The sequence below is a fragment of the Thalassobacillus devorans genome (genome assembly GCF_011761345.1).
GTDB lineage: Bacteria > Bacillota > Bacilli > Bacillales > Halobacillaceae > Thalassobacillus > Thalassobacillus devorans.
In genome coordinates, this window is the sequence record NZ_JAASRY010000001.1 from 1,205,106 (window position 1) to 1,262,776 (window position 57,671).

Below are 57,671 nucleotides of genomic sequence, written 5' to 3' on the forward strand. Positions count from 1 at the left end.
CATTACTTTCTGCCGCTTCTAACAGTGCAGTCTTCCAATCATTTTCCTGTTCATTGAAATCTTCTGTTAACCGGACAGACATAGACACATAGCCACGCTGGTTATGGGCGCTGTATTCACTGATCTCTTTAGAACATGGACACAGGGTTGTAATAGCAGCAGTCAATCCCACTTCAATATCATACCCTGTTTGTTTGTGGTATTTAACCTTCATTTCCGCGTCAGCATGGTTCATTCCAGCGAAGTCGGAAGCCGGTCCCTTCCGTTCAAAGAACCAAGGGAAGGAGACTTCTACTTCAGCATCTTCTTGCTTCAACCTGTCCGCCAGTTCTTTCGTGAATTTTTTCAGGGTGGTTAGATCGATGGCAAAACCGTCCTGATGGTATTCGTCCAGTTGCTGGGTAAAGCGGCTCATGTTTGTTCCTTTGCTGTCCTGGGTAATGGATGAGCCGAATGTAAACGTGCCAATGGTCGTCTGTATTTCCGGTGTCAATTTACTCGGGATGCGAATTGGATGCTTAACATTGGAAATTCCAACGGTATCGATTTTGAACAGGAAGTCCTGTTTTGAATTTTGTAAGTCTACCATTTGTTCTTTTTCTACCGGCTTTGTTCTTGGCCCCGGCTCACTTGAACCGAATAATTTATGTCGTTCCTTTTTTGAAGGTAATTGTTTTTTATTCTTGATTTCTGTTTGAGACATAACTTTGACTCCTTTCAAGCCATAGCAGTGTTTCTATAGTTCAAAGTATACATGAACTGAAAAATTTTATACAATTACATGCTTATTATGAGCTATGGTGAGAAACTGCATGTTCGCTTAAAGATTTTATCTTATTCCTTTTCAATAATATCATATTTTGCGCTGCTAAAATATGTTTCCTGACTTTTCAGCTTTGCAATAGGGGATTTAAATTTGTATTTTATGTGAAATTATTCACATATTTATATTTTTTCTAAACCGTTAATATTATAATAGAGACAAACAATAAGGGAGGGCTTACCATGACAGGGACAGCCGTTTTATTAGAAAACAATAAATACATCGTGTTAGAAGAGGTCGAACGTACATTGATCGAAGGAATAGCAAAAACACATATATCGGGAAAAGAGAGCATCGATCATCTTTCCCTGGTCGGTTTTAAAGAAGAAGAAATTGATTGGGAATATGGTTATTGATAAAAAAGAAGCAGTTCAGACTTTTGCCTGAACTGCTTCTTTTTACATCCATGTAATTTTAGGCTCTGTCTTATTCCTGATCCGTTTAATATTTTCCCTGTGACGATAGACCACAAATAATGTAAGCAAAGTAATAACGATGAATAGTCCAATGTCACCTAAGAAAAAAGAAACCGCCATGGATACAATACCTGTGATCATAGAGGATAATGATACATATTTAGTCAGGTAAAGCATTAAGAAAAATGTAGCGATCATGATAGCAAATACCAGAGGATTCACCCCAAGGATAACTCCTCCGGAAGTGGCCACTGCTTTTCCACCTCGAAAGCCTGCAAATAGCGGATACATATGACCTATTACCGCTATAATACCGAAAATCAAGGGATTGATGTCAGGAACAAACAGAACAGCAAGCACGGTGGCAAGCGTACCCTTTAAAATATCAGCTATTGTGACAAATAACCCGGCTTTCTTGCCAAGAACCCGAAAAGTATTGGTGCCTCCGAGGTTACCGCTGCCATGTTCTCTGATATCAATACCATAACCAAGTTTCCCTACTAACAGACCAGAAGGAATAGATCCTAAAATATAAGCGATGATTGCTAAAATAATGTATTCCATAATAAAACCCCTTTTTGTTGCCTATTCCTTACTTATTTTACCACGCAATTTGTCTTGTCAGTATAATCAAATAATGCTCTTGTTTCCCTTCGGCAGTTTTGTCCGCTAGAATGGTAGAAGGGGAAGAGTCCTACGATCATGAAAAAATTCATTTACCTGATTATACGTGTCCTATGCATGGCAGGTGCTCTTATATTATATCTTATGCCTTCCGACAATCAAATAGAAATCAAACAGGTCGGGGGACAAACTCCCCTTGATTATAATAGAGAGGAAGTTTCTGATTGAGCAGGCAGGAGATGAGAAATGTTTTCCTTTTAAGGAAAATGGGTATAACTAAGTCAACATGTGTCTGGTGGGGGATAAAAGATGATAGAGTTTAAAAATGTAACCAAAACGTATCCCGATGGCACGACTGCATTAAGAGGTGTAACATTCTCGGTGGAAGAAGGAGAATTGTTGACGGTAGTCGGACCAAGCGGTTGTGGTAAAACTACAACGATGAAGATGATAAACAGGCTGATCAAGCCGACAGAAGGATCAATCTTCATACATAATAAAAATATCAAGGAATTCAATATTCATGAACTGCGCTGGAATATTGGCTATGTCCTACAACAGATTGCCTTATTTCCGCATATGACCATTGAAGAAAATATCGCAATTGTTCCGGAATTGAAAAAGTGGAAAAAGAAAGATATTTCTTCTCGTATCGATGAATTGATGAACATGGTCGGGCTGGAACCTGAGACTTACCGGAAAAGAAAGCCCGATGAATTATCAGGTGGGCAGCAGCAACGGATAGGAGTCATACGCGCTCTGGCCGCTGACCCTGATATCATATTGATGGATGAGCCGTTCAGTGCGCTCGATCCGATCAGCCGTGAAAAGCTTCAGCAGGACATCCGTGAATTGCAGCGAAAAATAAAAAAGACGATAGTGTTCGTCACTCATGATATGGATGAAGCTTTGGCTCTCGGTGATCGTGTGTGTTTGATGAAAGAAGGGGAAATCGTCCAGGTAGATACACCGCAGAATATGGTGCTTGAACCTAAGAATGAATTTGTTAAAGAATTCATCGGGAATCGTAAATCGCCATGGCAGTCTGCCGTTGATGTCATCGCCGACAGAAGCGGCAGCAGGGTGATCACCGAAGAAGAATTCGAGCGAAGAAAATTCGATTCCTATGGTGCTTATATCATGGAAGATGCTACAGGGAATTATGTTAGTGGCGTCAAACAAGCGGAGAAAGTAGACTTACCTGTTCTTGAAAATGATCTTCCTCTAAAGAAAGCCGCTGATATATTTGAACAGCATGGAGAAGAGTTACTGCCAGTTGTTAAAGGCCAGCAGTTAATTGGCACCCTGTCCTATCGGGAGATCGTTCTTCACCTCAAGCAACACGTTTCCACAGAGAACGGGGTGATACGGTCATGAAGGAGTTTTTAGATGTATTAGAGCGCCGTCAGGACGTGTTATGGCCGACGATTTGGGAGCACCTTCAAATTTCCATTGTCGCCCTGGTCATTGCGACATTAATTTCGCTCCCTTTAGGTTTAATTTTAACTAGAAATCAGCGAATAGCAGAACCGATTATCGGGCTTACAGCCATTTTGCAGACAATACCGAGTCTGGCGGTCTTAGCATTCTTGATACCTTTCTTCGGTATCGGCCAGACACCAGCTATTATTGCATTGACAGCGTATGGATTGCTCCCAATCTTAAGGAATACCTATACCGGGATAAAAGAAGTCGATCCTGCCCTAAAAGAAGCCGCGACCGGAATGGGGATGAGTTCCTTCCGTCGCTTATCACGGGTAGAACTGCCACTGGCAATGCCTGTTATCATGGCCGGGATTCGTACATCGATGGTTCTTATTGTTGGTACTACAACAATTGCAGCTTTAATCGGAGCCGGCGGTCTTGGGGACATTATCCTGCTTGGTTTAGACCGAGGAGGAGATTTGAACCTTATCCTGTTAGGGGCTATTCCTGCCGCTTTATTAGCGATCATACTGGATTTGATTCTGCGGATGTTTGAACGGACTTCAGCCAAATCAGGTTTCCGTTCACTCGTCAGTCTGCTTGTGATAGCAGCGTTGATTGCTGTTGGGCCACTCGCTTTCGGTGGTGGTACGAAATCCGATATAAAAATTGGTGCAAAACTGGGGGCAGAGCCTTCTATCCTGATCAATATGTACAAGCTAATGATTGAGGAAGAGACTGATCTCTCAGTGGAGCTGGTACCAAATCTAGGAAAGACAGATGTCGTATTCAGCGCACTTCAAGAAGGCAGCATTGACATTTACCCTGAATTTACAGGTACCGCGTTAGTGAGCTTATTAAATCAGGAAGCGGAAAGCACAGATGAACGGGAAGTCTATCAATCAGCTGCAGAGGGATTAGCAAGGGAGTATAGCCTTGCTTACCTTGAACCGATGCAATATAACAATACTTATGCCATTGCTACTACGCAGGAGTTCGCTGATCAATATGATTTAGAGACGATAGCAGACCTTAAACCGATTGAAGACCAAGTAACAGCAGGTTTTACACTTGAATTTAATGATAGAGAAGATGGTTATCAGGGAATTAAACAACTTTATAATTTAGAATTTGGCGAAGTCAGGACGATGGATGCCGGTTTAAGGGAAGGTGCCATCGAAAAAGGAGAAGTGGACATCATTGATGCCTACTCAACAGACAGTTATGTGGAAGGATTGAACTTAAAAGTACTGGAAGATAACGAAAACCTCTTCCCGCCATACCAGGGTGCACCGCTGCTTCGTCAGGAAACGCTTGATAAATATCCTGAATTAGAAGAAATTTTAAACCAGCTGGGAGGCAAGATTACTGGCGATCAAATGCGGGAAATGAATTATAAAGTAGAAGAAGAGGATGTGGATCCTGAAGAAGTAGCCAGAGAATTTCTGGAAGCAGAAGGATTATTGTAAAGGAGGCTGTATAATGGGATATCAACACCCCGATAATGAGACGATCGTTCAAGCGTTAAAAGATACGAAAAAAATCGCTGTAATTGGTCTTTCTGATAAGGAATACCGCACCTCTTATCAGATTGCCAAAGAAATGCAGGATGCAGGCTACCGGATCATTCCTGTAAATCCCATGGTGGATCAGGTGCTTGGGGAAAAAGCATATGACTCCTTGCTTGATGTGAAAGAATCATTTGAAATGATCAATGTTTTCCGCCGGTCGGAGCATCTTCCTTCCCTGGCAGAGGAAGCGGTCAAAACGGATGCGAAGATTTTTTGGGCCCAGCAGGGTGTCCAAGATGATGAGGCTTATGAATACTTGAAAAAACACGATTTTACCGTCATGATGGATATGTGTTTAAAAGTAGCCCATGCTGTTCTTATGAAATGAAGACGATAATTGACCGGTAAAAATCCCTGTGCTTACAGGGATTTTTTACTGAGTATGGAAAACGTTACTTGCGTCTTTTGTTAAAAAGGCTAAAATAGAACAAGCAGATATGTATAGTTATTTACACGTTCGAACGTTTGTTCTAATATAGAATCAGATAGGTAAGTCAGAAGGGAGACGTAGACATTTTGGTTAAACAATCACAGCAATATTCAGATGATTCCATACAGGTATTGGAAGGGTTGGAAGCAGTCAGGAAACGTCCAGGTATGTATATCGGTAGTACCGATCACCGAGGGCTGCATCATTTGGTTTATGAAATCGTCGATAATGCAGTCGATGAGGTGCTAGCCGGTTTCGGTAACCGAATTACCGTCACATTGAATAAAGATGGCAGTGTCTCAGTCGAAGATGAAGGACGAGGGATGCCAACAGGCATGCATAAAATGGGAAAACCTACCCCGGAAGTAATCTTGACTGTACTTCACGCGGGGGGGAAATTCGGCCAGGGAGGCTACAAGACAAGTGGTGGTTTGCACGGTGTCGGGGCTTCTGTAGTCAATGCCCTGTCGGAATGGCTGGAAGTTACCATCCATCGGGATGGACAGACCTATGTCCAGCGTTTTGAAAACGGAGGTGTTCCGGTCACATCGCTTGATAAAACGAAGAAAACGAAAAAAAGCGGGACGATTATTACCTTCAAGCCGGACACTTCAATTTTTTCCACTACCACCTTCAATTTTGAAACTTTATCGGAACGGTTAAGAGAGGCAGCCTTTTTACTTAAAGGTGTGGAAATCAAACTGATTGATGCGCGTAAAGATATCGAAGAAAGCTACCAGTATGAAGAAGGGTTGAAAGCCTTTGTCAGTTACTTGAATGAAGAAAAGGATACCCTGCATCCAGTAGTGGCTTTCGAAGGGGAGCAAAATGGCATTGAAATTGATTTTGCTTTTCAATTTAATGATGGCTTCGCAGAGAGTATGCTGTCTTTTGTCAACAACGTACGGACAAAGGACGGAGGAACGCATGAATCCGGTGCAAAAACGGCTATAACGAGGATTTTCAATGACCATGCCCGTAAGACCAACCTGCTGAAAGAAAAAGATAAAAACCTGGAAGGTAATGACATTCGCGAAGGTTTCACAGCGATCGTCTCTGCAAGAATTCCGGAAGAGTTATTGCAGTTCGAGGGACAGACGAAAAGTAAACTCGGTACCTCAGAAGCAAGGTCCGCAGTCGACGCTATCGTTTCGAGTAAATTATCTTATTTTCTTGAAGAGAATCCTGATATCGCAAGCTTGCTGATCAAGAAGGCAATCAGAGCGAAAGAAGCGCGTGAGGCTGCCAGGAAGGCCAGGGAAGATGCAAGGTCAGGGAAGAAAAAGAAACGGAAAGAAACCATGCTGAGTGGAAAACTGACCCCTGCCCAATCAAGGAATCCAAAGAAAAATGAGCTTTACCTCGTCGAAGGTGATTCAGCAGGCGGCTCTGCTAAACAAGGACGTGACCGAAAATTCCAGGCCATCCTGCCCCTAAGGGGAAAGGTAATCAATACAGAAAAGGCGAAAATAGCCGATATATTTAAAAACGAAGAGATTTCAACAATCATCCATACGATCGGAGCTGGGGTCGGCGGTGATTTTGATCTCGAAGACTGTAATTACGATAAAATCGTCATCATGACGGATGCAGATACCGATGGAGCTCATATCCAGGTATTGCTCCTGACTTTCTTTTACCGGTATATGCGCCCGCTCGTAGAAGACGGCAAAGTGTTCATTGCCTTGCCGCCCCTTTATAAGATTTCGAAAGGTAAAGGTAAAAAAGAGCAAATAGAATATGCCTGGGATGAAGAAGGCATGGAAGCAGCAGTCAAAAAGTTTAAGAGCGGCTATATTATTCAGCGTTACAAAGGTCTTGGTGAAATGAATGCCGACCAGCTATGGGAGACAACGATGGATCCGGCTACTCGTACATTAATAAGAGTGACGATTGACGATCTTGCCCGTGCCGAACGACGGGTAACGACATTAATGGGAGATAAAGTCGAGCCACGAAGGAAATGGATTGAGTCCCATGTCGCATTTGGGATGGAAGACGAAGCAAACATCCTGGAAAATGACAAAATTCAAAACTAGAGGAGGATATTCTTTTGGCGGAAGTGGAAAATTACTTAGATTTACCTTTAGAAGAGGTCATCGGCGACCGGTTCGGAAGGTATAGTAAATACATCATACAGGAGCGGGCGCTGCCGGATGCCCGGGATGGGTTGAAACCTGTCCAGCGGAGGATTCTGTATGCGATGCATCAGGAAAAGAATACACATGATAAAGCTTTCCGGAAATCTGCGAAAACGGTAGGTACAGTAATCGGTAATTATCACCCCCATGGAGATACCTCTGTCTATGATGCGATGGTACGACTGAGTCAGGAATGGAAAGTACGGAAACACTTAGTAGAAATGCATGGAAATAACGGAAGCGTCGACGGGGATCCACCTGCTGCCATGCGTTATACAGAAGCCCGTTTATCCAGCATTTCGTCTGAGCTTTTACGGGATATCGAAAAAGAAACGGTAGATTTCATTCCTAACTTTGACGACACCATCTATGAACCTGTCGTTTTGCCTGCAAAATTCCCAAACCTTTTGGTCAACGGTTCAACTGGTATCTCGGCAGGTTATGCTACGGATATTCCTCCCCATAACCTTGGGGAAGTGATCGATGCTGTCATCATGAAAATTGAAAAGCAGAATGTGACGACTAGCGAACTGATGACTAAACTGAAAGGGCCGGATTTCCCGACAGGAGGAATCATACAAGGGGAAGAAGGCATTAGAAAAGCGTATGAAACCGGTAAAGGAAAGGTCATTTTACGCGGAAGAGCAAATATTGAAAGCATCAAAGGAAATAAGGAACAAATCGTTATTGATGAAATTCCTTATGAAGTTAATAAAGCTAACCTTGTCAAACGTATGGACGAACTGCGCATCGACCGTAAAGTGGAAGGAATTGCAGAAGTGCGGGATGAAACAGACCGTACAGGACTACGGATTGTAGTGGAACTGAAAAAGGAAGCAAATAGTGAAGGCGTTTTGAATTATCTCTATAAAAATACCGATTTGCAGATTACCTATCATTTCAATATGGTAGCAATCAAAGATCGCACACCAACGCTACTTAATTTACAACAGATTCTTGAATCGTATATCGCCCATCAGAAAGAAGTGGTGACCCGGCAGTCCAACTACGATTTAAAGAAGGCGAAGGCACGCGCCCACATCGTAGAAGGTCTGATTAAAGCTATTTCGATTCTGGATGAGGTGATTGCAACGATCCGTGCTTCCAAGGATAAGCAGGATGCAAAAAAACGATTAATTCAAGCTTACGATTTCACAGAAGAACAAGCAGAAGCAATCGTCAATCTTCAGTTATACCGTCTGACAAATACTGATATCACAGCACTTGAAAAAGAAGCGGCTGAACTAAGAGAACGCATCGCATACTTAGAAGAAATACTAGCCGATGAACGAAAATTATTAAAAGTAATCAAATCCGACCTGAAGAAGTTAAAGAAGCAATACAATGATGAGCGCAGAACTAAAATCGAGGCCGAAATCGAAGAGTTGAAGATTAACTTAGAAGTCATGGTAGCCAGTGAAGATATCATCGTCTCGGTAACCAGGGATGGTTATGTAAAACGGACAAGTCTTCGTTCTTATGCTGCTTCCAATGGGGAAGATTTTGCGATTAAAGACGGCGACCACCTGCTGCGCCTGATAGAAATCAATACAACGGATAAGCTTCTCCTGTTCACCAACAAAGGAAATTATCTCTACTTACCTGTCCATGAAATTCCGGATATCCGCTGGAAGGATCTTGGTCAGCATATCGCAAATCTCGTTCCTATTAACAAAGACGAGAAGATTGTCGCTGCTTATCCGGTAAGAGATTTTAAGGAAGATAACTGTCTATTATTCTTCACAAAGAACGGAATGGTCAAAAAGAGTGAACTGGCGCTATATGAAGCACAGCGTTATTCGAAACCGCTTGTAGCGATCAATTTGAAAGGTGATGACGAGGTGACGGATGTCCATGTAACCGATGGCCATTCTGATATTTTCATCGCTTCCAATAAGGGCTATGCGCTCTGGTATCATGAAAGCGAAGTAAAAACAGTAGGCCAGCGGGCTGCAGGCGTCAAAGCGATTACCTTAAAAGAAGGCGAACAAGTTGTTTCAGGACAGGTATTCGATGATTTGTCGGATCCATCCATCGTTATTATCACCCATAGAGGTGCATTAAAGCGGATGCGGTTAAAAGAGTTTGAACAAAGCTCCCGCGCCAAACGGGGCGTTGTTATGCTTCGTGAGTTGAAAAAGAATCCTCACCGTCTCGTAAACATGCATCTGATCGAATCAGGCCAGGAGTTGCAAGTGAAGAGTGAAAACGGAGAAGTTTTAACCATCAACCCGATGCAATTCAAGGCAAATGACCGCTACAGCAACGGCTCCTATATTGTGGATACCGATCAAAGCGGGGAAGTCATCGACTCCTGGATAAAAAATGAATATGAAAAGCCATTTGAAACGGAAGAACAAAATTCCTGACTGACATCCAGGCGTGCAGCCTGGATGTTTTTGTATATTATTCGCCAAAAAGCCTTTGTATTTTCTGAAAAATGTGATAAAATTGTGACAAATGTCTAGCGGGAAAGGGGATGATGTATGGCAGGGTTAAGAGAGTCGATCCTTAGAACCTCGCTTGAGTTGTTTGAGCAAAAAGGGTTCCATGGTGTGACAGTCAACCAAATTGTAGCAGCCTCTAATACTTCGAAAGGTGGATTCTATCATCATTTCCAATCGAAAGATGAGCTGCTGTTCGTCATTCACGACACATTCATTACATATGTATTGAAAGAAGCGAATGCAGCAAATGAAATCCACAAATCTCCCATCAAGAAGATTCAATCAATCATCAAAGCATTTGTAAAAGTTTTCGACTTATACAAACCACACATCTCAGTATTCTACCAGGAAAGCAATTATTTAAAACCTGAATATGAAGAGCAAATCAAACGTAAGCGCGATGCATTCAAGCAGATGGTCTTTCAAGTGATTGAAGAAGGCCAGGAAACCGGCGACTTCCGAAAAGAATTGCCAATGGAGATCACTGGCATGGCAATCCTCGGGATGGTCAACTGGATTTATAAATGGTATACACCTAAAGGGAAATATACCATTGATGAAATCGCAGATGTCTATGTGGATATTATCCTACATGCTTTATTGACTACCAATGTAGTTTCCGAGGAAAATTTCCAGGCCCACATGCTTGAGCGCCCTTTTTTTACTGAAAAAAAGTAACCGCTTACATTAATTTTTTGAGCAATACAGACCAACCAGTCGGTCTCTCAAAAGAATGGATAATAAGGGGGAGCATTATGAACTTTGAATTGACAAAAGAACAGGAAATGACCCGTAAAATGGTACGGGATTTTGCGGAGAATGTCATTCAGCCACGTGCCATTGATCTGGATGTGAAAGCAGAATTTCCGGAAGATATTTTTAAAGAGATGGGGAAACTTGGTTTGCTTGGCATCCCGTTCCCGGAAGAATACGGGGGGGTCGGCGGAGATACGATAACCTATGCCTTAGCAGTAGAAGAAATCGGCCGTGTTTGCGGGGGCACCGGACTTAGCTATGCAGCAGCAGTGTCACTAGGTTCAAGTCCAATCTATTATTTTGGGACAGAAGACCAAAAGCAAGAATATCTGGTTCCTCTTGCCAAAGGCGAAGGGCTGGCATCCTTCGGTCTTACCGAACCGAATGCCGGTTCTGATGCAGGTGGTACACAAACACGTGCCAAGCTCGAAGGCGATGAATATGTCATCAACGGGGAAAAGAGCTGGATTACAAATGCCGGCTATGCGCGCTCCATTACCGTTACGGCTGTTTCTGGAAAGAGAGAGGACGGCAAAAACATCATTTCAGCGTTTATCGTACCAGCAGATACCCCTGGACTTACGATTAACAGTAACTATGACAAAATGGGGGTACGTGCTTCCAATACTTGTGAAATCATTTTGGAGGATGTCAGGGTTCCAAAGGAGAATATATTAGGTGACCCTGAAAAAGGCTTCGGTCAGTTTTTATATACCCTCGATGGCGGAAGAATTTCTATAGCTGCCTTGGCCGTGGGGATTGCTCAGGCATCGCTTGACCGGGCGCTGGCTTATGCCAAAGAACGTAAACAGTTTGGAAAGACAATCTCCAACTTCCAGGCCATTCAGTTCAAACTTGCTGATATGGCGATGGAAGTGGAACTTGCCAGGAATATGGTAATGAAGGCAGCATGGTTGAAAGATCAGGGCAAACCGTTCACGAAGGAATCAGCCTATGCAAAGCTGTTCGCTTCTGAAACCGCTTTCCGTTCTGCGAACCAGGCTATTCAAATTCACGGTGGTTATGGTTATATGCGTGAATATGAAGTAGAGCGTTACCTTCGTGATGCGAAGCTGTTAGAGATCGGGGAAGGTACTTCAGAAATCCAGCGTCTGGTCATTGCCCGTCAGCTGGGATGCTAAAAAATTACGAGGAGGAACCGTATGACTTTATTGAAACAAACTGTCGGAGAAATTTTAGAAGAAAAGGCGCAGGCTCATCCGGATCATGAAGCTTTTGTCTACCCGGAATTGAATCTTCGTAAAACATATAAAGAATTAGATGAAATGACTGATAGAGCAGCTAAAGGGTTTATGGCTATGGGCATCGAAAAGGGCGAACACGTAGCTATTTGGGCTGACAACAAACCGGAATGGCTGATCTCCCAATTTGCGACTGGCAAGATGGGAGCGGTTTTGGTAACAGTCAATACAAATTACCGCGCACAGGAGCTGGAATATCTGCTAAAACAGTCAGACACGACGACATTGATCCTGACCGAATCCTTCCGCGGGGCATCCTATATCGATATTCTCAAAGAAGTCTGCCCTGAGCTTGAGGTCTCCGAGAAAGGAGATATTCAGTGTGCGAAACTTCCGAATTTAAAGCGTGTCATTGTCTTGAGCGATAAAGAGTACAACGGTTGCTTTAAATGGCAGGAGTTAATGGATATGGGGGAAGATGTAGCTGATGAAGCATTGAAGCAGAGAAAATCAATGCTTGCCTATGATGAGGTCATCAATATGCAGTATACCTCTGGAACTACCGGTTTTCCGAAGGGAGTTATGCTCACCCATTACAATATCATCAATAATGGAAAACAAGTTGCAGAGGCAATGAAAATGACAAAAGATGACCGTCTTTGCATTCCGGTACCATTCTTTCATTGTTTCGGCTGTGTGATGAGTACGATTGCCTGTGTAACCCAAGGAGCGACGATGGTTATTTTAGAGCAATTCGACCCTGAAAAGGTACTGAATGCTGTGGAGAGTGAACAATGTACGGCATTGCATGGGGTACCAACTATGTTCATTGCTGAATTGAACCACCCTCGTTTTGAAAGCTTTAACACAGAGACGCTTCGTACTGGTATTATGGCGGGATCCTCCTGCCCAATGGAAGTCATGAAGGACGTCATTAATAAAATAGGAGCAGAAGAGATAACAATCGCTTATGGGCAGACGGAGTCTTCCCCGGTTATCACGCAGACTCGTACAGATGATACGATCGAACGGCGTGTCAGTACGGTAGGAAAAGCTCACCCGAATGTTGAAGTGAAAATCGTCGACCCAAGTATGAACCAGGAAGTGGAACGAGGGGTGCCAGGCGAGCTTTGTACACGCGGCTATCTTGTCATGGAAGGCTATTATAAAAATGAGGAAGCAACCCAGATGGCAATAGATACAGAAGGCTGGCTTCATACTGGGGATATTGGTGTCATGGATGAAGATGGCTATGTGGAAATTACCGGCCGAATCAAAGATATGATCATCCGTGGTGGTGAAAACGTCTACCCGCGTGAAATAGAAGAGTTTTTGTATCAGCATCCCGATGTGCTTGATGTCCAGGTGGTAGGTATCCCGGACAGTAAGTATGGGGAGGAGATCATGGCCTGGATAATCCCGAAAGAAGGAAAGACACTGACGGAACGTAATATCAGGGAATTCTGTGAAGGGAAAATATCCAAACATAAAATTCCTCGTTACATCGAATTCACTGACGAGTATCCAATGACAGCAAGTGGGAAAATCCAGAAGTTTAAGCTGAGAGAAACAGCACTGGAAAAATTACAATCAAAATCTTAACTGAAGGAGGAGAGTCCGTGTTTCAAAAAGTCCTAATTGCCAATCGTGGTGAAATAGCTGCTCGCATTATCCGTACATGTAAGAAAATGAATATAGCAACCGTCGCTGTCTACTCAGAAGCGGATGAGCAAGCTACTTATGTAAAAGAAGCAGATGAAAGTTTTTTGATTGGAAAACCACGTGTGAATGAATCATACCTGAACATTGATAATATTCTGGATGCTGCCAAAGAATCAGGCGCAGAAGCTATTCACCCGGGATATGGGCTGTTGAGCGAAAATGCCGGGTTTGCTAAAAGATGCAGGGAAGCCGGGTTTGCTTTTATCGGCCCGTCCGAAGAAGTGATGGCGACCATGGGGGATAAAGTAGCTGCAAGACAAGCGATGAAAGAAGCAGGCGTCCCGATCGTTCCGGGAACCGATCAGGCAGTGACAGATGTTGAGGAAGCGAAAGCGTACGCCAATGAATTCGGTTACCCTGTCATGCTGAAAGCAGCCGCAGGGGGAGGCGGCATCGGCATGCAGGCGGTCAATAACGATGCCGAATTGGAAAAAGCATTTGAAGGAAACTCCAAACGCGCGGAATCATTCTTCGGAAATGGCACCATGTTCTTAGAAAAGCAGATTTTGAATCCGCGCCATATAGAAATCCAGGTGCTGGCTGACAGCCATGGAAATGCTGTGCATTTATTCGAACGGGAATGCTCGATCCAGCGGAGGCACCAAAAGGTAGTGGAAGAAGCTCCTTCACCTTTCTTATCCGAAGCAACCCGGAAGGACATGGGGGAGACAGCGATTCAGGCGGTTCAGGCATTGCACTACAAAAATGCAGGAACGATTGAATTTTTGGTAGATAGAGAGGAAAACTTCTACTTTTTGGAAATGAATACCCGGCTGCAGGTCGAACATCCGGTAACCGAAGAAATCACAGGAATCGACCTGGTAGAACAACAGCTGCGAGTAGCCTTTGGAGAAGCACTGATCTTCCAGCAAAAAGACATAACACGGACAGGTCATGCGATTGAAGTAAGGATTTATGCAGAAGATCCGGTCAGGTTTTTCCCTTCTCCCGGACAATTGACGAAATTTGAGATTCCAAATGGGGAAGGTATCCGTCACGAACTGGCCGTGACAGGAAATTCGATGGTAACACCTTTCTATGATCCGATGATAGCTAAGCTGATTGCCTATGGAGAAGACCGCGAACAGGCGATTTCCCGCATGCAAGAAGCATTGGAAAACTATCAGGTCGAAGGGATAAAGACGAATATTCCCATGCTGAAGGATGTCATCGCACATGATAAGTTCAAACAAGGTGCGACAGAGACATCTTTCGTCGAAAAATACTATTTACCAGCAGTAACGAATAACTGAGGAGGAAGCAGATATGACAGAGATCAAAGCATCAATGGCAGGAAGTGTATGGAAAGTAGTAGCAGGGCAAGGAGATACCATCAACAATGGTCAGGATATTGTCATCCTGGAATCTATGAAAATGGAAATACCGGTTCCTGCAGAAGCAGACGGTACCATCAAGGAATTGAAAGTAAGCGAAGGGGACTTCGTCAATGAGGGCGATGTCATCGCAATCATCGAATAAATAGGGGCTGTTTGCATGTTACAACTACCGGAAAGCGTCACCATCAAGGAGGTCGGCCCCAGGGACGGCCTCCAAAATGAAACTAATAAAATAGCAACCGAAGATAAAGTGGCATGGATAGATCAACTGTCTGACACAGGGCTGTCCTATATCGAAATATCGTCTTTTGTACACCCGAAATGGATTCCGCAGCTGGCTGATGCCAAAGAAGTCGCACAGGCCATCAAACGGAATCCTGGGATTACCTATGCTGCATTAGTACCAAACGTTAAAGGACTGGAGCGGGCGATTGAAACGGAAATCGATGAGGTTTCCATTTTCATGTCCAGCAGTGAAACTCACAACAAAAAGAATATCAATAAAACGATTGAGGAAACCTTCCCGGTCCTGCAGGAAGTCGTAGATGGAGCTAAACAAGCCGGAAAAACTGTCCGCGGCTATGTATCCACTGTTTTCGGGTGCCCATACGATGGACATGTACCTGTAGAACAGGTGCTCCGCGTATGTGACCGTTTATTTGAAATGGGGATTGATGAACTTTCGTTAGGAGATACCACTGGCGTGGCTGATCCGAAACAAGTAGATGCTGTTTTAAATAAAATGAAGCAAAATTTTTCATTTGATCAGATAACCATGCACTTTCATAACACCCGGGGGATGGCGTTAGCGAATGTGCTGGTTTCCCTGCAGCATGGGATAACCACGTTTGACGGTGCATTAGGCGGTCTTGGCGGCTGTCCGTATGCGAAAGGAGCATCTGGTAATCTTGCGACAGATGACCTTGTCCATATGCTGCATCAAATGGGAGTGGAAACCGGGATCCATCAGGACAAACTACACGAGTCAGCTGCATTCATTCAAAGGAAATTAGGGAAAGAATTGCCGAGTCATCAAATGCAAGTGATGAACCGTTCATCATAAGGAGGCTAAGCGATGTGGGAGTTAGTGAAGCTGGATGATCCGGCTGATCATGTCAAAAGATTAACGTTAAACCGGCCAGATGCAGCCAATGCTTTATCCAAGCAATTGCTGTATGAAATTAATGAGGCGCTGGCAGAAGTGGAAAAGCATAAAAACACACGCTGTCTTCTGATTACAGCAAGCGGCGGTAAAGCTTTTTGTGCTGGTGCGGATCTGAAAGAGCGTGCCGGAATGACAGATCAGGAAGTGGTTGACACGGTCACCCTGATCGGTGACACGATACATCGGGTGGAACGACTGGATATACCGACGATTGCCGTCATCAATGGAGTAGCTTTTGGTGGAGGTTTAGAGCTTGCGCTTGCCTGCGATCTCCGGCTTAGTTCAAACAGTGCAAAGATGGGATTGACGGAAACATCGCTCGGGATAATACCGGGAGCCGGTGGCACACAAAGACTTTCCAGACTTATTGGACTAGGAAAGGCAAAAGAATTGATATTTACCGCAAAACCGATTTCCTGTGAAACGGCACGAGCAATCGGTCTTGTAGAATATGCGTATGATCCATCGATATTGCAGGGGGAAGCGTTAGCTATGGCTGAGCGGATCGCCAACAATGCTCCAATTGCTCTTAGACAGGCAAAAAAGGCTATCCATCAGGGCTTCCAGACAGATATCGAAACGGGGCTCCAAATTGAAAAGATGTGCTACCAGACCACGATACCTACGAAAGATCGCCTGGAAGGCTTACAAGCTTTCAAGGAAAAAAGAAAGCCTATCTACCGTGGTGAATAGAACAGGAGGGACAGTTTCATGTCATTAGATAAAACATTGCAAGAGCGCGTAGAGAAAATTTCCCAAGGGGGAGCAGATAAGTACCATCAAAAAAATAGCGAAAAAGGGAAAATGTTCGTGCGGGAACGACTCTCCCTATTGTTTGATGAGGGGATGGATATCGAAGAGGCATTCTTTGCCAACTGCATGGACGATTCCTTGCCATCGGATGGGGTGGTCACCGGAATAGGGAAAATCAATGGCCAGAAAGTATGCGTCATGGCTAATGATTCGACAGTAAAAGCCGGGTCCTGGGGAGCGAGGACTGTGGAGAAGATTATTCGCATTCAGGAAACCGCATTGAAATTGCAGATTCCGATGCTTTATCTTGTCGATTCTGCAGGTGCCCGGATAACCGATCAAGTAGAAATGTTCCCAGGCAGAAGAGGAGCAGGAAGGATTTTTCACAATCAGATCAAACTATCCGGTCGTGTCCCGCAAGTTTGTCTGTTGTTTGGTCCATCTGCTGCCGGAGGAGCTTACATACCTGCATTCTGCGATATCGTCGTCATGGTCGATGGTAATGCGTCGATGTATCTTGGCTCTCCACGAATGGCAGAAAAAGTAATCGGAGAGAAGGTCACGCTGGAGGAAATGGGTGGCGCACGTATGCATTGTTCTGTTTCCGGCTGCGGGGATGTGCTGGCAAAATCGGAAGAAAAAGCGATTGCTTATGCAAGGGATTATATGAGCTATTTTCCACCAAATTATACATCCAACCCGCCATCCGCAGAATCTAAGGAACCCGTAGAAAACGATAAGTCCATTCATGATTTAATTCCAGAGAACCAGAATGCTCCATTTGATATGTATCAGTTTATCGACCGGCTGATCGATGATGGTTCTTTTTGTGAAATCAAGAAAATGTTTGCCCCTGAATTAGTCACCGGTCTGGCAAGAATCGACGGAAGACCAGTGGGGATCATCGCTAACCAGCCGAGAGCAAAGGGCGGGGTACTGTTTCCTGACTCTGCGGACAAAGCGGCAAAGTTCATCCAGCTGTGTGATGCTTTCAATATTCCTTTACTTTTCCTGGCCGACATTCCTGGCTTCATGATCGGCACACGGGTAGAACGGGCAGGTATCATTAGACATGGAGCTAAAATGTTATCTGCGATGAGCGAAGCGACCGTACCCAAAATATCTGTTGTCGTAAGGAAAGCCTACGGGGCTGGCTTATATGCCATGGCCGGTCCAGCCTTTGAACCAGACTGTTGTCTTGCATTACCTAGTGCACAAATAGCTGTCATGGGACCGGAAGCGGCGGTGAATGCTGTTTATGCTAATAAGATCGCTGAGCTTCCTGAAGAGGACCGCCCGGCTTTCATCAAAGCAAAACATGAGGAATATAAAGAGAATATTGATATTTACCGATTAGCTTCAGAAATGGTAGTGGATGCAATCGTCCAGCCGGACGAGTTAAGAAAAGAGTTAATCAACCGTTATGATACGTACGTAACAAAAGAGGTTACCTTTACAGAACGGAAGCATGGTGTATATCCTGTTTAACCAAAACGGTTATTAAACAGTATAAAACCGATGTCCTGCATGGACATCGGTTTTTTTAGCCGGTATGTTCATTTTTATGAAGTGTAGAATCTTTAATCGCTTTTTGGCGCGCTTCACTTTGTAATCTGTTTTTATCACGGCTGATTTTTTCGTCACGTTTTAAGCCGGCGAGATACAACTCATCTCTTTTCAATTGGTATTTTTGTTTTGTTTTCGAAAAGAATTTTGGATAACGGCTGGTATCTTTGGAGTGGGAACCAGCCACTCTTTTTTTACCGGCAAATAAGTTACCTACAAAGAATCCTGCAACAACAGAGCCGATGATACCAGCAGTATTTGAGGTCTTGTCTTTTTCCGTCATGCTGATATTTCATCCTTATCAATTTCTTTTAAAGCTTTGCGTTTTTCTTTGAAATAATAACCTAATGCCAGGGCTCCGTATAAGCCGCCTAAATCTTGTCTTCTTGTCATATCTTTTCCTTCATTTGTATCCTTTTTCATCGACATTGTGACATCGACAAGGGAAGAGGACAGCTTTCTGGAAGATTCGCCAATATCTCCTAAGATATAGAAGAGCGGGCTTAACGCTGCGATTTTTTTATTAACATCTGCTAATGTATCATTGCTGTGATTAAGCAACTGACCTGTTTCTTTCATCACATCATCCAATTGGTCCGGAAGCCGTTCTACCGTCTTATCCACACCGGATAATACTTTCGATAGATTATTAAGGGTACGTGCCAGAAAGATTGATCCTACTAAAAAGGCAATTCCCATTAGTAATACTCCGATTCCTGTTAAACTCAAAGTTCATCCCTCGTTTCTTAATTATTATAATGTTGTTGAGTCGTATTGCTGGTGCGTTTCCATTTTGCAAAAAGGTTTGTAAGTGCTTCTCCCCATCTTACCGCTTTGACAATTGAGTCGTTCTGCTTTTTGGTATGATAGGTGAAGTTTGCTGAAGCCTTGTTCAAGCCATGGTTCAGATTGTCGACAGAATCACCGACGTTCTGAAACGATTCAAATAATGAATTAGTTGAATCCACTTTATGATGAATATCTTCTGCTAAGTAATTAGATTTGTTGATCAGGTGTTCTGATTCCTTAGTAATATCCCTCATTTGGGACTCCAGACTTCCTACCGTACCGTCGAGACTTTTCATTGTCTTATTGACACTAATTAATGATTTAACAATGAATGCTACAACAAGGGCAAAAGACAAGGCCATGATAAATACTCCAATATATACTAAATCCATCGGCTCTCTTCACCTCCTAAATTACCACTTCCCTGTACCTGCCACCGTAAAACGCTTTTCGACAGTAAAGATCAAATATTTTGCAGAGTTAGTAGAAAATGATTAAAGATAAGTGAAAATGGGGTAGAGAAAAAGAAGGTGCAACTAATGGAGGTGGTAACTGTGAAAAAAATGGTGAATTATATGAAATCAGTAATCAAAGAATTTCAAAATGACGATGTACCTGTATTAGCAGCCGCTCAAGCATACTATTACTTACTATCCATCGTACCCATGCTGATCCTGCTTTTCTCTATCATTCCTTATTTAGGCATTCAACCAATCGAGGCAGTTAACTTCATGAAAAGTGTACTGCCATCAGAAACAGCTTCAGCTTTGGAAGAAAATATTATCTCGATTGTTTCCGAACCTAATGGCGGATTGTTGTCCGTCGGTATTATCGGTACCATCTGGTCAGCATCAAATGGACTCAATGCTTTTATAAAGTCTTCCAATATAGCCTATAACGTGGAAGAGACACGTTCATTCATTAAAGTACGTTTACTCTCGATCGGATTGACGCTTGGGATGATCGTTGCCATTGTGGTAGCTTTAGTTCTTCCGGTCTTTGGAAGAGTAATTTTCGATTTTATCCAAAGGGTTTTGTTCATACCAGACCAACTGATGATTATCTTAGAAATAGCCCGCTGGGTAGTCAGTATTCTCGTAATGAGCCTGATATTGATGCTGTTATATCGATTTGCTCCTAACAGGTATATTCCATTCAAAGAGATCATTCCTGGAGCTATCATCACGTCGGTATTGTGGATGTTAATTTCTTTAGGATTTTCTTTCTATGTAAGTAATTTCGGGAGTTATTCTGCCACCTATGGCAGTTTAGGCGGTCTGATCATTTTAATGATCTGGTTCTTCTTAACCGGACTAATTTTAGTAGTCGGTGCAGAAATAAATGTTGTCTATCATAGGAAAAAACATGGATTGAAAGGTAGACAAGAAGCATGACAGGAAGACTGCCAAGTTCAACTTTCATCTTAAAAAAACAGCCAAAACGGTAAAGACCGTTCTGGCTGTTTTTATTTATACCCCTCGTTTGTTTCCCCACAGTAGGGCATGCAGCTGTGGCAGAACACGCACTTTATTCAGACCTGGAGTTTCCATGACCTGATCCACCAGCCATTCATACTTATCCAATAGTTTGATAGCTATGGCTTGATCATTCGTTTCTTCCAAATCATCATTTCCGACCTGCAAGTAGAAAGAAACCCCAGGATAGCGTTTGTGAACTTGTTCTGCGTATGATAAGTCCCCCTCATTAAAAATGACTACTTTCAAACTCGTATGAAGGAGCCTGTCATTCTCTTTCAGTTGTTTGATGATGTTGTCCAATTTATCCCAGTCCGTTGTCATATGAGAACTAGGGGGCTTTGGTGATATCGTAAGGTCGTCGATAGCAAGGAACCAATCCTGCCAGCGGCTGCCTTGTGTTTCAAGTGCGACTTCTATATCTCGTTCTTTTAATAGATCAATCAATTCGTTCAGGTAAGGGAAGAGGGCAGGGTTGCCTCCTGATATGGTTACATGATCGAATTTAGTCCCACCTATTTTATCCAATTCCTTTGTAATTTCTTCAGCATCCATACGTTTGATTTCTTCTTTAGCACTTCCATCCCAGGTAAAGGCTGAATCACACCAGGAACAACTGTAGTCACATCCGGCGGTCCGGACAAACATCGTTTTTCTGCCGACGACCATCCCTTCGCCCTGGATCGTTGGTCCAAAAATCTCCAAGACAGGGAGTTTAGTCATTTTCCATCCACTCCCGTCTTACTTCGGCAAAGCTAGTAGGCGTTTCAAATAACTTTACAAACTCCACCCGAGAGCCATCATTTTCATTTTGAAGCGCATTTTCCATTTGTTCATATATCCAAACAACCATGTTTTCGGCCGTTGTGTTCATAGGAGGGAGCGTGTCATTCAGGTATCGATGATCCAAATGGATCTCAATTTGTTCTTTCCATATTTTCTTAATATCGCCAAAGTCTATCACTATACCGATATCATCGACATAACCGCTGATACCGAAGACAACTTTATACGTGTGCCCGTGAAGGTTTTTACACTTTCCTTCATAACAATGAAGGTGATGGGCAGCATCAAAGGTGAATTCCTTGCTGACCATGACCCGTTTGTTATGATACTTCAGCTCGTGGCGTTTGATGTCCTCATCGATTTTCTGAAGTTTTTCTACGATCGTAAAACCATAATTGGAGAGTGTCATCAAACATCCGCTCCTTCACGCTGTTGTAGATAGTTTTCAAGGCCCTGATTTCGTAGCTTGCAGGCCGGACATTCTCCGCAACCGCTGCCAATTACGCCATTATAGCAAGTCAACGTATGATGGCGAACGAAGTCAAAAGCTTCGAGTTCATCTGCGAGCTGCCATGTTTCCGCTTTATCCAGCCACATTAACGGTGTATGGATCACAAAGGAATCGTCCATGGACAAGTTTAACGTTACATTCAATGATTTGATGAACACATCCCGACAGTCCGGATAGCCGCTGAAATCTGTTTCACATACACCCGTAATGATATGCCTGGCCCCAATTTGACGCGCAACAATTCCTGCGAATGATAAGAACAGGAGGTTACGGCCAGGAACGAAAGTAGAAGGGAGGGAGTCACCTTCGCCATCTTCTACTTCGATTTCTTTGTGGGTCAGTGCATTAGGAGAAAGCTGGCTTAATAAAGACATGTCCAGGATTCTATGCTTTACATCCAGTTTTTCTGTAATTGCTTTTGCAACTTCCACTTCTTCTTCGTGGCGTTGGTTATAATGAAAGGTGACAGCTTCTACTTCATCGAATTTCTCCAATGCCCAGAACAGGCATGTGGTGCTGTCCTGGCCACCGCTGAAGACGACCACCGCTTTTTCTTTTTTCATTAAAAAATTCTCCTTTCCGTGAAAAAGAGAATTCTACTCACCCGTTACAATCATAAAATAAACTAAAAAACCATACCTAAGGGATAGGTATAGTTCCATCCTTAGTTTTTTATAGAGGGTGTAGCTAGAACCTCTCCTGCGAAAAAAACGCAGACTTTTATCAAATTTTTAACGTTAACAGTATAACAGAAGAAATAGCTCCTGTCATGATAAAAAATGCTTGAGCAGTCTTGGAATTCAGCTCGATTTCCTATATACTTTAGGGGGTTAGCCGCCAGGGGAATACAATAGAGAAAGAGGCTTAAAAAAGAGAGATGAGCAAACGGCTAAAAAAGAAAAAGATTAAAGCTTTAGCTGCGGAGACATTGAGGAATATTCAAATTCCACTTGATTTTCATCTTGAAAAGACAAATGTAAACATGATTTATGATTTCATTCAAAACAAGCTGATTATTGATGTGGAGCGTCTGAAGAAAGCCCGTAAAGAAATGAGAATGCCGGTTACACTTGAAGCATACGTGCGGGCATTAGTGCTACATGAGACTGGACATTATATGGATCGGGATGCTTTATGGGAATCGGTTCCAAGAACAATTGAAATACATAAAAAGAAAAGGGAAGTCCCATACTTTGAACGGGCAAAAGACCTTAAGTTATTTCAATTGGATATAGAAGAACATGAGATGGACTACACGTTTGAAGAAACCGCCTGGCGCAATGCTGCAATGTTGAATGAAAAATATGGTATTGTGGATAAAGAAAGCTTTGAGAGCGTTAAGTTCGAAAGTCTACTGAGCTATACCGCTGTCTATAACCGTGACTTACTGATCTATCAGAAGTTATTAAAAGAAGACACCGGCAAACACCTGGCTGTCTAAACAACCCCCCTGAACCATTCATAAGGTTCAGGGGGGTTTTTAGTGTTCAGGAGAGGGAAGCAGACTTGCCAAGTTCACGGATTTCGTCTACTGCGTCCGGATTCTCCAGGGCACTTAAATCACCGGATGCTTCGTTGAGGTATGCAGATTTGATCGCTCTTCGCATCACTTTTGCATTCCTGGTTTTAGGTAAGTCAGAGACCACATGGACGACCTTTGGCGCCAATGCTTTCCCCAATTTATCATTCAGGTGATCTGAAATATCCTTTAGCAATGCATCGCTTGGCTCATAATCAGGTCGCAGCACGACAAAGCCGACTGCTTCCTGACCTTTCACCTCATGTGGAACGCCAATAACACCAGCTTCCACCACTGCCTGATGTTCTACCAGGACTGATTCCACTTCAGAAGGACCAAGTCGTTTCCCAGCCACGTTGAGTACGTCATCCGAACGGCCTGTGATGGTATAGAAGCCCTCCTCGTCATGAATAACCCAGTCCCCATGCACCCAGGTATCTTTGAAGCGGCTCCAATAGGTTTTTTCGTAACGGTCATTTTCTTTATAAAAACCGTTTGTCATCCCTACCCAAGGCTGACGGAGTACCAGCTCTCCGACATCGTTTTTCACCGATTTACCTTGCTCATCAAATACTCCCACATCCATACCAGGTAAAGCGGCGTTGAAAGATACAGGATTGATTGGTTTTACAAGAACGTTACCAAAAATACCACCGGAGATTTCCGTCCCGCCGGAATAATTGAAAATTGGAACCTTTGATTTTCCTGCATGCTCAAACAACCAGCGCCAAGGCTCCGGATTCCATGGTTCACCTGTAGAGCCAATCATTTTTAAGGACGAGAGATTATGTTTATGAATCCACTGCTCACCATGTTTCATCAAAGAGCGAACAAGCGTAGGGGAGATTCCCAGATGGGTCACCCTATACCGGTCAACAATCTCCCAAAGCCTGTCTGGCTCAGGGTAATCAGGCGTTCCTTCAAACATGACGATGGATGCGCCATTAACTAATCCTCCGTAAGCTAAGAAAGGTCCCATCATCCAGCCCATATCGGTATACCAGAAAAGCGTATCCTTATCGGTCACATCCATACATATCCCTGCATCGAAGGCTGCCTTAATAGGAAATCCGCCATGTGTGTGTAGAGCACCTTTTGGTTTGCCGGTGGTACCAGAAGTATAAATGATCATATAAGGATCATGGGCGTTAGTCACTTTTGTTTTGTAATCGTTTTCATTTTTGAGCAGACGATTCCACGCTACATGAAGACTGTCATCCCAGTCGACTTCACGGTCTGCCCGATTGACTACAACCACATGCTCCAGGCTTGGAGATTCAGCGGCTGCTCGATCCGCTTCCTCTTTCATGGCTACCACTTTCCCACGTCGATAAAATCCATCAGCTGTTATAATCGCTTTTGCTTCGGAGGCATTTACCCTTGTAGTAATTGCTTCTGCTTTATAACCGGAGAAAGCAGGGGAGAAGATGGCACCAATTTTAGAGACAGCGAGCATGGCTATCAGAGTTTCTGGAAGCATTGGCATATAGATGGTTACAACATCCTTTTCCTCAATCCCCAATTCTTCCAGACCATGGGCACAGGCATTCACTTTAGCATATAAGTCAGCAAAGGTGTATGTTTCTGCGTCTCCATTGTCACCTTCCCAATAGAGAGCAGCTTTATTTTTGGTTTCAGAGTTCAACGCCCATTTATCAAGCGCATTATGAACGACATTCATTTTACCTCCAACAAACCAGTCAGGATATTTAATTCCTTTTTCAAGGTGAAGTGTCTCTTTATATGGCTCATACCACTCAATATCCAATTCGTTTACCGCCTCATCCCAAAACCAGGCGATGTCTTCGATTGACTTTTGGTAAAAGTCATCATAAGAGGTGTATCCATATTTTAGCATCCATTGGTAAAGCCGAGTCGATTTTTTAAAGTCTTCTCCAGGTGACCAGGCGGGTTGTTGTGTTTTCACATTGATTCCTCCTTAAACCACGAAAATTCAGAATGTTCTACTTTTAATTATAACGGATTGTGTCCTAATAAGAAACTTTCGTGTGGTAATTCCTGTTAAGCAGGCAATATTAAAGAAGAGAGGTTTAAGGAAATTAATCGCAGGGGTATAGGATTAAGCGTAAAAGAAGGTGAGAAGCCTCCTTTTGCAAAATTTCAACTAATATATCATTACCAACTTTTCAGAAAAGAATGTTATTCTAATATGGAGTAATGATTAGGACAAGGTAGTAGGAGGGAAATTATGAGAATAGTAGTAGCAGGGGGAGATGGTTTTTGTGGTTGGCCGACCGCATTGCACCTATCAAACCAAGGTCACGAAGTAACTATTGTTGACAACTTATCACGCAGAAAATGGGATGAGGAACTTCATTCTAATTCTGTAACACCAATTGCTTCCTTAGAAGATAGAGTAGAAAAATGGAAAGAACTTACCGGAAATGAAATAAAAACTTTCATTGGGGATCTAAATCATTATGATTTCCTTCGTGAAGTATTCAGGCAGACAGAACCAGAGGCATTTGTTCATTTTGCTGAGCAGCGTTCTGCTCCTTATTCCATGATTGACCGTGAACATGCTGTATTCACACAGCAGAATAATGTAATCGGTAATTTGAATGTGCTGTATGCGATTAAAGAATTAGCACCTGATTGTCATTTAATTAAACTGGGCACTATGGGAGAATATGGTGCACCTAACATTGATATTGAAGAAGGTTATATAGAGATAGAACATAACGGGCGCAAAGATGTCCTGCCATACCCAAAACAGCCAGGTTCTTTCTATCATTTATCAAAGGTTCACGATAGTCATAATATTATGTTTGCCTGTAAAATCTGGGGCATCCGTGCGACTGATTTGAACCAGGGGATCGTTTATGGTCTACATACAAACGAAACCAAAATGGATCCGATGCTGGTCAACCGCGTGGATTATGACGGTGTGTTTGGTACCGCCCTGAACCGTTTCCTGATTCAGGCAGCTACCGGTCATGACTTGACCGTTTATGGCTCAGGAAAACAAACAAGATCATTCCTGAATATTGAGGATACGGTCCGTTGTGTACAAATTGCAGCAGAAAATCCTGCTGATAAAGGGGAATTCCGGGTATTCAATCAATTCACCGAATACTTCTCTGTGTTAGAACTTGCAGAAAAAGTGAAAAAGATAGCACAGGAAAAGGGTCTGGACACGGAGTTAGCTTATTTGGAGAACCCACGTATCGAACCAGAAGATCATTACTATCATGCTGTAAATACAGGACTTCGGGAGCTGGGACTGGAACCACATTTATTGACGGACGAGGTGCTGCATGATATTTTACAGACAGTTATCGAGCATAAAGATCGTGTAATCAAAGAGAACGTACTACCATCCATTACATGGAAGTAAGGAGCCACCGTCTTGAAGATCGCAATCATAACTGAAACATTCCTGCCCTCCACAGATGGAGTGGTGACTAGACTAAAAGAAGCAATCAAGCATTTACAAAAAGAAAATAATGAAGTCATAGTTATCGCCCCTGACCTTGGCGTTACGGAATATGAAGGTGCGATTGTGGAAGGTGTCAAAACGACCAGAATGCCTTTTTACAGGTCGAGGGAATTTTCGATGCCGCAAAAAAAGGTGAAGGAACTCTTAATCAAACACGAGCCGGATCTGGTTCACGTGGTGAACCCTGCTCTGGTTGGTGTATCTGGTGTTTATTATGCCAGTAAATTAGGTTATCCGCTGTTAGCTTCCTACCATACTCATGTGCCTAAATATCTTGATTACTATCGACTTTATCCGTTCAAACCATTGGTGTGGTGGTATTTCAAAAAGCTCCATAGTTATGCTGATTTGAACTTATGTACATCCAAAGCAATCCAAAAAGAATTGATAGAGAAAAAGATTCCTAACGTCCATGTATGGGACCGGGGAGTCGCGATAGATAGCTATCATCCCGACTATCAGGATACTTCTATGCGTGAACGTCTTTCAGGAGGCAAGCCGGAAAATAAGCTGCTTGTATTTGTGGGAAGACTCGCTCCTGAGAAGGAAATCCATAAGCTGAAACCGTTATTGGAAAGACGAAGCGACATATCGTTAGCCATAGTAGGCGATGGTCCTGTAAGAGACCAGCTGGAGAAAACCTTCAAAGGGACCAATACGACATTCACTGGTTTCCTTCATGGGGAAGAATTATCACAGGCATTTGCCTCAGGAGATGCTTTTATCTTTCCATCGGTTACTGAAACATTAGGATTAGTCATTTTAGAAGCAATGGCATCAGGACTACCGGTTATTGCGGCTAAGAGTGGTCCGACGATGGAGCAAGTAGAGGATGGGCACACTGGTCTGCTATTTGAAAATGAGAACACGGAAAGCCTGATTAATGCTATTGAAAAAATCGAAGATCCTGAATTACATGAACTCCTCAGTAAAAACGCTAGAACAGAAGCTGAAAAATTCAGCTGGCAGAAGCCATCAGAACAGATTTTAGAATTTTATTATCAAACATTGAAAGAGCATCAGAAAAGCCAGGTAAATGCTCCAAAAAAGAGCAAAGTTAAAGTTACTGAATAAACCAAGTGTTTATCCTGCTGACCGGATATACCAATTCCGGTCAGCTTTTATTTGACGAAGTTTTGTCGAAATATGTCTGTAGATAGATTAAAGAGAAAGAGGAGGGAAGAGACAGATCATCCTTAGAGAGTTCTTGAGGTTGTTCTATTATTGGAGAATACATAATACGGACTTTAAGAAGAAAAAAAGCAAACAACAGGGATAAGGGAAAATTATGATTTAGCCCATTCCCATAAAGCACTCCAACTTATAACTTAGTAGCAACTCCGAACTATAAAAACCAATACATTATTTATAACGCAAGTAAAAACCCTTGACAAGAGGATTGGGAAATATCCAAGGAATAGCAACAAAAGAGACAGCAAAAACTAGCATACTAAAAAGATATCATTCGCGCAAACATTATTATCAGTTCCAGGCCCAGCAATAGCTAAATATTTAAAAGTAAGTGAATTGTATTAATCGATACACAGAAATTTATGAAATAGTATAGCTGAGGGTAAAAATAATGCCGTAAAATTCAGCTGCAATTAATAACTAACAATAATAAGAAGAGTTTAGTATAAATTTCTTTTTTGTCTCAATATCTTAAGTATACTTAGTGTTTGAGACAAAAAACGCTAACTTCATACAACTTCCGATAATAAGTATTATGTAAACTAGAAATAAAGTTATTTTCAAGTCCAAGTCCCCTAGCTTCAGCATAATTTGCAGCCAGAACTTCTTCCTCTTATCCCGTAAGGTTACCCTAACCAAAACCTCTAAAAAAATAAAGACGAAATCATAGATGACTTCGTCTTTTATAAAGAGAATTTAGATTGAATCAACAACTTAATAGCTTATAGTGAATTTCTCTTTCTCTTAATTCGTATTCTTTCAGCTTCCCGTCTCTTGCTTATAGGATTGAAGCGTTCTTTAAATCTTTCTATTTCAGTCTGGTGATTACTTTCTGTCATGGACCTGCATGAGCAAGAATGCTTACTTTTCACATGACTTCCTTTCACCTCATCTAGAGGTTTTCGAGGTGCTCTTTTCTTAAATCTTTCCATTTCAATCTGGTGATTACTTTCTGTCATGGACCTGCATGAGTTAGAATGCCTACTTTTCACATGACTTCCTTTCACCTCATTTTGAGGTTTTTGAGGCGCTTTTTTCTTATTACCAACCATAGGACTGGAATTAATTTCTCTCACTACCCTGTCTAAGAGACTATTTGATGGTTGAGGTCTTTGTTTCATCTTTGGAAAATTGAATTGAGAAGGACCTTCTGTGCTTTCAGTTTCAGGATTAATCTGCTCCATCTTTTTATCAGCAGTTACTTCAACTTCTTCTGAATTACTGGAGCTGATATTTAAGGATTCCAAACTAGACTCTTCGTTTTCAAAATCATCAATTTGTGTTTTAGGGACCGGACTTTGTTCTCTTTCGTTTGCAATATTTTCAAGATCTTTTTTGGCAGTGATATTTTTATCAGGTTCTCTACTTGCAATGGTGTAATCAATGTTTTCATATTCTCCGGCTGGCATGGCCTCCACTTCATCCCAGATAGATGAAATATCACGTACCACGCGGTCCCAGGTGTAATTTTTTTCAGCGAGGGAACGCCCATACCTTCCCATTTCTTTACCTTTATCTGGATTGCCAAGCAGATAAGACAGGTGCTCCACAAACTCCTCCGGCTTTTCTGGATTTTCTACTACAATACCGTTTTGATAAGGTTCGATTACTTCTGTATTCCCTCCCCGGTCAGTGGTTACAATTGGCAAGGCTGCGGCCATAGCCTCGTAATGAACACGTGCAAGTGGTTCCTGCCATTGCGAAGTACAAACAAAGATATCGGAGGCGACAAACCATTCCTGAATCTTATCAGGGGATACGAAACCTGTTTGTATTACGGGGATTGGAAGTCTTTCTGCAAGTGCACGTACATAGGCAATATAATCTGTTATTGAGTTATCACTGAACCATTTACTCCCCATAACAACTAAGGCTATATCCTGATGTTTTTTTGCTAACTCAGGAATTGCACGTATTAATACATCAATTCCTTTATTAGGTGAAAGTCGTCCGGCATACAAAATAACCTTTCTCGAATCAAGGTTATGCTCATTACGAATTCTAGTTCTTAATTCCTTTGCCTGTGACGAATAGGATGGAACAAAGCGATTGAGATCGACTCCGGAGTATATAGTTTGAAGTTTCGGTTCAGCTTCAGGAAAAAAATGGGCGATTGTTCTACCGATATAGTTACTTATCGTGATTATTTTATCGACATTCCTGACAACCATGGTCCCTTCTTCCGGGTCAAGTTTTTCTGGTTTAAACATATCATTATGCATGCTTAAAATGATTTTGGCATCCGGAGCCAATGCACGGACAGCATTTACAAGGCGTGGGCGATTAAAAATGTGGATCAAATCGTATTGTGCAGAAGTTGTCTGCAGGAATTCAGCGACATTATTACGATAAACTTCTAACTGCCCGCCTTCTACCCTGCAATAGCGAATACCATCCTGTACTTCATCGTCTGGAAGTGAATCATCACTTCTTCCCAGTACAGTAATTTGATGATTCTTCTTTAAGTCAGGCAATGCTCCTGCTATATACGTCTGAATTGCTCCTCCTTTGATTGGCGGAACCGGTAATTTTTCGGTACAAATGATTAATACTTTCATTTGAATGATAAACCTCCTTTCCTATCTTCAGCCAGTTCCTGTAAAACCGGCCATTTTGTTTTTTCCAGCTCATTAATAAACTGTAATTGCTGATTAAATTCATCCGTCATAAAGGTTGTCGGAGAGTATACAATCGGCTTGATCTCTTTATAAAAAGAATTAGGCAGCGATAAGTCAATGAGCAGCATTTCATATTCTTCATCAGAGATTGGATTTACTGCGTTATAAGACTGTATCATTTCCCTAATATAATCAGCATCCCATTTACCTATAGCAGCCATTCGGTCGATAATCAACTTTCTTAAGTCGCGAATAGCAATGTCAAATGATACACCGTCCAGGTCTATCACCCACATACCATCATCTGCGATTTGTGCGTTGGACCAGCCATAGTCCTGGTGGACAAGACTAGCTTCTTCTGTCCCTCGCTCAAGAATACTGGCATATGATGATTCACTTAGACGATGACGTGCTTCCCTGGCTTGGGTTTGGTACATATCAATCACAGACAAAATGGTCGAGCTTGCAGGCATTTCATCATAGGCATGAGCAATGTCGCGAAACCAGTTTAATTTCTTTTCTAACCTTTCGTATGTCCTGGGCCATCGGTGAAGTCGTGATACAAACTCCGCATCTTCAGGAGGTACATATCCTTTAGTTAATTTATGGAAATCTCCTAGCGCTTCGCAAAGTTTCTTAGTACCTTCCAGACCTTCTGGGAGCTGCCTGAGTGTTTGTATCCATATTGCAACGAACCATAGCTTCCCTCCCATTTCTACATAATTTTCTTCAGTTTGTGTTTTAATGATAGCTGGCACGTTGGCGTTTTTTTCATTTACTAAATATTCCTGGGCGCCTAGACTGAATTTACTTTTTGGGATCCTTCTATGAAGTAGCTTTAAACTGAAAGGGCCCCTCTCTGTTTCTATTTTCCAAATGGCCCCACCCTTGACAGGCTTTGTAGCCATGACTGTCATGTTATCAATACTCTGGAAGTCGTAATGCTTCAAAACTTCCCGGGCCATTTCCTCCACATAGGGTGGAACATATAAAGAATCTTCCATAGCTTCTTCAGCCCACGGTTCAATATTATGACCTTTCATTTATTTCACCTCCGTAGTATAAACATCCTATTCTCTCAAAGAAACATTGTATGGATTAATTACTTACAAAATCCTAAGATAGGCAAAAAAACAGCACTCCCGTAGGGAAATGCCTTAATTATTGCCTATCGGCTATTAGCCGTTTCATATATAGAAGTTCAAAATATAGTAGTCATAACACTTATTAATAATTGAGGAGAAAGTTTCATGAAAATCTTATTAATTGGGCAGGGGTACGTAGGAACGACCATGGCAGTGGTTTTAGCCAATGCCGGTCATGAAGTAACCGGCCTGGATATAGACCATGACAAAATAGCTTCACTCCAAAAAGGGAAACTATATTTCTATGAACCCGGAGTCCAGAAAATGCTGGATAAACAGCTGGAAGCAAATCGATTACAGTTTACAACGGATGCCAGGCAGGCAGTAGTAAATAATGACATCCTTTTTATCACAGTCGGTACCCCATCTTTGAGTAACGGGAATGCCGACCTTACCTATATCAAAAATGCTGCAAAAATGATCGGACAATACAAAAATAAAAAGAAAATAATTGTTGTGAAAAGTACCGTTCCGGTAGGGACTACTGAAAAAGTAAAGGATTGGGTGATGGAAGCAGGTGAAGATACAGCACCTGTAGAGGTGGCCATGAATCCAGAATTTTTAAGAGAAGGCAACGCATTACAAGATGCTCTTTATCCTGACCGGATTGTCATCGGCAGCCATAGTGATGAGGCTCTTGAAACAATTCATCAACTTTATCAGCAATGGAACTGTCCTTTTATAAAAACCACACCCCGGGGTGCAGAAATGATCAAATATGCTTCTAATGGTTTTCTGGCAACAAAAATTTCTTTTATCAATGAAATAGCAATGCTATGCGATAAGCTCGAAGTTAATGTGCGTGATGTCTCAAAAGGAATGGGGCTGGATAAGCGTATCGGACCCTCATTTTTAGAAGCGGGTTTAGGTTATGGGGGCTCATGCTTTCCTAAAGATATCAAGGAATTTTTGTGGACCGCAAACACTAATCAAATTCCCTTATCCATATTGTCGAAAGTTGAACAAGTTAACCACCATCAGCCGGACTATTTATTAGATAAAGTAAAAAAACAAGTTGGATCATTAACTGGCAAAAACGTCGCAGTCCTTGGCCTGGCATTCAAGCCACATACCGATGACACCCGTGAATCCGTATCAATACCCATTATCCAACAGCTATTAGAAGAAAAGGCGATCGTTACCGTCCACGACCCAGTAGTCAATTTGGAAGCGAATTGGATAGAAAAAGGAGTCTTACAAAACAACGATCCTTATCAGGTAATAAAGGAATCTGACGCCATCATCATCTGTACCAATTGGCCACAGTATGAAGCACTGGACTGGAAGAAGGTGCGAAAGATTGTACGCCATCCTGCCATTTTCGATGGTCGAAATATGTTAAATGCTGAACAATTGAGTGAATTGAGGTTTCATTATGAAGGAATTGGCTACCCTTAGTTGATTTCCTTGGAAAGGAGATAATCATGAAAGGTTTAATTTTGACAGCTGGTAATGGAACCAGACTTCGCCCCCTATCCTATACCAAACCCAAGCCATTACTACCCGTTTCTAATCGCCCAGTCATCAGTTATGGAATTGAACAGCTAGCTGAAATGGGAATTAAGGACATCGGTCTTGTTATCCAGCCACATCAAGAGGATACATTCCATGAACATTTATATGCTTATGCTGTAAAAAAGAAGATGAGACTTCACTATATTCCTCAATATGAACAAAAAGGAATCGCCCATGCAGTGGCACAAGCGGAAGATTTCTTGGGATCTGATTCGTTTGTTTTGTTATTGGGCGACAACTTGATTGACGATTCGTTGCAGAAACTAAAGGAATCCTTCGAACAAACATCGGCCCACGGAACCGTACTGGTCACAGAAGTCAGTAAACCGCAAGATTATGGTATAGCAGACATCAAAGACGATAAGCTTATCGAGGTAGAAGAAAAGCCGGAGAAGCCGAAATCAAATCTTGCTGTCATTGGAGCCTATATTTTCAAATCATCTATTTTCAATGCAATCCATTCGATATCCCCTTCAGCAAGAGGTGAATACGAAATCACCGATGCTATTCAATGGATGATTGACCATCACTACCATATCAATTATGTGAAAACTGCTAAGCCAACATTTGATGTAGGGACAATTGATCGCTGGTTAAAAGCTAACCAGTGGATGCTCAAGCGATTTGGGAATTCAACAGATGCTGATTTTCTAGATGAAAATTCTCATAATGCTGTTATAATACCGCCTGTAGTAATTGGAGATAACTGCACAATTGAAGATTCAGTCATCGGTCCCTATGTATCAATTCAATCAGACGTCATTATTAAAAAGAGCATCGTGAAAAACAGTATCATACTAAAGGGATGTCATATCGAAAACATGCCCTATGAAATTTCCGACAGCATATTAGGTGAAAAAACAAAACTCTCCGGCAATTATGTGAATGATAATACTATCCAGGCGGTCTTTGGAGATGAATCTACATTCTTTCTTTCTTGCAAAGATAAATCGAAAGATAAGGGGGCTGACTAAGTTTACACTCGTTAGCCCCCCATCACAGGGATGTGACTACCTTTAGAAATGAGGTGAAACTATGATTCTGGTTACTGGAGCAGCAGGATTTATTGGATCCCATGTATCAAAACTGCTGCTGAGTAAAGGGCAAACAGTCATTGGTATTGATAATTTGAACGACTACTATAGTGTGAAATTAAAAAAAGATCGTCTAAAATTCTTAAACAGTAGCAACTTTAAGTTTGAACAAATCGACCGTGTAGATAGAGACGCTATTGCTAAACTCTTTAAAAAATATAAACCTTCCATTGTCATTGACCTTGCTGCCCAAGCCGGGGTACGGTACAGTCTGGAGAACCCTTATGCTTACATTAATTCTAACATCGTCGGATTCATCAACATCCTCGAAGCATGCCGGAAACATCAGGTCGAGCACCTGATTTATGCGTCCTCCAGCTCTGTTTACGGGGCAAACAAAAAGATGCCCTTCTCAGTAGAAGATAGTGTCGATCATCCAGTCAGCTTATATGCCGCCACTAAAAAAGCAAATGAACTCATGGCTCATACCTACAGCCACCTCTATGGGTTGCCGACAACAGGACTTCGATTTTTTACGGTATATGGACCTTGGGGACGGCCGGATATGGCGCTCTTCCGTTTCACCAGGGCAATTTTAGAAGGAAAACCAATTGAAGTCTATAATAACGGGAATATGTTACGGGACTTCACTTATATTGATGATATTGTCGAAGGCATTATTCGGCTGATCGATAAAAAACCTTGTCCTGACCCCGAATGGGAAGAAAAAGCTCCCCATCCTGGAAGAAGCAACGCCCCCTATAAGGTTTACAATATCGGGAATAATCAGCCAATAAAGCTCTTGGATTTTATAACAGCTATTGAAAATAAACTCGGCCTCAAAGCTGACAAAAAGTTTATGCCGATGCAGGATGGAGATGTGCCTGCAACATACGCTGATGTTGAAGATTTAATAAGAGACGTTGGATATAAACCAAACACTCCCATTGAAGTGGGTGTGGGCAAATTCATCGATTGGTATAAATCTTATTACGGGGATGCTTAGTATAAGTTAGTAACTGAATATTAAACCAAGAGAAAGCTTTTATCAGCTTTCTCTCCCTATAGCGTGTTTAATAACATCGCTCTTTTCAATACGTTCTGTTTGTAGAATCCGGTATCCTTTCCTCTCTAATTTATCGAACAGTTCATTTAAAAGACCTTCATTGACATTTGAAACAGCTATACAGAGGCGCCTGACAACTTTACTTCCGTCATCATCCATAGTCATTAATCCCTCGATATTAATGCCACGTTTATTCAACGACTTTGTTAACTCTGCTACTGCACCTTGTTTTTCCGGTGATACGATTGTAATGATATACTCACCTGATTGAAGCCCGAACGATTGTTCTAATACATCGAACACTTTGTTGTGCGTAAGAATTCCGACGAAGTTCTTCCATTCATCCAGTACAGCGATAAAAGGAAGAGCCTTAACCTGGATCATTGCCTGAGGAAATGAGGTTTCTTCAAATACAAAGGTATCTGGATTATCAAGAAATTTTGTGATTTTCCTGTTCTCATTTGGAGTTTTACGACTCCTGAAACACTCATTCTCATGACTTTCTATCCTGTCACGAAATAGCATCCCATGGTACTTTCCATTCTCATCAATTGCAGGGATGCATCGATAGCCACTTTCATCCAGCGCCTGTTTAGCTTCCTTTATTGTTGCTTCTGCATGGATGGTTACGACATGATGCTTTGGTATAATATTGTTTTTAACTAACATCTCATCCCCCCTCCCATCCATTTTATTCCGAAAGTTATTTTTCATAACCTTGTATGTTGAATAGATGTAGAAGAAATACATCAGAAGATTTAACCACAAAAAAGCACACCCGTTACAGGTGTACTTTTTATTATTGTGCTTCTGCTTTTTTCTTGCGTTCTTTTTTCACTTGTTTGCTTCGAAGTTGGCCACATGCTGCATCAATGTCCGTTCCATTTTCATGACGGATCACACAGTTGATGCCGTTTTTCTTCAACGTATCATAAAAACCTAAAATCGCTTCTTTTTCACTCCGCTGATAAGAGTGATCATCAACTGGATTGTATGGAATCAAGTTGACATAAGATAAATGCCGTTTATCTTTCAACAGTTCAGCCAGCTCTTTTGCTTCTTTTTGGTGATCATTGACATCTCTCAGCATGATATATTCAAAAGTGATTCTTCGATTGGTCTTCTCCAAGTAGTAATCAATGGCAGGCATTAATTTATCTAATGGATAAGCTTTGTTAACCTTCATAATACGAGTACGCAACTCATCATTTGGTGCGTGCAGAGATAAAGCAAGGTTCACTTGGGTATCCTCATCAGCGAATTGATAAATTTTATCTGCTAAGCCACTGGTAGATACGGTGATTTTTCTTGCACCGATCGCAAGTCCCTTTTGGGAGTTGACGATACGAATGAAATCCATCGTATGATCGTAGTTGTCAAACGGTTCACCGATTCCCATAACAACAATATGACTGACACGATCCCCTTGTCCCTTATCATCCAACGCATGCTGCACATTCATGATTTGCTCGACGATTTCACCACTGGTAAGATCGCGGCTTTTCTTCAAAAGACCACTTGCACAGAAGGAACAGCCGATATTACAGCCAACCTGAGTCGTCACACAGACAGATAAACCATAATGGAAACGCATCAAGACGGTTTCAATTACATTACCATCCTGCAGCTTGAATAGAAACTTGATAGTTCCGTCAGACGATTCCTGCTTCACTTCTTCGCGCAAAGTCTGAATCACAAAATTATCTTCCAATAGCTGAATGCAATCCTTGTTGACGTTATGCATGTCAGAAAAGCTTTTTACTCGTTTGTTATATAGCCAGTCCCAAACCTGTGATGCACGAAACTTTTTATGTCCGTGTTCCATCAGCCAGTCAGTCAACTGATCAAATGTCATACCATATATAGACTGTTTCATTTATAACCCTCATTTCAATTTTAACCATTCATTCCTACAATACTAGAAGTGTTACCATTTAGCAACAGTTTAATCAGCATATCCTTATTACCGGAAACTTATTTAGCTATTTGGCTAACCAATAAATTTAAACTTTCTAAATAAAAGAGATAGGGATCTTTTCCCTACCTCTTTTATTATTAGTTATACTTCCTTGAAATCCATCGAAATGATGCGATCTGTATTTGGATTATAAATCACCGTTCCTTCAACCGTGATAGTTTCCTGCGGCGAGCGCAGTACGTACTTATACGTTTCTTTCATTCGGTTGGCATTTTGTTTTGTTTTACTAACCCTGCTATAATCTGTTACATCATAGTTCGAATAGGCAGATTGTACGACCTCAAGCAGGTATTTCCCCCACTTTTCTTCTTCTAATTCTACTCCAGTGGAAATTTCTACATTAATAACCCCAAAGTCTACGTTAGCACCTAGAGTTTCAAAAGCTTTTCTGTGTAAATTCACTTTATTTTTTCCATAACCTGCAACCTGATCGACAACTGTCACTAACACTTCTCTGCCATTGGCCAGATTTTTCACTTTTAATGTATCACCACATTTGTATGGCGAATTCTGCCCGACTGCTACTGTCATATATAAATTAGCTGACCAGGGAATACCACACTGGGTCACTGTTCCACCTTCCGTCCATGTCGCCTGGCCGCGAACCGGCTGTCTCACATCATGGTATGTCTGATATCCTCCATAATAGCTGCTGTAAGGATAACGGGCATATGGCGCCTGATAAGGATTCGTCACATATGGATAAGCATATGGCATGTGAAAATGATTCGGATACATCTTTATTCCCCCTGTAATAATCTGAATGTCTCCGATAGCCTATGCATCAGACAGGTTGACCTGTGACAGGAGCTATTTTACACAAAATAAAAAACAGACAGCATCAGCCATCTGCTTTACAACCTATCAGCTTCCAAACTTGCGAGGGGTCATTTTCTTCCAGAATTCCTTAGCCACAGCCTTGTAGCCTTCCTGGCTCAAGTGTATATCAGGGTATGGAAGATAGGTCTTATAATCCTCTGCAATTGCCTGGTAAGTGGGAACAAAAATTCCCCCCTTCTCTTCTGTAACTTCCTTAATCCCATTATTGAAAAGGTGTAAAAAAGAAATTAATTCATTTTTTGTACCTTCCTCAATAGGAAGTGACCAAAGGGCATTATAATAGCCCATCACGTAAATCTTCGCATCCGAAGCCTCATTAATAATACCTAGAATCTTATCTATATTTTCTAGGGCTTCTTCCGATGCTTCATATAATCCACTCCTATCATTAGCGTTCAAATGTTTAAGCAAATCATTGGCTCCGATATCAATCGTAATGGCATCTGCTTTTGCAATATTATTAATTACCTCTTCTTCTGTTAACTTATTCCCTAAATCGAAAGTTGTAGCTTTTGGAGCACTATGATTTTTCAGTGTTACTTTATAGTTGGATTGCTCGAAACGTTCCTTTATATATTCAGGATATCCTCTCAACTTTTCCAATTTAACTCCACCATTTTCCACCCTCACAGGTGTATAACCAGCTGCCAATGAGTCTCCTAACGCCACGTAATTGATTACCTTTCTGTCAGGCACTTTCGCATCGCTGTCTAAGGGCATACCCAGAGCTGCAATAAATAAGGTTAAGATTGTAATGAATACTGATTTTACTTGTTTCACAAACTTCCCCCTTCTGCTAAAAGTCTTATCTTTATTAATTCCCTATTAAGAACAAAAATTCCTTTTTTTATCGACGTTGAAATAGTTGTTATGTATTTGCAGGAGTCGATATAATGAAACTACCATGATTAAGGGAGCTTGATTACATGAACCAGAAAGAGATGGAAGAACAAATCATCCGCAATTATCAGCAGGATGAAGAAATGATGATCCTTGTGTTTGCCCAATGGTGCATCAATAATGAGTTAGATCCAGTAGAGGTTTATGAGAGAGCTTATCCAAATCAATCAAAGAATGATGCTCTGAATCACGCGGTGGAATTGACAGTGCCTAAAAAGGAATCGGAAGACATCCTGGATGAAACGTTACTTGGAGTCCTTTCTCTATTCGGAAACGATGATCTTGCTTTTGTTGTCAGTGAGGAAATGGAAAAGCGAAAAAATAATTCATAATACACTTCCCATTGGAAACAATAAGGGTGGAGGTGGTCAGCATGTCTAACCCATACTTGTGCCCGAATTGTAAAACCAACCGTTCAAGATTCAATCTGATTCAGCAGGTACCTTCCCACGTCAAACTGGATCCAGGAACAGGTATCGTCATGGAAGAATATACAGATGAGAACCTGGATGCCTTCCACTTAAGTTACAAAGGACCAGAAAAGAAGGTGCAGTGCGGATCGTGCGGATTAATTGAAGACGAAAAAACGTTTATTAAATTTGCCGAACATAATCCACGAAAGACTCAGTAAAAAAAAGCACGCGCAAGAAGGTAAATCCTTCCTTTGCGCGTGCTTTTTTTAATAGAAAAACGGAAAAAATAAGCGGCGGATAGAGAAAAATGGGTAGCGAAACCTCCGAAACCTTCGGAATCTTCGCGGATAGCCATATCCTCCGCCAAATGGGTAGCCGCCATATCCCCCGCCAAACCCACTATAGCCAAATTGTCTCTGCTCATCCATGTCGTCTCCAGCAGGGACCAGCATGTAAACATTATCTTCATCCGTCCCGTCGATAATCCCCTCTGCTAATGAACCATCTGACATTTGAACTTGAACAAAATAATAGTTATGGGTCTGGCAAAGATCCTTTACCTCTGCCGCGTTATTTCTTTCCCATTCTTCCTCTTCCCACATTGGATATTCATGATAATTATACATTTATCCAACCTCCTCCCACAGGCAGGATATTCATTGTACTGGTTATTTGTGAAGATCTTTTTAATTAGGAGACTCGGCCGTCATTATTTCGGCAAACATTAATATTCTTTAATCCTTTAACATAATTAAACATTCTTAAAGTACCAAAAAGGCGATACCCTTTTAAAAACGGGCATCGCCTTGAAACAGCTATTGATTCATTGTATCAGTCAAGATTGTTTTTCCATTCTGTTGTATTACTTTTCCTTCTTTCATCAGCTTACCTATGGCGCGTTTGAATGCTGACTTACTGATGCGAAAGGTTTTACGTATGTCATCCGCATCACTTTTATCATGAAATGGGATGCTCCCTCCGCGTTCAATCAAATACTCAAGAATTAAGTCCGCATCTTCTTTCATACCTTCCTGCTTTAATGGTCGCAAAGAAACATTGATTGATCCATCCTCTTTTACATCAATCACCCTGCCAGTCACTGTTTCACCGACACGTGGTTCTTCTTTACGTTCTGTCGGATGAATAAAACCACGGTAACCTTCCTCTGTTAAAAGGAAAGATCCTGCCTTTGTTGAGCGATAAATCCGACCGGTGATGTCTTTCTTTAATAAAGAAGCAGGAGCAGGTTCTAAGTCTCCCTGAACCTCACCTTCTGTTATTGGTTTAGCCAGAAGACGCCCTTTCTTATCTACTTCCAAACTCACGAATAACCAATCACCGACTTTCGGCCACACGCTTTCTAAAAGCGGAAGATCATCTATGGATACTAGCATTTCCTTTTCAATACCAATATCCACAAACACACCTAAGTTTTTGACTACTTCCACCACTTCCACCCATCCATAGGTTTCCGTATCAACTTCAGGCATGGTCATCGTCGCTAATAAATTTCCTTTTTTATCATGATAGAGAAAAACTTGCGCTTCTTTATCGAGCTCAATATCTTCACTTGCCTGATCGTTTGGCAGCATGACTTCCTGGCTGCCATCTGTCACGATGAAACCTTCTGTTTTTTTCTTTTTAACCATCAAGTTTTGAATAGTACCGATTTTAAGATTACTCATAGTTTGTATTTCTTCCCTTTCCTCAGCTATGCTGATATTCATTATAGCTTAATCGGCTATGTGAAAAAACTTTTTCTATTTAATCATCTACCCATATAAAAGAAGCTTTACTCTTCATTTCAATATCAGATCGTATACTTAGATTTTCTATTAAACGGAATAAAGCCTGATCTTTCTGTTTGGCTTCAATCATACAGTCAATATGTGGAACCGTTCCATTTACCCCTTTTATAAACTCCAGGAACATCGGAGGATCTATAAAATCCGCATGACTTTTAAACATTTTAGCATTTTTCGGACTGGAAATATGCATTTTAAGTGGAAGCGGCGAATGTTCCCATGTATGAACGACTCGATTCCAATGGTTTGTCCAGTTTTCATCCTTGTGATTGGCTAAATGGTGATGGAGATCAAACACAAGCGGAATATTAAGTTTTTCACATACATAAAGACAATCTTCAAGTGTAAAAGACTTATCATCATTCTCCAGAATGATCATTTTCTGAAGACTGGACGGAACCAGCGTCCAATTCTCAATAAAGTTTTCCAGCGCTTGCTCTTTGTTCTGGTATCGACCGCCTAAATGTAACACACACCGGTGTGTTGGATCGATTCCCATCGCATGTAAGAGTAAAAAATGATATTTCAATACAACCATTGAACGCTGGAAAACTTCCTTCTCAGGAGTATTGATGACCACGAAGTGATCCGGGTGAAAATCGACACGCATATCATAGGCTCTTGCATAATCGCCAATAGCCTTTAATTCTTGTTTAAGGGCTGTAATATACCGCCACCCTCTTAAGTCCTCGTGGGTGGCTAACGGTATAAGCCGGGAACTCATACGAAAAAATTTAATGTCATGCGCTTCATTGTGCTTCAATAAGCGTAATGTATTATGTAAGTTGGAGCGGGCGATTGCTTCTAATCGTCTGATCGCTGCCTCCTGGTCTGATAGTGTGCGAAACCGGCTATATGTCATCGTTTGAGATGGTGAGGCATTTTCAAGAATCTTACTCATAGCTACATAGCCAAGCTGGAATAATGTCATTCTATTCACCTTCTCCATATAAGTACAGTTAGTTTGTTCCACACTCTTTGCTTATATGTAAAAGGAGAATAAACAAGAGGGAGGATCCCCCTCCCTCTCTTCTGCACAAAATTTATACGATTTCACGGTCCCAATGACGGTGCTCAGCGATAGCTGCGACAAATTCTTTCACATAAGATTTCAGGTCGTCATTGATGACAACACCTAGACCATCATCAATTCCAGCTTTCTTCAGCAAATCGACACCTTCATGAGTAGCACCGATTGGCTTATAGTGAGCAAGTGCTTCTTTCAGGAAGTATAAAGCATCCTGTTGGAACTTTTTATCCATAGACTTGCTACCTGCAGCGTATAGTGCATCAAATAAAACGGACTCACCAGTCAGGAACGTATGGTCAGCTTCCAGTTCTTCTCCATCTGTACCTTTGATTGTTCCAAGTTTATTACTGATGATTTCCGGTTCTACTTCTGCTTTTTTCAAAGCCTCAATTACTGAAGTGACTTCTTGGCCATTGAAACCTTCCGCTACAATAACACCTACTTTCCGTGTGTGTGGTAGCTTGTTTGTGTTTTCCTGGCTTAAAGCAGGAGAAGCCTTCGTGACGTTCGACCCTCCCTCTTTCGGAACTTCGACACCTACGTTCTCAGCAACTTCCTGGGCCAATTCCAGACTTACATTAGCGAACATATCAACCACTTGCTGCTGGATATCTTCGCTGGACAGCTTACCCAGTTCAAAACTGAAAGCCTCCTTGATATGTTCTTTTTCCGGGTCGCTCATACTGTTCCAAAATAAAGTGGCCTGGGAGAAATGATCCTTGAAACTGTCACTTCGCTTACGGACTTTCCTTCCTTCCACTTTTTCCTGGTAATGCTCGAAACCTCCCTCTTCGGGAGATGATGTTGCCGGAGTATTATCAGCCATCGAGTTTTTGTGATAAGCTACCGGACCTTTATTAATCGTCATACGATTATAGCCATCCCGTTGATTATTATGGAACGGACAGACAGGACGGTTGATCGGAAGCTCATGGAAGTTCGGGCCGCCGAGGCGGATTAACTGTGTATCCGTGTAAGAGAACAGTCGACCTTGCAGCAATGGATCGTTAGTGAAGTCGATACCAGGTACTACATGGCCAGGGTGGAATGCTACCTGTTCGGTTTCAGCAAATACGTTATCGACATTTCGGTTCAACGTCATTTTTCCGATCTTTTTAACAGGTACGTCTTCTTCCGGCCAAAGCTTAGTAGGATCCAATACATCAAAATCAAAATTGAATTCATCTTCCTCTTTGATAATTTGGACACCTAGTTCAAACTCTGGGTAATCTCCATTTTCAATAGCGTCATATAGGTCTCCGCGATGGAAATCAGGATCTTTACCGGAAATCTTTTGCGCTTCATCCCAGACAAGCGAATGGGTACCCAATACCGGCTTCCAATGCCACTTGATAAAATGCGCTTCTCCTTTGTCATTGACGAAACGGAATGTATGCACACCGAATCCTTCCATCATACGGAAACTTCTAGGGATCGCACGGTCAGACATCGCCCACATCACCATATGTGCGGATTCCTGGTTATTTGCTATGAAGTCCCAGAATGTGTCATGGGCGCTCGCCCCTTGTGGCATTTCATTATGTGGTTCTGGCTTTAACGCATGGACTAAATCAGGGAATTTGATAGCATCTTGAATGAAGAAGACAGGAATGTTATTTCCTACAAGGTCAAAGTTTCCTTCTTCCGTATAGAATTTCGTAGCAAAGCCGCGGGCATCTCGAACTGTTTCCGCAGAACCTTTAGAGCCTTGCACCGTTGAAAAACGTACAAATACTGGTGTTTTTTTAGATGGATCCTGTAAGAAATCAGCTTTTGTATAATCTTTCATTGATTCATACGGCTGGAACTCCCCATGGGCTGCGAAACCACGGGCATGGACAATACGTTCCGGAATTCGTTCATGGTCAAAATGTGTCATCTTTTCACGGAAATGAAAGTCTTCCATTAACGTGGGCCCACGTTCGCCAGCCTTTAAAGAGAATTCGTCTTCGGAAACCTTTGTGCCTTGGTTGGTAGTCATTTTTTTATCACGGTCATCGGTACGAAACTCTTCTATTTGTTTATTTTTACGATTTTCATTACTCATGTATAATTTCCTCCTTTTTTATGGTATGTAAATGCTTTCCTGTAACCATCTTCCCTTGGTAACAATTAGTAAAACATTTGTCGAAAAAAAGAGTACTCCTTGTTGAGTACTCTAGCGTAACAGTGACTCTGCACCATCTATATAAACCTCTGTACCTGTGATATGGTTCGAATGCTCTGATGCTAAAAAATATACAAGATCCGCCACCTGTTCTGGAGAACCAGGCTTATGTTCCAGGGGCTGTCCCCCTTCTGGAAATTCAACTGGAATATCTACTTTTTCCAAACTCTTTTCCTTTTCCGTATTCTGATCGATATTAGTATCGATAGCACCTGGGCAGATAGCATTCACACGAATTTGATAGCGAGCAAGCTCAAGTGCTGCCATTTTCATAAAAGCTACCTGCCCTGCTTTTGAAGTCGCATAAGCTGACATACCAATTCCCGAGAATGTGCGATTGCCATTTATTGAACTGGTAATAATAATGCTTCCTCCCGATTCTTTCATATAAGGGATGGAGTGCTTCACAAATAAGAAACTGCTTTTTAGGTTGGTATGAATGGTTTGTTCCCAATCGTCTGTTTCCATATCTTCAATGGGGGCAAACGTTCCATTGATACCGGCATTGTCAAAAACGACATCTATTCTTCCCCAGTGAGTATGCACATCAGCAAGACCTTCTTTTACACGCGTCTCATCCGAGACGTCGATATCGTAAACTGCTGCCTGCCCTCCAGCTGAAATAATTTTGTCTTGTACTTCTTTTGCCCTGTTCTCCTTTACATCCATTAGAGCGACTGCATAACCTTCTTCTGCCAGTTTAATAGCGGCTGCTTTTCCGATACCGGATCCTGCTCCAGTAACAACAGCTGTTCTCAATTCAGATTTCATAGACACCATCCCATCTATTTTTTATTGTCATTTGATAATTTCTCAAGCGGCCTAGTCGCAGGGCCTTCAATCACATTGCCTTCTACCGTAAAGCGGGAACCATGGCAGGGACAATCCCAGGACCTTTCACTGTTATTCCAAGCCAAATCGCACCCCATATGAGTACAAGTGGTATCTACCAGGCTGACTTTTCCAGAATTATCTTTATACGCACCTGCCCGTTTGCCATCCACCTTTACGATGGCTCCTTCATCAAAGTTAAGATCTCGCAAATTCTTTTTACCTTTCGTAGGCAATTTACCTTTTACGAACTCTTTTGCCACATCCGCATTTTCTTTGGTAAAACTCTTCAACCCGGCACTTTTATGAAACCTGGAAGGGGAAAATAACTCCTCGAATGGATTTTTACGTTCTGTAATCAGGTCATGGATGACATCAGCTGCAATCGTCCCCTGCGTCATTCCCCATTTGGCAAAGCCGGTCGCAACATAAATGTTTGGATTATTAGAAGTAATGTATCCAATGTAAGGTACAAGGTCCAGTGTACTCATATCCTGGGAAGACCAGCGATAAGGAATATCCTGAATGGTGTAGTATTCATTTGTAAAGTCTGCGAGATTGTTGTAATGCTGCCATGTATCTTCACTCTGCCCGCTTGTATGACCTTCTCCCCCCACTAGAAGCAGTGATTCACCATTTGTACCACGTGCCTTTCTTATGGAGCGTTTAGGTTCCTCTACATTCAAATACATGCCTTCCGGTACAGGTTGTTCTATTTTAAAAGCAACCGAATAAGACCTTTCCACATGAAGTCTGGAGAAATAAAGACCGTCGAAATCTTTGAAGGGAAAATGAGTAGCAACGACAACATAATTCGAAGTAATCGTTTGACCCTCTGCCGTGATAATTTTTGGCTTGTCTCCTTTTTCAATATCGACAGCCCGCGTATCTTCATAGATGCTGACTTGATTTTCCCTCAGATAATCCATGAGAGAAAGCAGGTATTTAACTGGATGGAATTGAGCCTGGTGATGCATTTGGATAGCTCCAGTTACGGGGAAAGGCAAATCAATATCGCTAGTCATCTTCCCGTCAATTCCCAGCTTTTCATATACTTCTGCTTCCTTTTCTATTAATTTTTCAGCTTTTTCTGTTTCCCCAAATACAATAGCATCCTGGTAAGAAAAATCGCAGTCCATCTGATGTACCTCAATATTTTTCTCAATTGCCTGCAGAGCAGCCATATTCGCCTGGTAATATAGCTTCGCTTTCTCCTCCCCTATTGTTTTCTGCAACTGTTGGTATATCAAACCGTGCTGTGCAGAGAGTTTGGCGGTCGTATAGCCAGTAGTTCCTTCTAAAACTCGGCCGGCTTCTACAATCGTAACTCTGAATCCTGATTGAACCAGCCGATAGGCAGCGGTAATTCCAGCGATTCCAGAACCGACGACGGTAACATCAGTTGAAATATCCTCTTCCAGTGGGGGGAAACTCTCTATTGGCAAGTCTCTCCAAAGAGATGACGGGGTATGTGGTATCTGTCGTTCTCCCATAAATAATATGCCCTCCTAAAATATCATTATAGGTACATACCCACGTGGAGGAATTTCATGCATCATTCAAAGTTGATAGCTGCAAGTAATTCATAGGATTTTAGCTTAGCTTCAAAATCGTATATATTCGTTATAACTAAAAATTCTTCTGTTTGATACATTTCCTGCAACTGCAATAGTTCTCTTTTTACTGTATCTTGAGAACCGACGATCATACGCTTACGATTCTTTTTAATTTTTTCAATCTCTTTAAGCGTGAACGTATGTCTTTTCACTTCTTCTACGGGTGGCACCCTCGTATCCAGTCCTTTTTCCACTTGCAGCAGCCACATATCCAGGCTTAAGGCCAATTGTTCTGCCTCTTCATCAGTTCTAGCACAGACAACAAAAACACAGACATTGGTACGTGGGGATTCTAACAGGTAGTTGGACTTAAAATATGTGGTGTAGGTTTCTATGGCCTCTTCCCCATGGCTTGGATCGATGAAGTGGCCAAATGTGAAACCTGTTCCATTATTGGCAGCATGCCGAGCACCCCTCGATGACAGGCCGAGGACCCACATTTCCGGGTTTCCGCCAGTATTAGGTGTTGCTTTTACGCCAAACGATGGATGATCTTTCGGTATATCACCTTGTAGAAAGTGCTGCAGCTCTTCCACTTGCCTGGGAAAAGCACTTAATGTTTTATTAACCCCGTCTGTTAATGCCATGCGGGTCTTTTGGGAGCCACCGGGAGACCTTCCCAAACCCAGATCAATGCGTTCAGGAAAGAGTGCTTCTAGCATCTTGAAGTTTTCCGCCACCTTCAAAGGACTGTACTGAGGCAATAGTACGCCACCCGAACCTACGCGGATATGATCGGTAACTGATGCAATTCTGGTAATCATGATTTCCGGTGAGGAACTCGCCAGACCGTTAGTATTATGATGCTCGGCCATCCAATATCGGAAATAGCCTAATTCTTCGGCTTTTTTCGCTAATCTGAGACTATTTTTCAATGTATCTTCTGCAGTAAAACCTTTGGAAATCGGTGCCTGGTCCAGAACACTTAGCAGCATAAAGCTGACGCTCCCTTATCATCGATGTAAGTTTATTTATATATTTCTTTCATAATCTTATTCAGTATGTCTAGCTGCTCTTCAAATAACAATTTGTATCGTTTCTTTAACACATCAAATTCTTCTTTCCCTTTATCAGTAAGCGAATACCAATAGACTTTCTGCCGTTTACGATCATGAGATTTATAATCTTCCTTTCTCGATAACAAACCTTCTTCAGTCATCTCATGTAACGTATCCAGCAAAGTAGATGGAGCCGGTATCCAATTTGTAGTAAGCTTTTTAAATTCTTTCTTGAATTGTTCACTGATCATTGGAGGATGGACTTGCAGCAGGTGCATAATATAAAACTTTGTAAACTGCGCGGCAGTCATGTTTAATGCAAACTTCTTTGGATTATTTTTATGTGACATTTCTACACCTCTCCCCATCTATTGATAATTCTTTCCTCTATTACTAGATTTACCTTCTATTTTACAATACAATAGGCCTTATGTGTCTATATCAGCGTCTGTAGAAAACTCCCATGAAAGAAAAAATTAAATTTCTAATTAAATAAATGCCCATAATACTTGCTTTATAGAAGCGGGATTTGTAAGCTTGTTGCTAATGATGTTTTTATATCAGTTCGGAGTTGCTACTAAGTTTTAAGTGGAATTAAATGGAGTTTGACTTTAATGAGGGTTAAAGTAACGTCCAATCAGGACGTAAAAAAAGCCGGGAACTCCGGCTTCTTTTGTATTCTTATAATTTTTCTTCGAACCAACGGAGCAAATGCTGCAACCGTTCCAGACGTAACGATGGCTTCCCCGTTCTCGATAAATTATGGTCCGCTTCTGGAATCCGGACAAATTCTGTGTCTTTCTCCTGTCGTTTCAAAGCGATAAATAATTGTTCTGCCTGTTCGATCGGACACCTTAAATCCTGTTCACTATGGATTATCAAGAGAGGTGTTTCTATCTCGTCCACATAGGCAAGGGGTGAATGCTCCCACAATTTCTTAATATTGCGGAGATCCGCTTGGATTTGCCATTCACTGAAGTAATAACCGATATCACTCACCCCGTAAAAACTGATCCAGTTGGAAATACTCCGCTGCGTGACCGCTGCTTTGAATCGGTCAGTATGTCCGACAATCCAGTTGGTCATAAACCCGCCATAACTTCCTCCGGTCAAGCCCAGCCGCTGTTCATCAATAAACTCATATTTCTCCAGCAGGTGGTCGAGCCCATTCATGACATCCATATAATCATTACCGCCGTAGTCTCCTCTCACGGCATCGACAAATTCCTGATGATAACTATGCGATCCCCGCGGATTAATGTAAGCTACTACATAGCCCTGGGATGCCAGCCATTGCATTTCATGAAAAAAAGTATTGCCATACATCGCATGTGGTCCACCGTGAACTTGATAAATCAACGGATAACGTTCCGTTTCATCAAACTCAATCGGTTTCATCAGCCATCCATGCACATCCCAACTGTCAACACTCCGGTAGACGAATTCTTCTGGCTCTGAAATCTTCACCTGGCTCAGCCATTCCTCATGATATTTTGTCAGTTTCTGTTTCTCCTGTTGACTGAGCTCATAAACGTAAAGCTCCCCTGGCTCCGTAGACGTTGCCACAGTAGCTGCCACCTTATCTGATCTCACATCAAAGCCATAGATATGCTGCTGGCCGTCCCAGATTTGCTTGATATTACCCGAGTCATTTCCTTCATAAAGAGCAACGTTACCATATTCACTGACAGGAAAATAAAAGGTTTCTTCATTTCCCCATTGGACACCCGGCATCCTAGCTCCCTGTAGTATGTCACCTGACATATAATCTCCTACGGGAAAATCGAGATCCTTCGTCGCATTTAATGTCTCTTCGCTTTCTTTATCATAGACGAGGATATCAGGGTGGGAAGCATTTTTATAAACTTGCCCATGAAAAACGAAGGCAAACTTCTTTCCATCCGGAGACCACTCCCCGTCGGTTACAAACCCTTTATCGGTTTCTATAATCTTGCTGGTTTTTGACTCTAAATCGTATAAAACCAGATCACTGTCAAACGAAAAATCCTTATTCTCCGCTTCATCAGCTGTATACATTAAACACTTACCATCCGGAGACCAAGCCAGGAGACCATAATCATGCCCCGGTTTAGTAATGTGTTCGATTTCCTCTGTTTCTAAATCAATGATCCCTATTTGCTCGTATTCCTCAGAAAGAATGCCTGCGCCATCACCCTTATATTTCATCCTGCTAATCACTTTGACTTCAGGCTTGGTTTCATTGGGTTCCTGTTCTTCATCCGCTTTTCTGTCAAAGGATTCATCCGGCTTTAAAGCGCCTTGAAATGCGATACGTTTACCGTCTGGAGACCATTCAAATTCACTAACCCCATTAGTACAGTTTGTTACTTGTTTTGCTTCCCCTCCCGCTAAAGGGATGACAAAAAGTTGACTGGCTTTGTTTCTTGTAGAAAGAAATGCAAGATGGTCCCCTTTTGGAGACCATATGGGCTGTATGTCTTTTTGTTCCCCATAGGTCCATTGAGTCACCTGTTCACTCGTATTATCATAATAGAACAAATTAGATATGTATGTATCTTTATCTTTCTCCAAATTCGTTTTAACGAAAATAATACCTTTCCCATCCGGTGACCACTTCGGATCGGTGATAGATTGGATGTTGAAAATATCTTCCTTCGTGACTGCACGTTTAACGTCTGACATCGTTCTCCTCCTTTTGACCTGTTACTGCTTCCCCTGTAATATTGATGCTTCCTTCTTATTATTACAAATTTTCTCATATTATTGTCATTTTCGAGTTATTCTCTTATATTGTTACAAAAACCGACACAAATAACCCCCATGACTAATGCAATAGCCATGGGGGTTATATTATTTTTCAATAATGAATCCGATTTTACCGAAATTTTTAGTGTCACGGAGATATTCAAAAGCTTCCTTGAATTCTGCCAGCTGAAACATCCTGTCGACCTCTGGTTTAATATCGTGCCTGGCGATAAAAGAAAGCATGGCCTTGAATTCTTCTGCACTCCCCATCGTCGATCCTAGTAAATTATATTGACCGTAAAAGAACTTCCGAATGTCGATCTCCACTTCATCTTCTGTGGTGGCACCAAAGGTTACAACGGTTCCTCCTTTACGGACAGCTACGAGTGATTTATCAAACGTGGCGCGCCCGATACTTTCCACTACAAGATCTACTTGTTCATCTTTCAACGCTTCGTTCCAATCTGTTTGCGTAGGGATGGCACGATCAGCTCCAAGTTCTTTGGCGGCATCCAGCTTTTCCTCGCTTCTCGAGGTTACAATGACACGTGCTCCCAGCGCTTTAGCAAATTTCAATGCAAATGTCAGGACTCCACTCCCTATACCAGGAAGAAGCACCGTATCTCCCTCTTTCACTTTTCCGCGTGTGAAGATTACACGATAAGCCGTCAAGGCAGCCAGGGGAAGAACTCCAGCTTCCTCCCAGGAAAGATGGGCAGGCTTAGACTCGACATGATCGCTTGGGACTACCACATATTCTCCGAAGGTTCCATGATCCGGAAAGCCCATAATCTCAAACCCTTCCGGCGGAGCATCGCTATTTTCTTTCCACCCGAGACCAGGGTTGATGACAACCTCATCACCAACTTGAACATCGGTTACTCCCTGTCCCACTTCAGCAATTATACCCGCTCCATCAGAACCCAGTACCAATGCCGGCTGATCCGGTTTATGCCTTGAAGTCACAGCTATGTCCCTGCGATTCAATCCCGCTGTTTTCAATTTTACTTTAACCTTACCAGGTGCAGGGCCCACTTCCTCCATGTCCTGATAGGATAGTCCTTCTAGTCCTTCTTTGCCTTGATGAATAATTGCTTTCATTATTTCGATTCCTCCTTGATACTTTGCTGGATATGATCAGCGAATATTTTCAACTTTTCCATATCGGATACATCCTCTTCGAATAAAGGGACTTTGATTAATTCCTGTTTAGAAAAAGTACCTTCAATTTGTTTTAAGTAGTTGAGTTCCTGTTTTCTTCGTTTGGCTAGAAATTCTCCATCCGCGTGGTCCGGCAATACCTTATTGACAACCAGTGTCCGGACGTGCAGGTGGTATTTATCCAGCTGCCTGATAGCCTGCTCTGTTTCAAGAATTGGCAGTCGTTCGGGATTCAAAACGAAAACAAATCCTGTCCTGCTTCCATCCAGGATGATTTCCCGGACGCTCGCAAACTTATTCTTCCTTTTTTGCAGTATTTCATAGATAGGGTCTTCCACCGGTTCGCCGTCATTCAGCAACTGTGTATAATTATCATTGATTTTTTTCCTTCGTTCCAGCATCCCATCAATCCAGACACTCATCAATTCCGGAAGTGTCAGTAGACGAATGGTGTGACCTGTCGGTGCTGTATCAAAAATGATTTTATCAAACTGATCGGCTTCTTCGAGAATAATTGAAATCAGCCGATCGAATAATGCAGCTTCATCAGCTCCTGGTGAAGCACTTGCCATATCTATCTGCCTATGGACCTCTTCCACCATCCGGGATTTAACCAGCCCCTGCAGGTTATCTTTTACCCCTTCAATATACCGTTTCGATTCTCTTTCCGGATCGACTTCAATGCCCCAGAGATTTTCAGTCAGTTTTGTTTTTTCGTGTTTGATTTTTTTATGAAAAATATCCCCGAGATTGTGAGCAGGGTCCGTGGATACAATCAATGTCCGGTGACCAGAATCAGCCAATGCCAGTGCAAAAGCAGCGGAGGTCGTCGATTTACCGACTCCTCCCTTTCCCCCTATGAATACTATTTTTTTATTGACCAGGTTACTCATCCAGAACGACCCTTTCCTAAATAATTAACAGCAGCGGATGCCATCAAGGGGAGACTTCTCCATCCCCATCCGCAAATGCCAATCGTGGAATTTTTCGATGATATACGGGTAAAGTTCGAGTGTATAATAAAAAGCAGGATTCGGTATGCCGAGCATGTCGGAATAGACAAGCAAAAGGAATAGGTCATCCTCATCCCTGAGCTCTCTGGCAACCTCGTTTTTGTGAGGAAGACTGAGGATCTCGTCATACAACTCGAAGAGACGCTTTAACGAAAACTTCTTGTCTGTCATACATGCCGCCTCCCTAGCTAAATAGCCTTTCTTTAATCAGTGTATCATAATTGTTTGAATCTCTAAGGTATTTACCATCGATAAAGATCGCATTGAATTTGATATGGAGGAAGAAGTGGGACAATCCTTCCAGCCAGGATATATTCCCTTTATTCGCCTGAGTAATGAAATAACCGGCAATGGATAACAGGTTTCGCGGGTCAAGAAAATTGATATTCACTTGATCGCCATAGTCAATCAATATCTGCCGGTATATGCGTCCCATCTCTATTCTGTCCTGTTCATGATGCTTGAAATCCTCACTCATGGTGATGAGCCCGTCATCACTGATTCCACCGCATCAGCCCCCGCCTATTAGCTTTTCCGCCCGGATGATAATGATATCGACCATATGAACACCTCCTTGAAAGGGGAAAAGCCGCACCAGTGAGCGCGGCTTTTTTATAATTATTAGGCACTTCTTTCAATTCGATCTTTCTTTCCTTTAGCGATAGCTGAAAAAGCCGTCAGTAGAATCCAGAATGTGAATATCAGGATGATTGCACCGAATGTGAATAACAGCCAGTCGCTTCCTTCTGTCCAGGGAGCCCATTGCGTGAACACCTGGGTAACCATGGCCCATAAGGTCATAAACATCAGGAAGACCATCGGTATAATCGTAGGCAGATAGTTCCTTCCCAGACGCTTCAGCCAGATGGATATTAATAGAAGACTGATTCCTGCCAACAGCTGATTGGAAGTACCAAACAACGGCCATAACAGGTAACCCCCAGAACCGAAACCATTGGGACCTTCCGGAATCAAAGTGAGGGCAGCACTGGATGCGACTGCGATTGTAGTCGCCACGTGTGTCTTCGTAATCGGCTTAATGTTATATTCTGTGCCTAGTTCCGCAATGATATAACGCATTAATCGGACGGAAGAGTCAAGGGTAGTTGCAGCAAAACTTACAACGATAACAGAAACGATTGTAGCAGCTACTCCCGCTGGAATGCCGAGACCTGCTGCCAATTGACCTGCACCCTGGATGAAGACACCTAAGCCTGCTCCACTTGCTGCAGCAAATCCACTATAGGTATCTAGGAATTCCCCGGATGTAGGGAAGAAAGTGACGACCGCAATAATCGCGACCAGGGCAAGCGCACCTTCTCCGACAGAGCCCAGGTAACCTACGAAACGAGCATCTGTTTCTTTATCCAATTGTTTAGAAGATGTCCCGGATGAAACCAGACCGTGGAATCCTGAAATGGCACCACAGGCAATAGTTATAAATAACAGCGGGAACCAGGAGACATCATTCGCCTGGCTGTTAGTCACAGGAGCCGTGATTTCCGGGTTAGTGAACAACAAGCCCAGGTAAAGCAAGCCCAAACCGACGATCAACTGATGGGAGTTGATGTAATCCCTTGGCTGCAAAAGCTTCCAAACAGGGAGCGTAGAAGCAATATATACATAAACCATCAATACAACGATCCAGACTAAAAACGCCATCGAAGTAGCATTCATTCCAAATAGAGTAGTTGCCCCTTCTCCTCCGAAATACCGGACGAGATCGATTTGCAGCGCTGGAACATAGCTTGCCACGATCGCTGCCAAATACATGACCGCCAGTGCAACTATTGAAGGCAATAGCATACTTCCTTTTCGCTTGTAGACACTGTAACCAATCCATATTGCTAATGGAATTTGGATGAATACAGATAGTACGCTAGCCGGGAATGAAATGAACAAGTTCGCAATAACCCAGGCAAATACAGCGTTGACCATCAATACTAACAATAAAATGATGAATAAGAACAAGATTTTCGCACGTTGGCCGATAAGTTTATTTGCCAATGTACCGATAGATTGCCCTTTATTTCTTACAGATAGCACCAATGTACCAAAGTCATGGACACCTGCAGCGAAGACAGTACCTAGTAATACCCATACCAATGCCGGCAGCCAGCCCCAGTAGACAGCGATTGCCGGTCCGACAATCGGTGCTGCTCCTGCTACGGACGTAAAATGATGTCCCCATAATACAAATTTGTTGGTTGGTACAAAATCCACGCCATCTTTATATTGATGGGCTGGTGTTGTATAGTTCGGGTCCAACCGGTAGATTTTCTCGGCGATGAACTTGGAATAATATTTATATCCAAGAAAAAATATGATACCGCCGATAAGCGCTAACCATATACCACTCATATTACCCCTCCTCTGATGTCATGTAAGCAATATCTGTATCCGCTTACACGCACTCTAATTATACTATGTTAGGTTTCTATCAATCAATATAGTTGACTGACTTATCTAATAATTCCTTTTTTTAAAAATATAAGATAAACCAAAAAAAGACCGCCTCTAAAGAGGCAGCCTTTCAATCTATTAGTCTAAGATAGTAACTTCTACGTTTTGCACCCCGAACTCAAGGGCATCTGAACGTTCAGGCATGAAGATATCGATTTTATTACCTTTGATGGCACCGCCAACATCTCCTGCTACTGCTCTTCCATAACCTTCTACATAAACTTCAGAACCTAGAGGAATTACATTCGGATCGACTGCGATGACTTTTTTGTCAGGGTTTGCGTTTAAGTCGATGCCGGTCGCCGTAACTCCGGAGCAACCTGTACAATTAGCCGTATAAGCTGTTGCACTTACATTTATAGTTTGACCTTCAGCAGATTGAGACGTTTGTTCTGTACTGCTGTCTTCTTCAGCTGATTCATTGCTGCTTGTCTGTTCAGGCGCTGAATCGTTGCCGCTTGTCTGCTCAGTTTCTGTTGTGCTTTCCTCTTCAACTGCACCTTTCAAGCTAAGTTGATCTCCAGGGTAAATTGTCGTAGTTGAGATTTGGTTCCACTTCTTAAGCTCGTTTACTGAAACGCCATGATCTTGCGAAATTCCCCAAAGTGTGTCGCCGGATTTAACAGTATAATAATCGGCACTTGATACGGCCGGAGTACCTTCTTCATTAGATACAGTCAATTTATCGTCAGGATAAATGGTATTAGATTTTAAGTTATTTAGATCTTTCAATGTTTCGACCGTCAGATTATACTCTTGGGAGATTCCCCAAAGCGTGTCGCCTTTATTCACCACATAATCTCCGTCGTGTGCCTGTGCTTGTACTGCTAGCCCACCAGAGATTGTGGTTACGGCTGCTAATGATACTACTGTTTTCTTCACAGGAAAACCTCCTTAAAAATTTGGATTAATTTTGCTTACAAACCCTAATTTAACATATGAGGAATAAATGTTAAGAACAAAACAGTAACATTTATATTTCAGTAATAACATTAATATCTCAATAAGATTACAACGGCAAATAAAGCGATTACAATGTCGAATTAGGCAAAAAAATAGTGTTATTGCGATATCGCAATAACACTATTTTGAATTTTAACATTCAATTTATTGTAAAGCTTTTAATTTTTGTTCTACTTTTGCATCTTGAATATACTCGTCATAACTCATTTCCTCATCCACGATGCCGTTTGGTGTCAATTCGATAATGCGATTTGCAATTGTTTGGATAAATTGATGGTCATGGGAAGAGAACAATATCGAACCTTTGAATTTGATCAGACCATTATTCAATGCAGTAATGGACTCCAAGTCCAGATGGTTCGTCGGTTCATCAAGAATTAACACATTGGCACCACTCAACATCATTTTAGACAGCATACACCTTACTTTTTCGCCCCCGGACAGGACACTTGCCTTTTTCAGAGCTTCTTCTCCTGAAAACAACATACGTCCAAGGAAACCACGGAGGAAAGTTTCTGTTTCATCTTCTGGTGAATATTGACGCAGCCATTCTACAAGGGAAAGGTCACAGCCCTCAAAATATTTCGAGTTGTCCTTTGGAAAGTAGCTTTGGCTTGTGGTAATTCCCCATTTATAAGAGCCCTCGTCAGGTTCCATTTCCCCGGCTAATATTTGGAACAGCGTCGTTTTCGCAATTTCGTTACTGCCGACAAATGCTACTTTATCATTTCTATTAAGTGTGAAACTGACGTTATTCAACACCTTTTCACCATCTATCGTTTTAGATAGTCCATCTACCACCAGAAGATCATTACCGATTTCCCTCTCAGCGTTGAAAGCGATATATGGATATCTTCTTGATGAAGGCTGAATATCATCCAAGGTGATTTTCTCCAACAGTTTCTTCCTTGAAGTCGCTTGCTTTGATTTGGAAGCATTCGCACTGAACCTGGCAATGAATTCCTTTAATTCATTGATTTTCTCTTCTTTCTTTTTATTCTGTTCTGCAGCCATTTTTTGAGCCAGTTGACTGGATTCATACCAGAAATCATAATTCCCTACATATATCTGAATTTTACCAAAGTCCAAATCAGCAATATGAGTACAAACATTATTGAGGAAATGTCGGTCATGGGAAACGACAATAACCGTATTTTCAAAATTGATCAAGAAATCCTCAAGCCACTGGATTGCTTTGATATCCAGATGGTTTGTCGGCTCATCTAACAGAAGAACATCAGGGTTTCCGAATAATGCCTGCGCAAGCAGCACTTTAACT

General features: G+C 42.0%; 55 protein-coding genes and 1 riboswitch (2 of these 56 cut by a window edge). Of the genes, 24 read left to right on the forward strand and 31 right to left on the reverse strand.

The window, feature by feature from the left end; all coding sequences use genetic code 11:
* A protein-coding gene (gene folE2, locus FHS45_RS05985) for a GTP cyclohydrolase FolE2 (RefSeq protein WP_062446031.1) crosses the window boundary here: on the reverse strand, positions 1–703 show its 5' portion. 230 nt of this gene lie to the left of the window's left edge; the window shows 703 of its 933 coding nt (coding positions 1–703); its start codon is at positions 701–703; the stop codon falls past the left edge of the window.
* Between the two features lie 302 nt (positions 704–1,005).
* On the opposite strand from folE2, the gene FHS45_RS05990 reads away from it, so the two are divergent.
* Complete coding sequence (locus tag FHS45_RS05990; RefSeq protein WP_157620203.1) at positions 1,006–1,179, forward strand: hypothetical protein; 174 nt, start codon at positions 1,006–1,008, stop codon at positions 1,177–1,179.
* Positions 1,180–1,221: 42 nt separating this feature from the next.
* Here FHS45_RS05990 and plsY read toward each other — a convergent pair whose 3' ends face one another.
* A complete protein-coding gene (gene plsY / locus FHS45_RS05995; protein ID WP_062446033.1) occupies positions 1,222–1,803 on the reverse strand; it encodes a glycerol-3-phosphate 1-O-acyltransferase PlsY in 582 nt (193 codons plus the stop codon).
* 138 nt (positions 1,804–1,941) lie between these two features.
* Between plsY and FHS45_RS06000 the strand changes: the two genes are divergently transcribed.
* From FHS45_RS06000 to FHS45_RS06065, 14 genes are all read left to right on the forward strand, one after another.
* Positions 1,942–2,091: a hypothetical protein gene (locus FHS45_RS06000; RefSeq protein WP_157620206.1), complete on the forward strand. Its 150-nt coding sequence runs from the start codon at positions 1,942–1,944 to the stop codon at positions 2,089–2,091.
* A gap of 81 nt (positions 2,092–2,172) precedes the next feature.
* A complete protein-coding gene (locus FHS45_RS06005; protein WP_062446035.1) occupies positions 2,173–3,240 on the forward strand; it encodes an ABC transporter ATP-binding protein in 1,068 nt (355 codons plus the stop codon).
* Positions 3,237–4,757, forward strand: a complete 1,521-nt coding sequence (locus tag FHS45_RS06010; protein ID WP_062446037.1) for an ABC transporter permease/substrate-binding protein — start codon at positions 3,237–3,239, stop codon at positions 4,755–4,757. The genes FHS45_RS06005 and FHS45_RS06010 overlap by 4 nt, the downstream gene beginning before the upstream one ends.
* Positions 4,758–4,770: 13 nt before the next feature.
* The gene (locus tag FHS45_RS06015) at positions 4,771–5,187 is read left to right on the forward strand and encodes a CoA-binding protein (RefSeq protein WP_062446039.1); all 417 of its coding nucleotides are present in this window, start codon (positions 4,771–4,773) and stop codon (positions 5,185–5,187) included.
* A 188-nt stretch (positions 5,188–5,375) separates the two neighbouring features.
* Complete coding sequence (gene parE, locus FHS45_RS06020; RefSeq protein WP_062446041.1) at positions 5,376–7,328, forward strand: DNA topoisomerase IV subunit B; 1,953 nt, start codon at positions 5,376–5,378, stop codon at positions 7,326–7,328.
* Between the two features lie 14 nt (positions 7,329–7,342).
* Positions 7,343–9,799 (forward strand): DNA topoisomerase IV subunit A, encoded by a 2,457-nt coding sequence (parC, locus tag FHS45_RS06025; RefSeq protein WP_062446043.1) that lies wholly within the window; start codon positions 7,343–7,345, stop codon positions 9,797–9,799.
* Between the two features lie 117 nt (positions 9,800–9,916).
* Positions 9,917–10,555 (forward strand): TetR/AcrR family transcriptional regulator, encoded by a 639-nt coding sequence (locus FHS45_RS06030; protein WP_062446045.1) that lies wholly within the window; start codon positions 9,917–9,919, stop codon positions 10,553–10,555.
* A gap of 77 nt (positions 10,556–10,632) precedes the next feature.
* A complete protein-coding gene (locus FHS45_RS06035) occupies positions 10,633–11,775 on the forward strand; it encodes an acyl-CoA dehydrogenase (RefSeq protein ID WP_062446047.1) in 1,143 nt (380 codons plus the stop codon).
* A 21-nt stretch (positions 11,776–11,796) separates the two neighbouring features.
* Entirely contained in the window at positions 11,797–13,437 is a 1,641-nt protein-coding gene (locus FHS45_RS06040; protein WP_062446049.1) for an AMP-binding protein, read from the forward strand.
* 17 nt (positions 13,438–13,454) lie between these two features.
* On the forward strand, positions 13,455–14,810 hold the full coding sequence (locus tag FHS45_RS06045) for an acetyl-CoA carboxylase biotin carboxylase subunit (protein WP_062446052.1): 1,356 nt from the start codon (positions 13,455–13,457) through the stop codon (positions 14,808–14,810).
* Positions 14,811–14,823: 13 nt separating this feature from the next.
* Positions 14,824–15,036, forward strand: coding sequence for an acetyl-CoA carboxylase biotin carboxyl carrier protein subunit (locus tag FHS45_RS06050; RefSeq protein ID WP_062446054.1), 213 nt, complete (start codon positions 14,824–14,826; stop codon positions 15,034–15,036).
* Between the two features lie 15 nt (positions 15,037–15,051).
* The gene (locus FHS45_RS06055) at positions 15,052–15,957 is read left to right on the forward strand and encodes a hydroxymethylglutaryl-CoA lyase (RefSeq protein ID WP_062446055.1); all 906 of its coding nucleotides are present in this window, start codon (positions 15,052–15,054) and stop codon (positions 15,955–15,957) included.
* Between the two features lie 12 nt (positions 15,958–15,969).
* Complete coding sequence (locus tag FHS45_RS06060; RefSeq protein ID WP_062446057.1) at positions 15,970–16,752, forward strand: enoyl-CoA hydratase; 783 nt, start codon at positions 15,970–15,972, stop codon at positions 16,750–16,752.
* 18 nt (positions 16,753–16,770) lie between these two features.
* Positions 16,771–18,300 carry an acyl-CoA carboxylase subunit beta gene (locus tag FHS45_RS06065; RefSeq protein ID WP_062446058.1) on the forward strand — a complete coding sequence of 510 codons (1,530 nt, stop codon included), beginning with the start codon at positions 16,771–16,773 and terminating at the stop codon, positions 18,298–18,300.
* A gap of 55 nt (positions 18,301–18,355) precedes the next feature.
* Here the strand turns inward: FHS45_RS06065 and FHS45_RS06070 are convergent, their stop codons facing one another.
* Genes FHS45_RS06070 through FHS45_RS06080 form a run of 3 tightly spaced genes read right to left on the reverse strand, consistent with a single transcriptional unit; the run spans position 18,356 to position 19,559 of the window.
* Entirely contained in the window at positions 18,356–18,661 is a 306-nt protein-coding gene (locus tag FHS45_RS06070) for a hypothetical protein (RefSeq protein ID WP_062446060.1), read from the reverse strand.
* Positions 18,658–19,107: a DUF948 domain-containing protein gene (locus tag FHS45_RS06075; protein WP_062446062.1), complete on the reverse strand. Its 450-nt coding sequence runs from the start codon at positions 19,105–19,107 to the stop codon at positions 18,658–18,660. The genes FHS45_RS06070 and FHS45_RS06075 overlap by 4 nt, the downstream gene beginning before the upstream one ends.
* Positions 19,108–19,124: 17 nt before the next feature.
* A complete protein-coding gene (locus tag FHS45_RS06080) occupies positions 19,125–19,559 on the reverse strand; it encodes a DUF948 domain-containing protein (RefSeq protein ID WP_062446064.1) in 435 nt (144 codons plus the stop codon).
* Positions 19,560–19,742: 183 nt separating this feature from the next.
* Between FHS45_RS06080 and FHS45_RS06085 the strand changes: the two genes are divergently transcribed.
* Entirely contained in the window at positions 19,743–20,561 is an 819-nt protein-coding gene (locus FHS45_RS06085) for a YihY/virulence factor BrkB family protein (RefSeq protein ID WP_243847090.1), read from the forward strand.
* Positions 20,562–20,636: 75 nt separating this feature from the next.
* On the opposite strand, the gene queE is transcribed toward FHS45_RS06085, so the two are convergent.
* The 3 genes from queE to queC are packed head-to-tail and all read right to left on the reverse strand — an operon-like array spanning position 20,637 to position 22,502.
* The gene (queE, locus tag FHS45_RS06090) at positions 20,637–21,365 is read right to left on the reverse strand and encodes a 7-carboxy-7-deazaguanine synthase QueE (RefSeq protein ID WP_062446066.1); all 729 of its coding nucleotides are present in this window, start codon (positions 21,363–21,365) and stop codon (positions 20,637–20,639) included.
* Entirely contained in the window at positions 21,358–21,837 is a 480-nt protein-coding gene (gene queD, locus FHS45_RS06095) for a 6-carboxytetrahydropterin synthase QueD (RefSeq protein WP_062446068.1), read from the reverse strand. Before queD ends, queE begins: the two co-directional genes overlap by 8 nt.
* Positions 21,837–22,502, reverse strand: a complete 666-nt coding sequence (gene queC, locus FHS45_RS06100; protein ID WP_062446070.1) for a 7-cyano-7-deazaguanine synthase QueC — start codon at positions 22,500–22,502, stop codon at positions 21,837–21,839. Before queC ends, queD begins: the two co-directional genes overlap by 1 nt.
* Before the next feature lie 95 nt (positions 22,503–22,597).
* A riboswitch (PreQ1 riboswitch) is annotated at positions 22,598–22,642 on the reverse strand.
* 174 nt (positions 22,643–22,816) lie between these two features.
* Here queC and FHS45_RS06105 point away from each other — a divergent pair.
* A complete protein-coding gene (locus FHS45_RS06105) occupies positions 22,817–23,380 on the forward strand; it encodes a hypothetical protein (protein ID WP_062446072.1) in 564 nt (187 codons plus the stop codon).
* Between the two features lie 46 nt (positions 23,381–23,426).
* Here the strand turns inward: FHS45_RS06105 and FHS45_RS06110 are convergent, their stop codons facing one another.
* The gene (locus FHS45_RS06110; protein WP_062446074.1) at positions 23,427–25,385 is read right to left on the reverse strand and encodes an AMP-binding protein; all 1,959 of its coding nucleotides are present in this window, start codon (positions 25,383–25,385) and stop codon (positions 23,427–23,429) included.
* Positions 25,386–25,667: 282 nt separating this feature from the next.
* On the opposite strand from FHS45_RS06110, the gene FHS45_RS06115 reads away from it, so the two are divergent.
* Both FHS45_RS06115 and FHS45_RS06120 read left to right on the forward strand, forming a co-directional pair.
* Positions 25,668–26,816: an NAD-dependent epimerase/dehydratase family protein gene (locus FHS45_RS06115; RefSeq protein ID WP_062446076.1), complete on the forward strand. Its 1,149-nt coding sequence runs from the start codon at positions 25,668–25,670 to the stop codon at positions 26,814–26,816.
* Positions 26,817–26,828: 12 nt separating this feature from the next.
* Positions 26,829–27,992, forward strand: a complete 1,164-nt coding sequence (locus tag FHS45_RS06120) for a glycosyltransferase family 4 protein (protein WP_062446077.1) — start codon at positions 26,829–26,831, stop codon at positions 27,990–27,992.
* Positions 27,993–28,831: 839 nt separating this feature from the next.
* Here the strand turns inward: FHS45_RS06120 and FHS45_RS06125 are convergent.
* Both FHS45_RS06125 and FHS45_RS06130 read right to left on the reverse strand, forming a co-directional pair.
* A complete protein-coding gene (locus tag FHS45_RS06125) occupies positions 28,832–30,667 on the reverse strand; it encodes a glycosyltransferase family 4 protein (protein ID WP_082412067.1) in 1,836 nt (611 codons plus the stop codon).
* Positions 30,664–31,770: a CotS family spore coat protein gene (locus FHS45_RS06130; protein ID WP_062446079.1), complete on the reverse strand. Its 1,107-nt coding sequence runs from the start codon at positions 31,768–31,770 to the stop codon at positions 30,664–30,666. The genes FHS45_RS06125 and FHS45_RS06130 overlap by 4 nt, the downstream gene beginning before the upstream one ends.
* 207 nt (positions 31,771–31,977) lie before the next feature.
* Between FHS45_RS06130 and FHS45_RS06135 the strand changes: the two genes are divergently transcribed.
* The 3 genes from FHS45_RS06135 to FHS45_RS06145 all read left to right on the forward strand — a co-directional run bounded on the left by FHS45_RS06135 (position 31,978) and on the right by FHS45_RS06145 (position 35,427).
* Positions 31,978–33,270 carry a UDP-glucose dehydrogenase family protein gene (locus tag FHS45_RS06135; protein ID WP_082412068.1) on the forward strand — a complete coding sequence of 431 codons (1,293 nt, stop codon included), beginning with the start codon at positions 31,978–31,980 and terminating at the stop codon, positions 33,268–33,270.
* A gap of 26 nt (positions 33,271–33,296) precedes the next feature.
* Entirely contained in the window at positions 33,297–34,361 is a 1,065-nt protein-coding gene (locus FHS45_RS06140; protein WP_062446081.1) for a glucose-1-phosphate thymidylyltransferase, read from the forward strand.
* Between the two features lie 61 nt (positions 34,362–34,422).
* A complete protein-coding gene (locus tag FHS45_RS06145) occupies positions 34,423–35,427 on the forward strand; it encodes an NAD-dependent epimerase (RefSeq protein WP_062446083.1) in 1,005 nt (334 codons plus the stop codon).
* Between the two features lie 42 nt (positions 35,428–35,469).
* On the opposite strand, the gene cbpA is transcribed toward FHS45_RS06145, so the two are convergent.
* The 4 genes from cbpA to FHS45_RS06165 all read right to left on the reverse strand — a co-directional run bounded on the left by cbpA (position 35,470) and on the right by FHS45_RS06165 (position 39,085).
* Positions 35,470–36,156: a cyclic di-AMP binding protein CbpA gene (gene cbpA, locus FHS45_RS06150; RefSeq protein WP_062446085.1), complete on the reverse strand. Its 687-nt coding sequence runs from the start codon at positions 36,154–36,156 to the stop codon at positions 35,470–35,472.
* A 130-nt stretch (positions 36,157–36,286) separates the two neighbouring features.
* Entirely contained in the window at positions 36,287–37,363 is a 1,077-nt protein-coding gene (gene rlmN / locus FHS45_RS06155; RefSeq protein ID WP_062446087.1) for a dual-specificity RNA methyltransferase RlmN, read from the reverse strand.
* Positions 37,364–37,546: 183 nt separating this feature from the next.
* Positions 37,547–38,203 carry an RlpA-like double-psi beta-barrel domain-containing protein gene (locus tag FHS45_RS06160; RefSeq protein ID WP_062446089.1) on the reverse strand — a complete coding sequence of 219 codons (657 nt, stop codon included), beginning with the start codon at positions 38,201–38,203 and terminating at the stop codon, positions 37,547–37,549.
* A gap of 126 nt (positions 38,204–38,329) precedes the next feature.
* A complete protein-coding gene (locus tag FHS45_RS06165; protein ID WP_062446091.1) occupies positions 38,330–39,085 on the reverse strand; it encodes an SGNH/GDSL hydrolase family protein in 756 nt (251 codons plus the stop codon).
* Between the two features lie 146 nt (positions 39,086–39,231).
* Between FHS45_RS06165 and FHS45_RS06170 the strand changes: the two genes are divergently transcribed.
* Both FHS45_RS06170 and FHS45_RS06175 read left to right on the forward strand, forming a co-directional pair.
* A complete protein-coding gene (locus FHS45_RS06170; RefSeq protein ID WP_062446093.1) occupies positions 39,232–39,537 on the forward strand; it encodes a hypothetical protein in 306 nt (101 codons plus the stop codon).
* Between the two features lie 41 nt (positions 39,538–39,578).
* A complete protein-coding gene (locus tag FHS45_RS06175) occupies positions 39,579–39,836 on the forward strand; it encodes a hypothetical protein (RefSeq protein ID WP_062446095.1) in 258 nt (85 codons plus the stop codon).
* A gap of 48 nt (positions 39,837–39,884) precedes the next feature.
* On the opposite strand, the gene FHS45_RS06180 is transcribed toward FHS45_RS06175, so the two are convergent.
* From FHS45_RS06180 to FHS45_RS06255, 16 genes are all read right to left on the reverse strand, one after another.
* Positions 39,885–40,244, reverse strand: a complete 360-nt coding sequence (locus tag FHS45_RS06180) for a hypothetical protein (protein ID WP_062446097.1) — start codon at positions 40,242–40,244, stop codon at positions 39,885–39,887.
* Between the two features lie 189 nt (positions 40,245–40,433).
* Positions 40,434–41,303: a CvfB family protein gene (locus tag FHS45_RS06185; RefSeq protein WP_062446099.1), complete on the reverse strand. Its 870-nt coding sequence runs from the start codon at positions 41,301–41,303 to the stop codon at positions 40,434–40,436.
* A 79-nt stretch (positions 41,304–41,382) separates the two neighbouring features.
* Complete coding sequence (gene uvsE, locus FHS45_RS06190; protein ID WP_062446101.1) at positions 41,383–42,354, reverse strand: UV DNA damage repair endonuclease UvsE; 972 nt, start codon at positions 42,352–42,354, stop codon at positions 41,383–41,385.
* A 112-nt stretch (positions 42,355–42,466) separates the two neighbouring features.
* Entirely contained in the window at positions 42,467–44,500 is a 2,034-nt protein-coding gene (locus tag FHS45_RS06195) for a catalase (RefSeq protein WP_062446103.1), read from the reverse strand.
* A gap of 111 nt (positions 44,501–44,611) precedes the next feature.
* Entirely contained in the window at positions 44,612–45,391 is a 780-nt protein-coding gene (locus tag FHS45_RS06200) for an SDR family oxidoreductase (protein WP_082412070.1), read from the reverse strand.
* 14 nt (positions 45,392–45,405) lie between these two features.
* The gene (locus FHS45_RS06205; RefSeq protein ID WP_062446107.1) at positions 45,406–46,944 is read right to left on the reverse strand and encodes an FAD-dependent oxidoreductase; all 1,539 of its coding nucleotides are present in this window, start codon (positions 46,942–46,944) and stop codon (positions 45,406–45,408) included.
* A 62-nt stretch (positions 46,945–47,006) separates the two neighbouring features.
* Positions 47,007–48,002, reverse strand: a complete 996-nt coding sequence (locus FHS45_RS06210; protein ID WP_062446109.1) for an LLM class flavin-dependent oxidoreductase — start codon at positions 48,000–48,002, stop codon at positions 47,007–47,009.
* A gap of 32 nt (positions 48,003–48,034) precedes the next feature.
* Complete coding sequence (locus FHS45_RS06215; RefSeq protein WP_062446111.1) at positions 48,035–48,415, reverse strand: PadR family transcriptional regulator; 381 nt, start codon at positions 48,413–48,415, stop codon at positions 48,035–48,037.
* Positions 48,416–48,746: 331 nt separating this feature from the next.
* Positions 48,747–50,729 carry a S9 family peptidase gene (locus tag FHS45_RS06220; RefSeq protein ID WP_062446113.1) on the reverse strand — a complete coding sequence of 661 codons (1,983 nt, stop codon included), beginning with the start codon at positions 50,727–50,729 and terminating at the stop codon, positions 48,747–48,749.
* 168 nt (positions 50,730–50,897) lie between these two features.
* Entirely contained in the window at positions 50,898–51,893 is a 996-nt protein-coding gene (locus FHS45_RS06225) for a zinc-binding dehydrogenase (RefSeq protein WP_062446115.1), read from the reverse strand.
* Complete coding sequence (locus FHS45_RS06230; protein ID WP_062446117.1) at positions 51,893–52,846, reverse strand: ArsA family ATPase; 954 nt, start codon at positions 52,844–52,846, stop codon at positions 51,893–51,895. The genes FHS45_RS06225 and FHS45_RS06230 overlap by 1 nt, the downstream gene beginning before the upstream one ends.
* A gap of 24 nt (positions 52,847–52,870) precedes the next feature.
* The gene (locus tag FHS45_RS06235; RefSeq protein WP_062446119.1) at positions 52,871–53,137 is read right to left on the reverse strand and encodes a cory-CC-star protein; all 267 of its coding nucleotides are present in this window, start codon (positions 53,135–53,137) and stop codon (positions 52,871–52,873) included.
* 13 nt (positions 53,138–53,150) lie between these two features.
* On the reverse strand, positions 53,151–53,444 hold the full coding sequence (locus tag FHS45_RS06240; protein WP_062446120.1) for a hypothetical protein: 294 nt from the start codon (positions 53,442–53,444) through the stop codon (positions 53,151–53,153).
* A 143-nt stretch (positions 53,445–53,587) separates the two neighbouring features.
* Positions 53,588–55,327, reverse strand: coding sequence for a carbon starvation CstA family protein (locus FHS45_RS06245; protein WP_062446122.1), 1,740 nt, complete (start codon positions 55,325–55,327; stop codon positions 53,588–53,590).
* Positions 55,328–55,507: 180 nt separating this feature from the next.
* Positions 55,508–56,311: a 3D domain-containing protein gene (locus FHS45_RS06250; protein ID WP_062446124.1), complete on the reverse strand. Its 804-nt coding sequence runs from the start codon at positions 56,309–56,311 to the stop codon at positions 55,508–55,510.
* 225 nt (positions 56,312–56,536) lie between these two features.
* A protein-coding gene (locus tag FHS45_RS06255) for an ABC-F family ATP-binding cassette domain-containing protein (RefSeq protein WP_062446126.1) crosses the window boundary here: on the reverse strand, positions 56,537–57,671 show its 3' portion. 482 nt of this gene lie beyond the right edge of the window; 1,135 of the gene's 1,617 nt are visible here — the last part of the coding sequence; its start codon lies beyond the right edge, outside the window; the stop codon is at positions 56,537–56,539.

Excerpts from the sequence above, each read along its gene's own strand:
- FHS45_RS06230 (WP_062446117.1), bottom strand. The coding sequence starts at position 52,846 with ATGAGTAACCTGGTCAATAAAAAAATAGTATTCATAGGGGGAAAGGGA.
- FHS45_RS06060 (WP_062446057.1), top strand. The coding sequence starts at position 15,970 with ATGTGGGAGTTAGTGAAGCTGGATGATCCGGCTGATCATGTCAAAAGA.
- FHS45_RS06240 (WP_062446120.1), bottom strand. The coding sequence starts at position 53,444 with ATGAGTGAGGATTTCAAGCATCATGAACAGGACAGAATAGAGATGGGA.
- FHS45_RS06010 (WP_062446037.1), top strand. The coding sequence starts at position 3,237 with ATGAAGGAGTTTTTAGATGTATTAGAGCGCCGTCAGGACGTGTTATGG.
- FHS45_RS06195 (WP_062446103.1), bottom strand. The coding sequence starts at position 44,500 with ATGAGTAATGAAAATCGTAAAAATAAACAAATAGAAGAGTTTCGTACC.
- rlmN (WP_062446087.1), bottom strand. The coding sequence starts at position 37,363 with ATGAAACAGTCTATATATGGTATGACATTTGATCAGTTGACTGACTGG.
- plsY (WP_062446033.1), bottom strand. The coding sequence starts at position 1,803 with ATGGAATACATTATTTTAGCAATCATCGCTTATATTTTAGGATCTATT.
- FHS45_RS06245 (WP_062446122.1), bottom strand. The coding sequence starts at position 55,327 with ATGAGTGGTATATGGTTAGCGCTTATCGGCGGTATCATATTTTTTCTT.
- FHS45_RS06105 (WP_062446072.1), top strand. The coding sequence starts at position 22,817 with ATGAGCAAACGGCTAAAAAAGAAAAAGATTAAAGCTTTAGCTGCGGAG.
- FHS45_RS06145 (WP_062446083.1), top strand. The coding sequence starts at position 34,423 with ATGATTCTGGTTACTGGAGCAGCAGGATTTATTGGATCCCATGTATCA.
- FHS45_RS06225 (WP_062446115.1), bottom strand. The coding sequence starts at position 51,893 with ATGAAAGCAATTATTCATCAAGGCAAAGAAGGACTAGAAGGACTATCC.
- FHS45_RS06040 (WP_062446049.1), top strand. The coding sequence starts at position 11,797 with ATGACTTTATTGAAACAAACTGTCGGAGAAATTTTAGAAGAAAAGGCG.
- FHS45_RS06130 (WP_062446079.1), bottom strand. The coding sequence starts at position 31,770 with ATGAAAGGTCATAATATTGAACCGTGGGCTGAAGAAGCTATGGAAGAT.
- FHS45_RS06080 (WP_062446064.1), bottom strand. The coding sequence starts at position 19,559 with ATGGATTTAGTATATATTGGAGTATTTATCATGGCCTTGTCTTTTGCC.
- FHS45_RS06115 (WP_062446076.1), top strand. The coding sequence starts at position 25,668 with ATGAGAATAGTAGTAGCAGGGGGAGATGGTTTTTGTGGTTGGCCGACC.
- FHS45_RS06125 (WP_082412067.1), bottom strand. The coding sequence starts at position 30,667 with ATGAAAGTATTAATCATTTGTACCGAAAAATTACCGGTTCCGCCAATC.
- FHS45_RS06160 (WP_062446089.1), bottom strand. The coding sequence starts at position 38,203 with ATGTATCCGAATCATTTTCACATGCCATATGCTTATCCATATGTGACG.
- FHS45_RS06215 (WP_062446111.1), bottom strand. The coding sequence starts at position 48,415 with ATGTCACATAAAAATAATCCAAAGAAGTTTGCATTAAACATGACTGCC.
- FHS45_RS06085 (WP_243847090.1), top strand. The coding sequence starts at position 19,743 with ATGAAATCAGTAATCAAAGAATTTCAAAATGACGATGTACCTGTATTA.
- FHS45_RS06175 (WP_062446095.1), top strand. The coding sequence starts at position 39,579 with ATGTCTAACCCATACTTGTGCCCGAATTGTAAAACCAACCGTTCAAGA.
- FHS45_RS06055 (WP_062446055.1), top strand. The coding sequence starts at position 15,052 with ATGTTACAACTACCGGAAAGCGTCACCATCAAGGAGGTCGGCCCCAGG.
- uvsE (WP_062446101.1), bottom strand. The coding sequence starts at position 42,354 with ATGACATTATTCCAGCTTGGCTATGTAGCTATGAGTAAGATTCTTGAA.
- FHS45_RS06235 (WP_062446119.1), bottom strand. The coding sequence starts at position 53,137 with ATGACAGACAAGAAGTTTTCGTTAAAGCGTCTCTTCGAGTTGTATGAC.
- FHS45_RS06135 (WP_082412068.1), top strand. The coding sequence starts at position 31,978 with ATGAAAATCTTATTAATTGGGCAGGGGTACGTAGGAACGACCATGGCA.
- FHS45_RS06200 (WP_082412070.1), bottom strand. The coding sequence starts at position 45,391 with ATGAAATCTGAATTGAGAACAGCTGTTGTTACTGGAGCAGGATCCGGT.
- FHS45_RS06050 (WP_062446054.1), top strand. The coding sequence starts at position 14,824 with ATGACAGAGATCAAAGCATCAATGGCAGGAAGTGTATGGAAAGTAGTA.
- FHS45_RS05990 (WP_157620203.1), top strand. The coding sequence starts at position 1,006 with ATGACAGGGACAGCCGTTTTATTAGAAAACAATAAATACATCGTGTTA.
- queD (WP_062446068.1), bottom strand. The coding sequence starts at position 21,837 with ATGACACTCTCCAATTATGGTTTTACGATCGTAGAAAAACTTCAGAAA.
- FHS45_RS06000 (WP_157620206.1), top strand. The coding sequence starts at position 1,942 with ATGAAAAAATTCATTTACCTGATTATACGTGTCCTATGCATGGCAGGT.
- FHS45_RS06035 (WP_062446047.1), top strand. The coding sequence starts at position 10,633 with ATGAACTTTGAATTGACAAAAGAACAGGAAATGACCCGTAAAATGGTA.
- FHS45_RS06030 (WP_062446045.1), top strand. The coding sequence starts at position 9,917 with ATGGCAGGGTTAAGAGAGTCGATCCTTAGAACCTCGCTTGAGTTGTTT.
- FHS45_RS06070 (WP_062446060.1), bottom strand. The coding sequence starts at position 18,661 with ATGACGGAAAAAGACAAGACCTCAAATACTGCTGGTATCATCGGCTCT.
- FHS45_RS06015 (WP_062446039.1), top strand. The coding sequence starts at position 4,771 with ATGGGATATCAACACCCCGATAATGAGACGATCGTTCAAGCGTTAAAA.
- FHS45_RS06065 (WP_062446058.1), top strand. The coding sequence starts at position 16,771 with ATGTCATTAGATAAAACATTGCAAGAGCGCGTAGAGAAAATTTCCCAA.
- cbpA (WP_062446085.1), bottom strand. The coding sequence starts at position 36,156 with ATGTTAGTTAAAAACAATATTATACCAAAGCATCATGTCGTAACCATC.
- queE (WP_062446066.1), bottom strand. The coding sequence starts at position 21,365 with ATGACTAAACTCCCTGTCTTGGAGATTTTTGGACCAACGATCCAGGGC.
- FHS45_RS06205 (WP_062446107.1), bottom strand. The coding sequence starts at position 46,944 with ATGGGAGAACGACAGATACCACATACCCCGTCATCTCTTTGGAGAGAC.
- FHS45_RS06140 (WP_062446081.1), top strand. The coding sequence starts at position 33,297 with ATGAAAGGTTTAATTTTGACAGCTGGTAATGGAACCAGACTTCGCCCC.
- FHS45_RS06180 (WP_062446097.1), bottom strand. The coding sequence starts at position 40,244 with ATGTATAATTATCATGAATATCCAATGTGGGAAGAGGAAGAATGGGAA.
- queC (WP_062446070.1), bottom strand. The coding sequence starts at position 22,502 with ATGAAAAAAGAAAAAGCGGTGGTCGTCTTCAGCGGTGGCCAGGACAGC.
- FHS45_RS06210 (WP_062446109.1), bottom strand. The coding sequence starts at position 48,002 with ATGCTGCTAAGTGTTCTGGACCAGGCACCGATTTCCAAAGGTTTTACT.
- FHS45_RS06185 (WP_062446099.1), bottom strand. The coding sequence starts at position 41,303 with ATGAGTAATCTTAAAATCGGTACTATTCAAAACTTGATGGTTAAAAAG.
- FHS45_RS06170 (WP_062446093.1), top strand. The coding sequence starts at position 39,232 with ATGAACCAGAAAGAGATGGAAGAACAAATCATCCGCAATTATCAGCAG.
- FHS45_RS06005 (WP_062446035.1), top strand. The coding sequence starts at position 2,173 with ATGATAGAGTTTAAAAATGTAACCAAAACGTATCCCGATGGCACGACT.
- FHS45_RS06220 (WP_062446113.1), bottom strand. The coding sequence starts at position 50,729 with ATGTCAGACGTTAAACGTGCAGTCACGAAGGAAGATATTTTCAACATC.